This window comes from Ruegeria arenilitoris, assembly GCF_013031355.1.
Lineage (GTDB): Bacteria > Pseudomonadota > Alphaproteobacteria > Rhodobacterales > Rhodobacteraceae > Ruegeria > Ruegeria arenilitoris_C.
In genome coordinates this window covers 344,919-398,069 of sequence record NZ_WPZO01000005.1, presented here as the reverse complement: position 1 = coordinate 398,069, position 53,151 = coordinate 344,919, and the positions used below count along the sequence as shown (strand labels likewise).

At 59.6% G+C, this 53,151-nt stretch carries 46 protein-coding genes (1 of these 46 cut by a window edge); 19 read left to right on the top strand and 27 right to left on the bottom strand.

Annotation, left to right across the window (positions count from 1 at the left end; genetic code table 11):
- Nucleotides 1-527: 527 nt before the first annotated feature.
- Nucleotides 528-1,202, top strand: a complete 675-nt coding sequence (locus GOX63_RS14735) for a GntR family transcriptional regulator (protein WP_170326433.1) — start codon at nt 528-530, stop codon at nt 1,200-1,202.
- A 6-nt stretch (nt 1,203-1,208) separates the two neighbouring features.
- Here the strand turns inward: GOX63_RS14735 and GOX63_RS14730 are convergent, their stop codons facing one another.
- The 7 genes from GOX63_RS14730 to GOX63_RS14700 form a co-directional block, all read right to left on the bottom strand.
- Nucleotides 1,209-2,165, bottom strand: a complete 957-nt coding sequence (locus GOX63_RS14730) for an ABC transporter ATP-binding protein (RefSeq protein WP_170326434.1) — start codon at nt 2,163-2,165, stop codon at nt 1,209-1,211.
- Nucleotides 2,162-3,139, bottom strand: a complete 978-nt coding sequence (locus GOX63_RS14725; RefSeq protein WP_170326435.1) for an ABC transporter ATP-binding protein — start codon at nt 3,137-3,139, stop codon at nt 2,162-2,164. Before GOX63_RS14725 ends, GOX63_RS14730 begins: the two co-directional genes overlap by 4 nt.
- Before the next feature lie 4 nt (nt 3,140-3,143).
- Nucleotides 3,144-4,046 (bottom strand): ABC transporter permease subunit, encoded by a 903-nt coding sequence (locus GOX63_RS14720; RefSeq protein WP_170326436.1) that lies wholly within the window; start codon nt 4,044-4,046, stop codon nt 3,144-3,146.
- Entirely contained in the window at nt 4,046-5,053 is a 1,008-nt protein-coding gene (locus tag GOX63_RS14715; protein WP_170326437.1) for an ABC transporter permease subunit, read from the bottom strand. The genes GOX63_RS14720 and GOX63_RS14715 overlap by 1 nt, the downstream gene beginning before the upstream one ends.
- Entirely contained in the window at nt 5,053-6,147 is a 1,095-nt protein-coding gene (locus GOX63_RS14710; RefSeq protein ID WP_170326438.1) for a M24 family metallopeptidase, read from the bottom strand. The genes GOX63_RS14715 and GOX63_RS14710 overlap by 1 nt, the downstream gene beginning before the upstream one ends.
- Before the next feature lie 65 nt (nt 6,148-6,212).
- Nucleotides 6,213-7,796: an ABC transporter substrate-binding protein gene (locus GOX63_RS14705; RefSeq protein WP_170326439.1), complete on the bottom strand. Its 1,584-nt coding sequence runs from the start codon at nt 7,794-7,796 to the stop codon at nt 6,213-6,215.
- 326 nt (nt 7,797-8,122) lie between these two features.
- On the bottom strand, nt 8,123-9,043 hold the full coding sequence (locus tag GOX63_RS14700) for a LysR family transcriptional regulator (protein ID WP_170326440.1): 921 nt from the start codon (nt 9,041-9,043) through the stop codon (nt 8,123-8,125).
- A gap of 339 nt (nt 9,044-9,382) precedes the next feature.
- On the opposite strand from GOX63_RS14700, the gene GOX63_RS14695 reads away from it, so the two are divergent.
- The 5 genes from GOX63_RS14695 to GOX63_RS14675 all read left to right on the top strand — a co-directional run bounded on the left by GOX63_RS14695 (nt 9,383) and on the right by GOX63_RS14675 (nt 17,873).
- Nucleotides 9,383-12,586 (top strand): beta strand repeat-containing protein, encoded by a 3,204-nt coding sequence (locus GOX63_RS14695; RefSeq protein WP_170326441.1) that lies wholly within the window; start codon nt 9,383-9,385, stop codon nt 12,584-12,586.
- Nucleotides 12,587-12,647: 61 nt separating this feature from the next.
- Nucleotides 12,648-14,378 (top strand): type I secretion system permease/ATPase, encoded by a 1,731-nt coding sequence (locus tag GOX63_RS14690; RefSeq protein WP_170326442.1) that lies wholly within the window; start codon nt 12,648-12,650, stop codon nt 14,376-14,378.
- Nucleotides 14,375-15,745, top strand: a complete 1,371-nt coding sequence (locus tag GOX63_RS14685; RefSeq protein WP_170326443.1) for an HlyD family type I secretion periplasmic adaptor subunit — start codon at nt 14,375-14,377, stop codon at nt 15,743-15,745. Before GOX63_RS14690 ends, GOX63_RS14685 begins: the two co-directional genes overlap by 4 nt.
- A 45-nt stretch (nt 15,746-15,790) precedes the next feature.
- Entirely contained in the window at nt 15,791-16,624 is an 834-nt protein-coding gene (locus GOX63_RS14680; RefSeq protein WP_367646717.1) for an HAD-IIB family hydrolase, read from the top strand.
- A 19-nt stretch (nt 16,625-16,643) separates the two neighbouring features.
- Nucleotides 16,644-17,873: a glycosyl transferase gene (locus tag GOX63_RS14675; RefSeq protein WP_170326444.1), complete on the top strand. Its 1,230-nt coding sequence runs from the start codon at nt 16,644-16,646 to the stop codon at nt 17,871-17,873.
- Here GOX63_RS14675 and GOX63_RS14670 read toward each other — a convergent pair.
- Both GOX63_RS14670 and GOX63_RS14665 read right to left on the bottom strand, forming a co-directional pair.
- Nucleotides 17,857-19,602, bottom strand: a complete 1,746-nt coding sequence (locus GOX63_RS14670) for a sugar phosphorylase (RefSeq protein WP_174826797.1) — start codon at nt 19,600-19,602, stop codon at nt 17,857-17,859. The two genes, GOX63_RS14675 and GOX63_RS14670, sit on opposite strands and share 17 nt — an antisense overlap.
- Before the next feature lie 120 nt (nt 19,603-19,722).
- Nucleotides 19,723-20,340, bottom strand: a complete 618-nt coding sequence (locus GOX63_RS14665) for a TetR/AcrR family transcriptional regulator (RefSeq protein WP_170546204.1) — start codon at nt 20,338-20,340, stop codon at nt 19,723-19,725.
- A 183-nt stretch (nt 20,341-20,523) separates the two neighbouring features.
- On the opposite strand from GOX63_RS14665, the gene GOX63_RS14660 reads away from it, so the two are divergent.
- From GOX63_RS14660 to GOX63_RS14635, 6 genes are all read left to right on the top strand, one after another.
- A complete protein-coding gene (locus GOX63_RS14660; protein ID WP_170546202.1) occupies nt 20,524-21,453 on the top strand; it encodes an AEC family transporter in 930 nt (309 codons plus the stop codon).
- A 101-nt stretch (nt 21,454-21,554) separates the two neighbouring features.
- Nucleotides 21,555-22,388, top strand: a complete 834-nt coding sequence (gene fghA, locus GOX63_RS14655; protein ID WP_170326447.1) for an S-formylglutathione hydrolase — start codon at nt 21,555-21,557, stop codon at nt 22,386-22,388.
- A 3-nt stretch (nt 22,389-22,391) separates the two neighbouring features.
- The gene (sthA, locus tag GOX63_RS14650; protein WP_170326448.1) at nt 22,392-23,849 is read left to right on the top strand and encodes a Si-specific NAD(P)(+) transhydrogenase; all 1,458 of its coding nucleotides are present in this window, start codon (nt 22,392-22,394) and stop codon (nt 23,847-23,849) included.
- The gene (locus GOX63_RS14645) at nt 23,846-24,301 is read left to right on the top strand and encodes a YaiI/YqxD family protein (protein WP_170326449.1); all 456 of its coding nucleotides are present in this window, start codon (nt 23,846-23,848) and stop codon (nt 24,299-24,301) included. The genes sthA and GOX63_RS14645 overlap by 4 nt, the downstream gene beginning before the upstream one ends.
- A gap of 144 nt (nt 24,302-24,445) precedes the next feature.
- Complete coding sequence (locus GOX63_RS14640; protein WP_170326450.1) at nt 24,446-25,066, top strand: HAD family hydrolase; 621 nt, start codon at nt 24,446-24,448, stop codon at nt 25,064-25,066.
- Nucleotides 25,063-25,971, top strand: coding sequence for an ornithine cyclodeaminase family protein (locus GOX63_RS14635; protein ID WP_170326451.1), 909 nt, complete (start codon nt 25,063-25,065; stop codon nt 25,969-25,971). The genes GOX63_RS14640 and GOX63_RS14635 overlap by 4 nt, the downstream gene beginning before the upstream one ends.
- Here the strand turns inward: GOX63_RS14635 and GOX63_RS14630 are convergent, their stop codons facing one another.
- Entirely contained in the window at nt 25,972-27,213 is a 1,242-nt protein-coding gene (locus tag GOX63_RS14630; RefSeq protein WP_170326452.1) for an MFS transporter, read from the bottom strand.
- A gap of 147 nt (nt 27,214-27,360) precedes the next feature.
- Here GOX63_RS14630 and zapE point away from each other — a divergent pair, with 147 nt between their 5' ends.
- A complete protein-coding gene (gene zapE / locus GOX63_RS14625; RefSeq protein ID WP_170326453.1) occupies nt 27,361-28,419 on the top strand; it encodes a cell division protein ZapE in 1,059 nt (352 codons plus the stop codon).
- Between the two features lie 76 nt (nt 28,420-28,495).
- On the opposite strand, the gene GOX63_RS14620 is transcribed toward zapE, so the two are convergent.
- Genes GOX63_RS14620 through GOX63_RS14605 form a run of 4 tightly spaced genes read right to left on the bottom strand, consistent with a single transcriptional unit; the run spans nt 28,496 to nt 34,748 of the window.
- Nucleotides 28,496-29,770, bottom strand: a complete 1,275-nt coding sequence (locus GOX63_RS14620) for a bifunctional folylpolyglutamate synthase/dihydrofolate synthase (protein ID WP_170546199.1) — start codon at nt 29,768-29,770, stop codon at nt 28,496-28,498.
- Nucleotides 29,767-30,699, bottom strand: coding sequence for an acetyl-CoA carboxylase, carboxyltransferase subunit beta (accD, locus tag GOX63_RS14615; protein ID WP_170546197.1), 933 nt, complete (start codon nt 30,697-30,699; stop codon nt 29,767-29,769). Before accD ends, GOX63_RS14620 begins: the two co-directional genes overlap by 4 nt.
- A gap of 58 nt (nt 30,700-30,757) precedes the next feature.
- Nucleotides 30,758-31,648, bottom strand: coding sequence for a CPBP family intramembrane glutamic endopeptidase (locus tag GOX63_RS14610; RefSeq protein WP_170546194.1), 891 nt, complete (start codon nt 31,646-31,648; stop codon nt 30,758-30,760).
- On the bottom strand, nt 31,641-34,748 hold the full coding sequence (locus tag GOX63_RS14605; protein WP_170546191.1) for an ABC transporter transmembrane domain-containing protein: 3,108 nt from the start codon (nt 34,746-34,748) through the stop codon (nt 31,641-31,643). The genes GOX63_RS14610 and GOX63_RS14605 overlap by 8 nt, the downstream gene beginning before the upstream one ends.
- 243 nt (nt 34,749-34,991) lie before the next feature.
- Between GOX63_RS14605 and GOX63_RS14600 the strand changes: the two genes are divergently transcribed.
- The 3 genes from GOX63_RS14600 to GOX63_RS14590 are packed head-to-tail and all read left to right on the top strand — an operon-like array spanning nt 34,992 to nt 37,729.
- Nucleotides 34,992-35,753, top strand: a complete 762-nt coding sequence (locus tag GOX63_RS14600; protein WP_170546189.1) for a DUF6478 family protein — start codon at nt 34,992-34,994, stop codon at nt 35,751-35,753.
- Between the two features lie 11 nt (nt 35,754-35,764).
- Nucleotides 35,765-36,124 (top strand): hypothetical protein, encoded by a 360-nt coding sequence (locus GOX63_RS14595; protein ID WP_170546186.1) that lies wholly within the window; start codon nt 35,765-35,767, stop codon nt 36,122-36,124.
- A gap of 51 nt (nt 36,125-36,175) precedes the next feature.
- Nucleotides 36,176-37,729: an MFS transporter gene (locus GOX63_RS14590; protein WP_367647207.1), complete on the top strand. Its 1,554-nt coding sequence runs from the start codon at nt 36,176-36,178 to the stop codon at nt 37,727-37,729.
- A 47-nt stretch (nt 37,730-37,776) separates the two neighbouring features.
- Here GOX63_RS14590 and GOX63_RS14585 read toward each other — a convergent pair whose 3' ends face one another.
- The 7 genes from GOX63_RS14585 to GOX63_RS14555 all read right to left on the bottom strand — a co-directional run bounded on the left by GOX63_RS14585 (nt 37,777) and on the right by GOX63_RS14555 (nt 45,144).
- Nucleotides 37,777-39,117, bottom strand: a complete 1,341-nt coding sequence (locus GOX63_RS14585) for a S41 family peptidase (RefSeq protein ID WP_170546184.1) — start codon at nt 39,115-39,117, stop codon at nt 37,777-37,779.
- A 6-nt stretch (nt 39,118-39,123) separates the two neighbouring features.
- Nucleotides 39,124-40,254, bottom strand: coding sequence for a murein hydrolase activator EnvC family protein (locus GOX63_RS14580; RefSeq protein WP_170546181.1), 1,131 nt, complete (start codon nt 40,252-40,254; stop codon nt 39,124-39,126).
- Nucleotides 40,251-41,768 (bottom strand): 2,3-bisphosphoglycerate-independent phosphoglycerate mutase, encoded by a 1,518-nt coding sequence (gpmI, locus tag GOX63_RS14575; RefSeq protein WP_170326463.1) that lies wholly within the window; start codon nt 41,766-41,768, stop codon nt 40,251-40,253. The genes GOX63_RS14580 and gpmI overlap by 4 nt, the downstream gene beginning before the upstream one ends.
- Nucleotides 41,769-41,856: 88 nt before the next feature.
- Complete coding sequence (locus tag GOX63_RS14570; RefSeq protein ID WP_170326464.1) at nt 41,857-43,545, bottom strand: sulfatase-like hydrolase/transferase; 1,689 nt, start codon at nt 43,543-43,545, stop codon at nt 41,857-41,859.
- A gap of 64 nt (nt 43,546-43,609) precedes the next feature.
- Complete coding sequence (gene nqrM / locus GOX63_RS14565; protein ID WP_170326465.1) at nt 43,610-43,852, bottom strand: (Na+)-NQR maturation NqrM; 243 nt, start codon at nt 43,850-43,852, stop codon at nt 43,610-43,612.
- A 15-nt stretch (nt 43,853-43,867) separates the two neighbouring features.
- Nucleotides 43,868-44,893 (bottom strand): FAD:protein FMN transferase, encoded by a 1,026-nt coding sequence (locus GOX63_RS14560; protein ID WP_170326466.1) that lies wholly within the window; start codon nt 44,891-44,893, stop codon nt 43,868-43,870.
- Nucleotides 44,894-44,958: 65 nt separating this feature from the next.
- Nucleotides 44,959-45,144: a hypothetical protein gene (locus tag GOX63_RS14555; protein WP_170401628.1), complete on the bottom strand. Its 186-nt coding sequence runs from the start codon at nt 45,142-45,144 to the stop codon at nt 44,959-44,961.
- 124 nt (nt 45,145-45,268) lie between these two features.
- Between GOX63_RS14555 and GOX63_RS14550 the strand changes: the two genes are divergently transcribed.
- The 3 genes from GOX63_RS14550 to tviB all read left to right on the top strand — a co-directional run bounded on the left by GOX63_RS14550 (nt 45,269) and on the right by tviB (nt 48,189).
- Nucleotides 45,269-45,793 (top strand): CBS domain-containing protein, encoded by a 525-nt coding sequence (locus tag GOX63_RS14550; RefSeq protein ID WP_170326468.1) that lies wholly within the window; start codon nt 45,269-45,271, stop codon nt 45,791-45,793.
- 84 nt (nt 45,794-45,877) lie between these two features.
- The gene (locus GOX63_RS14545) at nt 45,878-46,891 is read left to right on the top strand and encodes a GDP-mannose 4,6-dehydratase (RefSeq protein ID WP_170326469.1); all 1,014 of its coding nucleotides are present in this window, start codon (nt 45,878-45,880) and stop codon (nt 46,889-46,891) included.
- Between the two features lie 14 nt (nt 46,892-46,905).
- Nucleotides 46,906-48,189 (top strand): Vi polysaccharide biosynthesis UDP-N-acetylglucosamine C-6 dehydrogenase TviB, encoded by a 1,284-nt coding sequence (gene tviB / locus GOX63_RS14540; RefSeq protein ID WP_170326470.1) that lies wholly within the window; start codon nt 46,906-46,908, stop codon nt 48,187-48,189.
- 35 nt (nt 48,190-48,224) lie between these two features.
- On the opposite strand, the gene nqrF is transcribed toward tviB, so the two are convergent.
- The 6 genes in view from nqrF to GOX63_RS14510 are tightly spaced (at most 10 nt apart) and all read right to left on the bottom strand, a layout consistent with a single transcriptional unit that may run on beyond the window.
- Nucleotides 48,225-49,448, bottom strand: a complete 1,224-nt coding sequence (gene nqrF / locus GOX63_RS14535; RefSeq protein ID WP_170326471.1) for an NADH:ubiquinone reductase (Na(+)-transporting) subunit F — start codon at nt 49,446-49,448, stop codon at nt 48,225-48,227.
- Between the two features lie 10 nt (nt 49,449-49,458).
- Nucleotides 49,459-50,067, bottom strand: a complete 609-nt coding sequence (gene nqrE / locus GOX63_RS14530) for an NADH:ubiquinone reductase (Na(+)-transporting) subunit E (RefSeq protein WP_039526851.1) — start codon at nt 50,065-50,067, stop codon at nt 49,459-49,461.
- On the bottom strand, nt 50,067-50,720 hold the full coding sequence (locus tag GOX63_RS14525; RefSeq protein ID WP_170326472.1) for an NADH:ubiquinone reductase (Na(+)-transporting) subunit D: 654 nt from the start codon (nt 50,718-50,720) through the stop codon (nt 50,067-50,069). The genes nqrE and GOX63_RS14525 overlap by 1 nt, the downstream gene beginning before the upstream one ends.
- The gene (locus tag GOX63_RS14520) at nt 50,720-51,535 is read right to left on the bottom strand and encodes a Na(+)-translocating NADH-quinone reductase subunit C (RefSeq protein WP_170326473.1); all 816 of its coding nucleotides are present in this window, start codon (nt 51,533-51,535) and stop codon (nt 50,720-50,722) included. The genes GOX63_RS14525 and GOX63_RS14520 overlap by 1 nt, the downstream gene beginning before the upstream one ends.
- Nucleotides 51,528-52,736: an NADH:ubiquinone reductase (Na(+)-transporting) subunit B gene (locus GOX63_RS14515; protein WP_170326474.1), complete on the bottom strand. Its 1,209-nt coding sequence runs from the start codon at nt 52,734-52,736 to the stop codon at nt 51,528-51,530. The genes GOX63_RS14520 and GOX63_RS14515 overlap by 8 nt, the downstream gene beginning before the upstream one ends.
- A gap of 5 nt (nt 52,737-52,741) precedes the next feature.
- A protein-coding gene (locus GOX63_RS14510; RefSeq protein ID WP_170546178.1) for a Na(+)-translocating NADH-quinone reductase subunit A crosses the window boundary here: on the bottom strand, nt 52,742-53,151 show its 3' end. It continues 934 nt past the right edge of the window; only the last 410 of its 1,344 coding nucleotides appear in the window; its start codon lies beyond the right edge, outside the window — the gene reads right to left on this strand; its stop codon occupies nt 52,742-52,744.

The following is a 53,151-nucleotide window of genomic DNA, read 5'->3' as shown; positions in this document are numbered from 1 at the left end:
ATAAACACGCTCATTCGCAGTAATGGGAGAGTGATGAGTCATTTCGTCGTCCTTGGTGATGGCGTGTTTAGGTGTCTGAGTTGAACACCCCCACGGCAGAGGAACGTATATCAGCTAAGTTGATCGATGATCCTCTGCTTGGGGCTACGGCAAAATCCGAGAGGCTAACCGAGCGCAATGCTCCTGCAACAGGCGGCATAGGGGGTTGGAATATGTTCACAACAAGGCCTAACGCCGAAATAGCAGTTTCGCCGAATCGAGCGTGATTTTTGCAAATAATTCAATTAGTCCAACCGATGGTTTGGATTTTCACATTGGCTATAGGTATTTACGTACATTCGCCGATTCTCTCGTGTTGATCGCAGCAACCAGCTTGCAGGAAGGATGTGAAACCGGATTGAAGTCCCTTTGAGCTTTTGTCGAACGCAATGAGTCACCTGTTCGCAATCGCGGCTTGTATGGGACTTGGAAATCGACCACTACTTTTGTATTTTGGATACAAGTTTTCTTCACCCGAGACAGAGCATATGCCCAGAACCCGCGCAATCCCCCGGCAAAGCCTGCCGGATGTCATCACCAATGATCTGCGCGAGCGGATTCTGAGCGGTGAAATGGCCGAGGGAGAGACCATTCGGCAGGAAGCTCTGGCCGAGGATTACGACGTTTCGCGAATGCCGATCCGTGAGGCGCTGAAGCGGCTGGATGCTGAAGGTCTTGTGCAACTGACCAACAATCGCGGGGCATCGGTCACCAAGCATTCCCTGTCGGAAATCGGAGAGATTTTCGATCTGCGCGTGCTGCTGGAAGTGGACCTGTTTCAACGCGCCATCCCGCAGATGACCGAAGCTGATTTAGTTGAATGTGACCGGATTTTGGATGAGATGGAAAAATCCTATGACGCCTACGATGTAGGCCGGTGGGGTACCCTCAACAACGAATACCACATGGCGCTTTATGCCGCCGCGGGGCGGGGCTTGAGCAATGAAATCCTGCAACGGGTCAATGTCCAATCTGACCGGTATGTCCGAATGCACCTGAGCGTCATGGAACAGCGCGAACCGGCCAAGAATGACCATCGGGAGCTGTTGTCAATGGCCCGCGATGGCCGGGTCGAGGACGCTTGTGCCCTGCTGACCCGGCATATTCAGCGGACCAAGGACCAGTTGCTGGAAATGGTTATTGCCACGCGAAAGGGCGAGTAAACCCGATCAATCCAGAGGGTGCAGACAGGCCACCTGATGCGTCTCGCCGCTGAGTTCGGGCGGGGCAGCACGGCATTCCTCGGTCGCCAGCCAGCAGCGTTGCGCAAAGGCGCAGCCCTGGGGGATGTTCATCGGTGAGGGCAGCTCACCTTCCAGCTTGATCCGCTCTTTCCGTGCTTCGGGGTCGGCACGCGGGGTCGTCGAAAGCAGCGCCTTGGAATAGGGGTGCCGGGGGGCTGCGAACAACTGCTCTTTCGGGGCCTTTTCGACGGCCCGACCCAAATACATGACGATCACGTCATCGGCGAAATGTTTCACCACCGAAAGGTCGTGCGAGATGAACAGATAGGCGAGATTCAGGCGCTCCTGCAGCTCGACCAGAAGGTTCAGAATCTGCGACTGAATCGAGACATCCAGCGCCGAGACCGGTTCATCCAGCACCAACACCTTGGGGTTCAGCATCAGCGCCCGCGCGATGGCGATACGCTGGCGCTGCCCGCCCGAGAACATGTGCGGATAGCGGTCATAATGTTCGGGACGTAGCCCCACGAGGTCGATCATCTCACGCGCCCGCGCCTCGCGGTCGGCCGCCGACATGTCAGGGCGATTGATGATCAGCGGTTCCTGCAGGATCTGCCCGATCCTCTGGCGCGGATTGAGTGAGCCATAGGGATCCTGAAACACGATCTGCACCGTCTCGCGCATCTGCGCCCATTTCGATGGGGTGATGTCGACGCCGTCAATGGTCAGGCTGCCCGAGGTCGGCTCTTCGATCATCGTCACAACGCGCGCCAGTGTCGATTTCCCACAACCGGACTCGCCGACAATGGCGAGTGTCTTGCCGGGTTGCAGATCGAAATCAACGCCGGACAAAGCCTTTACCGTCGCCGGTTTCGACAGAAGACCGCCTTTGACGGTGTAGAACCTGGCCAACGAACTGGCCTGAACAATGGGGGCGGTCATGCCAGTTCTCCGGCGGTTATCTTTTCAACATAGTGGCAGCGGGCTTTGCCATACTCTGCGCTGTGGGGCGTCGGTGGCAAAGACCGGCAGAGGTCGTCGGCATATTGGCATCTGGGGCTGAACAGGCACCCTTTGGGCCGGTCGAACTGACCGGGCACCACGCCTGGAATGGTCGGCAACATCTTCGATGTCGCCCGTTCCGGAAGCGCGCTCAGCAAGGCCGACGTGTAGGGATGGCGCGGCGTGCGGAACAAGTCCTTGACGGGCTGTTCTTCCACCTTTTGACCGGCATATTGCACCTGCACCCGCTCGGCCGTCTCAGCGACGACACCCATATCGTGAGTGATCAGAACCAGACCCATGCCCTGCTCATCGCGCAATCGGACCAGCAGGTCCAGGATCTGCGCCTGAATGGTCACGTCCAGCGCTGTTGTCGGTTCATCCGCGATCAGCAGCTTGGGTTTGCAGGCGATGGCCATGGCGATCATCACCCGTTGGTTCATCCCGCCCGACATTTGGTGCGGGAAGGTGTTCAGACGGCTTTCCGGGGCCGGGATACCGACCTGATCGAACAGCTCAATCGCGCGCTGGTGGCGCTCTTTGCGGTTCAGACCCAGGTGGATGCGCAATGCCTCTTTGATCTGAAAACCAACTGTGAAACAGGGGTTCAGCGAGGACATCGGTTCCTGAAAGATCATCGCGATGTCTTTGCCGATGATCTTGCGCCGGTCGCGGGCCGAGATTTTGGTCAGGTCGATGCCTTCGAAACTCAGCTGGTCAGCGGTGATCGTGGCGGTCCAGGGCAGCAGCCCCATTAGCGCCAGCATCGACACGGACTTGCCCGAGCCGCTTTCGCCGACAATGGCCATCAGCTCGCCCTTGTCGACGGACAGGTCCACTCCGTCCACGGCGCGGAACTTGCCCGAAGCGGTGGCGAATTCGACGGTGAGGTTTCGGATATCCAACAGGCTCATGTCGTCAGCTCCGCTTCAGTTTCGGGTCCAGCGCATCGCGCAGACCGTCGCCCATCAAGTTGATGGCCAACACCGTGACTAGGATGGCCAGGCCAGGGAAGGTCACGACCCACCAAGCGCGCAGAATGAACTCACGCGCTTCGGCCAGCATGGTGCCCCATTCCGGTGTGGGCGGCTGCGCGCCCATGCCCAGAAAGCCAAGGGCGGCGGCGTCCAGAATGGCGGTCGAAAACGACAGCGCCGCCTGCACGATGATCGGGGCCAGACAGTTGGGCAGCACGGTCTTGAACATCAGCCGTGCTTTGCCTGCTCCGGCCACACGGGCCGAAGTCACGTAGTCTTTCTGCCGCTCCGACAGCACCGAGGCGCGGGTCAGGCGCACGTAGTGAGGCTGGAACACGATGGCGATGGCGATCATCGCGTTGGTCAGAGACGGGCCAAGGATCGCAACCAGCACCAGCGCCAGCAGCAGTGACGGGAAGGACAGGATGATGTCCATCACCCGCATGATCAGCGTATCGACCCATTTCGGCGCGAAACCGGACAGCAGCCCGATAATCACACCGCCCGTCACGGCCACACAGACCACGACGATGCCGACGAAGAAGGAATAGCGTGACCCCATGATCAGCCGCGACAGCATATCCCGCCCCAGCGGATCGGTGCCCAACGGGAAGGCCCAGCTACCGCCCTCTTGCCATGCGGGGGGCTGGAGGATGTGATTGCGGAACTGCTCGGTCGGGTCATAGGGCGCCAACAGGGGCGCGAAAGCGGCACAGAAGACAAAGGCCAGGAAGACCCACAGCCCGAACACGGCACCGCGGTTTTCGCTGAAGTAATACCAGAACTCGCGCAGGGCGCTGGGGCGGTCTTCGGTTTTGGGCGCGTTTGCGGAAAGTTCAGCCATCACCGCCTCCGGATTTTGGGGTTGATGATGCCATAGAGGACATCGACCAGCAGGTTCACCAGCATCACGATCACGGCGATCATCAGCAGACCGCCCTGCACCACCGGGTAGTCGCGGCGGAAAATGCTGTCTACCATCCATTTGCCGATGCCCGGCCAGCTAAAGATCGTCTCGGTTAGGATTGCGCCAGCCAAAAGCGTACCAACTGACAGGCCGATCACTGTGATCACCGGGATCAGAGCGTTACGCAGGGCGTGCAGTCCGTTGATCCGCGAAGGCGAAAGGCCCTTGGCGCGGGCGGTGCGGATGTAATCCTCGCCCAGCACTTCCAACATGGCCGAGCGTGTCTGGCGCGCGATCACCGCCAGCGGAATGGTGCCCAGAACGATGGTCGGCAGGATCAGGTGACGGACGGCAGATCCAAACGCTCCGGGCTGCCCCGACAGCAGACTGTCAATCAGCATAAAGCCGGTGACGCTTGGGAAGTAATACAGCAGGTCAATCCGGCCCGAGACCGGCGTCCAGCCCAGATTGCCCGAAAACACGATGATCAGCAGCAGGGCCCACCAGAAGATCGGCATCGAATAGCCGACCAGTGCCGAGGACATCAGCGCCCGGTCAAAGAACTTGCCCCGGTTCACGGCAGCAATCACACCGGCGGGCAAGCCAAGAGCCACCGCAAAGATCATCGCGCAGATCGACAATTCCAATGTTGCAGGGAACAGGGCAAAGAATTCATCCCAGACCGGTTTCTTGGTGACAAAGCTTTCGCCCAGATCACCGTGCAGGACGCCAACGAGGTAGTCCCAATATTGCTGCAGGACCGGTTTGTCGAAGCCCAGCTTCTCGACCATCTCCTGATAGCGTTCTTCGGTCATGCCGCGTTCGCCAGCCATGACGATGATGGGGTCACCGGGCAGAACCCGGATGAACATGAAGGAAATCAGTGTCACGCCCAGAAATGTCGGAACGAACATGCCAAGGCGTGTGAGTAAGTAGCCAAACATCAGCGACCTATGATTGTGAGATCTTTGGGAAAGCTGGTCAGAGACCGGCAGCCATCCTCGGTAACAAGCACGTCATCTTCTATGCGTACGCCGAAATTGTCCAGTTCATAAAGACCCGGTTCATTGGTCCAGACCATGCCAGGCAGGATTTTCTGGTCATTTCCGCGCATAATGTACGGTGCTTCGTGAACGTCGCGGCCCAAACCGTGACCCGTCTTGGTACGGATGCGGTCGGCATAGGGCGAGGCTTCGAGCACGCTGATCACCGCGTCGTCGATATCGTGTGCTGTGACGCCGGGGCGGCAGGCCTCGAACCCGGCGAGGTTGGCGCGCAGAACGGTATCGTAGACGTCCCTGCCCTCGTCAGAGACCTCGGCCACAAAGAAGGTGCGGGTTATATCGGCGGCAAACCCGTGTTTGCGGGCGCCAAAATCAAACAGCAGCGCGTCGCCCGGTTTGATCCGGTAATCCGCACGCGCCTTGCCATGGGGCCGCGCCGAGTTATCCCCCGCGGTAACGATCGGCGCAAAAGCCAGCGAGGCCGCGCCTTCGGCAAATAGGGCTTGAATAAGGGCTTGCTCGATCTGAACCTCGGTCTGACCAACGCGCACATCCGCGATCACGCGGGCCAACGCACGTTCCGAGATATCAATTGCCGCCTGCATTGCTGCGATATCGGTTTCGGTTTTGCAAATCCGCAGGCCGGAAATTTCGCGCTCGGCATCCACGATGCGCAGGTTTGGCAGCGCGTTGGTGAATGCTTTGGACACAAAGACCCGCATCACCTGCCCTTCGACGGCTAGTGACGTCAGCGGCATATGATCGGCCAGCGCCGCAAATGCGTCGTCATAGCCGGTCTGATCGAACCAGTCGAAGACAGCGCCTTCGAACCCGACCAGTTCCCATGACCCAAGCTCAAGATTGGGGACTACCGCGGCTGGCGCCCCTTCGGCCGGGATCACGACCACAAAGGGCCGTTCGTGGCTCATGAAGGGTTTTCCCAAAGCGCGGGTGAAATTCGGACCGGGCACAAGCGCCACGGCATCCACTGACATGTCCTTTGCCAGTTGACGGTACTCGGACAAATCCGGCATTGACGCCGACCTCCCAAAAAGAAAACCGGAGCCGCCGATGGCGGCTCCGGTCAGTGAGTGGTGATTTACTCGACGCTTACGCCATAGAAGATATGGCCGCCCAGCGGGTGCACCTTGTAGCCCTGCACTTCGTTGCGCATCGGCATGAAGACAACCGAGTGTGCGATAGTCGCCCAGGGTGCCTGCTCTTTGAAGACGACCTGAGCCTCTTCGTACAGTTTGGCGCGCTCGGCCTGATCGGTGGTCTGTTTGGCCTTCAGGATCAGGTCTTCGAACGGCTGGTGGCACCATTGTGCGCGGTTCGACGCTTCGCGGCCGTCACAGCCCAGCAGAACGGCCAGGAAGTTGTCTGGGTCACCGTTGTCCCCGGTCCAGCCCAGCAGAACGGCACCATCGCGGTTCAGTTCTTTCGAGCGCGACAGGTACTCACCCCATTCATACGAGACAATCTCGACACCAACACCGATCTTGTCGAAGTCGGCCTGGATCAGTTCGGCCATACGGCGAGCGTTCGGGTTATAGGGACGCTGCACCGGCATTGCCCAGATCTTCATCGACAGATCGGACACGCCTTCGGCTTCCAGCATCGCCTTGGCCGCTTCGGGATCATAGGCGTCGTCGGTGATCGCGTCGTTATAGCCCCACATGGTCGGCGGGATCGGGTTCTTGGCAACCTGGCCCGAACCTTGGAACACCACGTCGATGATGGCGTTCTTGTCGATCGCCATGTTCAGCGCCTTGCGGACGTTCGGGTTGTCGAACGGCTCCATGGTGGTGTTGTAAGCCAGATAGCCGACGTTCAGGCCCTCTTGCTCCATCATGTTGATGTCCGCGTCATCCTTCATCGCCTGAATGTCGGCGGGGTTCGGATAGGGCATGATGTGGCATTCGCCTGCCTTCAGCTTTTGGTAGCGAACCGAAGCATCCGGGGTAATGGCGAAGATCAGGTTTTCAACAGCCGCCGGGTCTTTCCAGTAGTCGGCATTCTGAGCATAGCGGATCACCGCGTCCTTCTGATAGGCCACGAACGAGAACGGACCGGTGCCGATCGGTGCGGTGTTCAGCTTTTCAGGTGTGCCCGCTGCCATCATCGCATCCGCGTATTCGGCAGACAGGATCGAGGCGAAGTCCATCGCCATGTTGGCGACAAAAGGCGCTTCGGGCTTGGTCAGGGTGAATTTCACCGTGTAGTCGTCAATCTTCTCGATGGACTCGACCAGTTCCGGCATACCCATGCCCTGGAAGTATTCCCACGTGCCGCCCGAAATCTGGTTGTACGGGTGGCCTTCGTCCTTCTGGCGCATGAACGAGAAGATCACGTCATCCGCGTTGAAATCACGGGTCGGGGTGAATTCGTCGTTCGAGTGGAACTTGACGCCCTGACGCAGTTTGAAAGTGTATTCCAGACCGTCATCGCTGGCCTCGACGCTTTCGGCCAGGCCGGGGATCACGTTGGTGGTGCCGGTTTCGAACTCGAGCAGGCGGTTGTAGATCGGGTGCGAAGAGGCGTCAAAGGTTGTGCCGGCGGTGAACAGGGCCGGGTCGAAGCCTTCGGGCGAGCCTTCCGAGCAATAGACCAGCGTGTTCGCTTGTGCCGCGGCAGCCGACAAGGCGATCGCAGCAGTTGCGGCCATTAGTTTCAGTTTCATGTGGGTCTCCCAAAAATGGTTTTTATACAGACATTCGCGTTGCTCTTTGTGGTCAGAGCATTCTTGGACGACTCTGATCGCCGCGAAATCTCTGCCCAATGTATCCAAAATACAAAATCCATTGTCAACTGACTTGCGCAGGACGTCGCGGGCAGTTGGCAAACCGGCTGGATACACCGACACGTTCGGCTTTTTGGATGATATGGGCAAGTAGATTTTAAGGTGACCCGACCGCACCCTCTCGTCGAAAAAGAGCCTTTGAGATGTGGGTTTTGAGCGGTCAGTTTTGTGACCGCCAAGGCGGTATCACGACCTTTGGGATGGCATCACCCCGAAAAGGTTGGAGTGACGCCGACGGGCGGTGTCGCGTTGATATAGGTGCCGATACGGTCCAGCAGCGGTCGGCGTGGACAGCCGGGGCGCGTCACCGCTCCAAGGTTGCGCAGGTTTCCCGGTGCGTCGAAGGGCACAAAGCACAGGGGCCACCTGTCGCGTCTGAACTGTTCGGCTGCCAGCGCCGAGACAATGGTGCAATCGTCCGAGTGGCAGATATGGCGGCAGATCGTCTCGAACCGAAGGGCGCTCAGGTCGAACCGTTTGCCGACCCGGTGTACAGGGTCCGACTTGGGCAAGCGGTCTTCCAGATCATAGCCAAAACTGTGCGGCAACCGAATGAAATCGTGGGCGGGCACGTCCTCGGGCGCGATCGACGGCAAATGGCACAGTGGGTGACCTTCGCGGACAGCCAGAAACAGGGGTTCTGTCCAGATTGAGGTGAAATCCAGCGTCGCCGCCGTGTTGACCTTGGCCACCAGCGCCACATCCAGAGTGTGATCTTCGACCATTCGCAACATGTTCTGCGGCAGGTCTTCGACCATCGTAACCCGCATGTTGGGGAACAATGTGCTGAACAGTTCCGAAAAATACTGCGTCAGATAAGGGGCCAGCGTCGGAGTCATACCTACGTGGAACGGGACAGCCTCGGGGTCACGGAACTGGGTAGCAGTGTCCCGGATGGTCTGGGCGTCTTTCAGGATGCGTTGGGCTATGGCTATTACGCGGTCGCCGCAGGCGGTCGGGCGCACTTCGTTGTTGAGGCGCAGAAATAGGTCGGTACCCAATTCCTGCTCGAGCTTTTTGACCTGATTGGACATTGCGGGCTGCGAAACGTTGCAGGCCACGGCGGCCTGGCTGAACTGGCCATGTTTGGCGATGGCAAGGACATATTCCAAATCTCTGAAATTCATGGTCGTAAACCGGTGCTGCGTGTTTCGACCCCGCGGGGATGCTCTTAACATACGCCGCTCGGGGCAAGGCAGTAGGAATTCGGGATCACAATCGCTGACAAATCCGTCAAAACGCGCCATCGAATAGTTTCGCGCGTGCGCCGGAGGTTGCGTAACCCGTTGAAAACACACGTTGCGTTGAAGCCGGATATCACGAGAGCCGTGACTATTTGCGTTGGTTATACCCCCAATTCGCAGGATGAATTTTAGCTGACGGGCAGCGGGTCCTACCCCTTTGCTACGTGGAGCGCCCAGACCATCGGGCGGGCCGCAAGACGCAAACCCATGATGGAGTCCCCCATGCTGTCCCAATTTATAGAAAGCCTACGCGCCCGTCTTTTGACCACGTCCACCTTGGCGCAAGAGACAACCCGCGACGGCCAAACCCTTATCAACAACTTCTTCCAAAGCACGGTTGTCGATGACACCCCGGCCTTTGTTCTGGCCAATGATGCCTCGCGTCTGCTGAATTTCGGCGAGATCGTCACCAACAACGCAGTTGCGGCGGTTCTGGCGCAGGGTCAGGACGTCGATGTCTTCAACTTCCGCTCGGGCCGGATCGAGGCCAACAATGGCCCCGACGCGCTGGCGACCGGCGTTCAGGTCACCGGCAGCGCTTCGGTACGAAACTTCGGTGAGATCGCGGCTGAGTTCAACGGCGTACAATTTGCAGGTCCCGACAGCTCGGGCAGTCTCGATAACTTCCGCGGTGGTGTGATCAGTTCGGACAGCCGCGCGGTCGATATTCAGGGCCAAGGCGTCGATGTGCGCAACTTTGGCGACATCATCGGCACCGGCGACCAGCGCAACGGCACGATCTATACAAACAGCACCGCCGAGGATGTTTCGATTTCGAATTTCACGGGCGGCACCATTGACGCGGGTGAAGGCAACGCAGGCGCTGGTATTTCACTGCAGGTTGGTGATGAGGTTGGAGACCGTGTGGAAACTGACGTCTTTAACGGTTTCGGCGCGACTATTCAGGGCCGTGGTCAGGCCGCATCGAACACCGGGCTGGCCGGAGATGGCATTCGCATCGACGATGGCGCGGAAGGCACCATTCTGGAAACCGAGATCATCAACAGTGGCCTGATTTCCACCGAGAGCAATCAGGGCACCGCCGCTGGTATCCGCATCGCGGATGGGGCGAATACTGAAGGGGAAATCCTGAACACCTCGACCGGTGTGATCGAAGGCCCGCGCAATGGTCTGTATATCGGTAATGGCGAACATGACTTGGACGTGCTGAACTTTGGCACCATCCAGTCGGGCAGCCGTGCGGTGAATATCGACGGCTCGGGCGTTGATCTGATCAATGGCGGTGACATTCTGGGCACCGGTGATCAGCGCAACGGTACGGTCTATGCCGATGACACGGCGCGCGACTATTCGATCAACAACCTTGCGACAGGCAGCATTGACGCAGGTGATGGCAATAACGGTGCGGGTATCTCTCTGTCACTGTCTGACGAGGGTAATGGCGAGGTCGAGATCACAAACGACGGCACCATCGCCGGTCGAGGTAACGCAGGTGCCGGTCTTGGCACAGCCGGAGACGGCATCCGTCTGGAAGGTGCGCGACTGGAAGGCGGCGGCTTTGGCCCTGCCCTGTTTGCCGGCACCATCACCAACACCGGATCGGTCACGTCTGAGGGCGCCAATAACACTGTTGGTGCATTCCGCGCTGTGAACAACGTCAACTTCCAGGGCCAGTTGGTCAACAAGGAAACAGGCCTGTTCGCGGGAGTTCAGAACGGTGTGTATTTCGGCACTGGCGATCACGCGGGCGGGTCCTTCGTCAACCGTGGCACCGTGACGTCGGACAGTCGGGCGCTGAACATTGACGGTGACGGGCTTGAGGTCGTGAACGAAGGCGACATCCTTGGCACCGGTAACCAGCGCAACGGCACGGTGTATGCCGATGGCACGGCTGACAATTACAGCTTCACCAACACCGGTCTTGTGGATGCTGGCGACGGCAACAACGGCTCGGCTGTTTCGCTGCAAACCGGGGACGTCCCGGGTGATGTGGTGTCGGCAGTTGTTGTCAACGAAGGCACGTTCCAGGGGCGCGGTGACGCGGTTGAGGGCAATCAGGTCGGCGACGGCCTGCGCCTGTTCACCAATCAGGACGATGCGTCTTTTGCCGGAGTTGTGGTCAACGAAGGCCTGATCGCAGGGTCGGAAGACTCGGACGCCGCCGCAGGTATCCGTGTGGATGGCGGCCTGAACCTGTTGGGCGCAATCCTGAACGAAGGTGAGATCCGCGGCACCGTCAATGCAATCGACGCATCAGATGCGGGCGCCGTGACCATCGTCAATGACGACGAAGGTGTGATCAACGGCAACGTTCTGCTGGGCGCTGGCGATGACATCTTTGTCGATCTGGGAACCACCAATGGTGATATCTCAGGTGGCGCAGGCGATGATGTGCTGATCGCGGGCGATGCGGACAATGTTCTGACCGGTGGTCTGGGCAACGACTTTATCGACGGTGGCGAAGGCATCGACACGGCCGATTTCTCGGATCTGGATGTTGCGGTTGAGGTCCGTCTGGACGCCAACGGCAATGGCACTGCGACCCGAGACACCGGCTTTACCGTCTCTGTCACCGATGCGGTAGTTGATGACCCGGACCAGTTCGGATCGAACATACCGGATGCCGCGTGGTTTGTTGAGGAAGCCATCCTGGGCAACCTCTACTACAACATCCACACCGCAGACTTCCCCGGCGGGGAAATTCGCGGGCAGCTTCTAGTCGATAGCATTGAAACCGTGAATGGCATCCGGACAGTCACGCTCAGCGGTGGTCTGGATGCGTCGCAGGAACCGGGGCCGACCTCGGACAGCGAGGCAACAGGTGAAGCCTCGGTTGTCATCACGCAAGACCTGAACACGGGTGTGGTCACCTATTCCAGTGAGCTGAGCGTTGTTGGCCTGAATGAGGCGGATCTGAACACCCCGATCCCGGGTGTGGTTTCGGCGATCCATCTGCACAACGCCCCGGCGGGTGCGAACGGTCCTGTGGTTCAGGACACGTTGGTCGATGCAGGCGCGACGCTGGATGTGAATGCCACTGGCGGGACCGGCGTGATCGGTCAGGACGTCATCGACAACCAGATCGAGACCGATGTGCTGCGTTCCATCGAAAACGTCGTCGGGTCCGATGATGGCGACGTGATCGTTGGCAGCGATCTGGCCAGTGTGCTGAACGGCGGCGCAGGTGATGACCTGATCTCGGGCGAAGGGGGCGATGACATCCTCATCGGCGGAGCCGGAGCGGACACGTTCACCTTCGGAGCAAACTTCGGCACCGATGTGATCCAGGACTTTGAGGTCGGAATCGATCAGCTGCAGTTCGGTGATTTCGGTCCCGACTTCGGAGGTGCGGTGAGTGTTGCGCAAGACGGCAACGACGCCGTGATCTCGTTCTGCGGCGAAGGTTCGGTTCGCTTGGCAGGTGTGAACAGCGCTGATCTGACCGAAGACGACTTCGTCGCTTGATCGAGCAGCAGCGGGGCGGCCTTTGGTCGCCCCGTTTTTCTTACCGGAAAGGGTCCAAGACATGTTCCAGAACGCCAATCCCGTCAAAACCGCCTGGGGGTCGCTGCGCAAAGGCTTTGTTGCGGTCGCGGTCTTCAGCCTTTTTCTGAACCTTCTGATGCTGGCCGGGCCGCTCTACATGCTGCAGGTCTATGACCGCGTGCTGACCAGCCAGAACCCTGACACCCTGATCGCCCTGTCGCTGCTACTGGCCGGGGTTTTCGTGGTGATTGCCTGCCTCGACCTGATGCGGATGCGCATCCTTGGCCGTCTGGCCGCTCGGTTCGAGCTGAGCGTCGGCGCACCTGTTCTTGGCGCTGCCATGCGCCGTCGGGTACAGGGTGAGAGTGAGGCCGGTGAAAACCTGGTCGAGGATGTGAACGGGTTCCGCGAGTTCATCTCGGGCACAACGCTTACCGCTTTCTTTGATGCGCCGTGGATTCCCATCTATCTGATGGTTTTGTACGTGCTGCATCCTTATCTGGGTCTGCTTGGCCTGGCCGGGGCGGTTATCCTGACCCTTATGGCGCTGATCAACAACGCCCGGGCTCGTGCGCCGATGCAGCAGGCATCGCAGGCGCGGGGCCGCTCGGACGCGCTGTTCAAAACCAGCGACAGAAACGCCGAGCTGGTTCACGCGTTGGGAATGAAGGACGATCTGGTGCGCCGCTGGACTGCCCTGCAGGCGGATGCCCATCAGCATAAAACCCGCGCTGCGGATCGGATCGCCAGCTTTTCGGTGATGTCAAAAACCATTCGTATGGTTCTGCAGTCCGCGGCTCTGGGATTGGGCGCCGCGCTGGCAATCACCGGAGAATCCACGGCGGGTGTGATGATCGCTGCGACCATCGTTCTGGCCCGCGCGCTGGCTCCGATTGATCAGTTGATCGGCCAGTGGCGCACTTTTCTGGCGGCGCGTGGGTCGTACAGCAAAATCCGGCAACTGACCGAAGATTTCGCCGAGACACCGCCCAATCTGCACCTGCCGCGTGCGTTCAAATCTCTGGGCGTCCGGATCGCGCAGGCGGCGCCCCCACGAGCATTGAACGCAACTCTGCGCGGGATCGATTTCAGCCTGACAGCCGGTGACGTTCTGGCCGTGATCGGCCAAAGCGGGTCGGGCAAGACCACTTTAGGCAAGATGCTGGCAGGTATCTGGCATCCGCAACGGGGCGAGGTCCTGCTGGATGGCAGCCCGATGTCGAAATGGAATTCAGAGGATCTGGGTAACCAGATCGGCTACCTGCCGCAGGACGTGGAATTGTTCGACGGCACCATTCGCGAGAATATCGGCCGGTTCTCGACCGCCATTGACGATGCCGAGGTGCTGCGCGCTGCGCGTGAAGCCGGCGTGCATGAGTTGATAAGCAGCCTGCCCGACGGGTACGAAACCCGCATCGGCCAAGGGTTCGTTCTGTCCGGCGGTCAGCGTCAGCGGCTGGCTCTGGCCCGGGCGCTGTATGGCGATCCGTTTGTGCTGGTGCTGGACGAACCGAACTCGGATCTGGATGCCGAGGGTGAACAGGCCCTGCGCGATGCGTTGCTTGCTGTGCAGGAACGGGGTGCAATTGCGATTGTCATGACCCACCGCCCGGCCACGTTGCAGGCTGCCAACAAGGTGTTGGTTCTGCGCAGCGGCAGCCAAGCCCAGTTTGGCGACAAACAGGACGTGTTGAAGGTGAACAGCCGTAACGTGCTGCAGACACCCCCACGTCCGGCCAACGAAACTCAGATCACAGGAGCGGCCCAATGACGGAACTGATCAAATACACTCCTTCCCGCAATGCCGTCGGGTTCCGCCAGGCGCAGTTGCAAGAGATCACCGACACATCACCCAGCATCGGGCGGTATGTCCTGTTCGGACTGTTCACTCTGGCAGTGTTTGTCGGGGGCAGCGTCTATTGGGCCTTTGCGTCGAAACTGGACGGGGCAGTGGTTGCGCCCGCCTCTTTCGTGGTTGAGGGCGACCGCAAGACAGTCGAGCATCTGGAAGGCGGCATCATCCACTCCATCCTGGTGGCGGACGGGCAATTCGTCGAGGCCGGCCAACCCCTGGTGCAACTCGACAGTACCGAGATTGACGTCGACCTCAGCTTGCAGGGCAGCCAATTGGGAGAGCTTTCGGTCCGCCGTGCCCGCCTGCTGGCGCAGATGAGCGGACAGGACGCGTTCGACGAGGCCACCGCTCTGACCGGGTTTCGCCAAGGGATGGAGCGATTGCATTGGGTGTCCCCGTTCCTGACCCAGAAACAGCTTTTCGACGCCGAAGCCCGTGCGCGGCGCACCGAAGCACAGATCAACGCGCAACGGATCACCGGATTGCGCAACCAGATTGCCGGGCTGAACGAACAACGACACACAACGCAGAACCAGATGGACATCACGCAAGTCGAACTGACGAACCTGCAATCGTTGCTGGCTAAGGGTCTGGTCGCCGTCACGCGGGTCAGTGCCCGGCAGATCGAGCTGGAGCGTCTTGGCGGCGTTGATGCTTCGTTGCGCACCCAGATCGCGCAAGCCGAGGACCAGGTGCAGGAGTTGGAGCTTTCCTTGCTCAGTCAGCAAAAGCTGCGGGATGAGGTCATCGCCGGAGAACTGGCGGTGGTTGAGGCGCAACTGGATCTGATCCGACCGCAATTCGCGGGAACACTGGCGCGGCTGAAGCGCGCGCAGGTTCTGGCGCCCACCAGTGGGCGGGTTGTGAACCTTGGTATTACAACGGCAGGCGGCGTGATCCGCCCGGGTGAGCCGATCATGGAAATCGTTCCCACCGATCAAGCTCTGATCGTCGAGGCGCGGGTCAAGACCGGTGATATAGACAAGCTGCGGATTGGTCAGTCCACGCGCATTCGCCTTTCGGCTTTCGCGCAGGCGGACGTGCCTGAGGCAAGCGGTCGGATATTCGATATTTCGGCGGATGCGCTCGAGGATGAGCGTACGGGCGAGCCTTACTACAAGGCGCGGGTCAAGCTGGATGCCCAGCAGCCGCAGGAGGTCGCCGCGCTGGAGCTGGTGCCCGGTATGCCCGCCGATCTGTTCGTCAACACGGGGGAACGCGCAGTGATCAGCTATCTGTCGCAACCGATCAGCGACCGGCTGGCCAGGACATTCATCGAATGAGCCTAGATGTCTGTGCCTAAAAATTAGGCGCGGGCGTTCGGTTTGATGGAAAATTCGTCAGCACGGATTTACATCACGCATCTGCAGATTTCTACTTTCATAGAAATGAACGATGCCGCTGCCCCTGCCCTGCCCCTTCTGGTGTTTTCCGATCTGGATGGCACGTTACTGGATCACCACGACTATAGCTGGGAAGCTGCCAGACCAGGACTTGCCCGGCTGACGGAATTGGGTGCAGGACTGGTTTTGGCCAGCAGCAAGACGGCTGCGGAAATCCGGCCTTTGCAGCAGGAGATGGGCCTGAGCCACATGCCCGCCATCGTTGAAAACGGGGCCGGTGTACTTTGGCCCGGAACAACGGATGGGGACGACGATTGCTATCCGCGTCTTCGGTCCCTGCTAAAAACTCTGCCGTCGGGTTTTGTCGGCTTTGGCGACCTGACCGACAAGGAAGTGGCAAAGCAAACTGGTCTGAACCTTGCGCAAGCTACCCTTGCCAAGAGGCGCAAGTTCAGCGAGCCGGGCCGGTGGACCGGGTCAGAGGCTGGCTTGCAGCAGTTTCTGTCAGCAGCCGAGCGCGCGGGGCTGCACGCGCGGCAAGGCGGGCGGTTTTTGACCCTTTCATTTGGTGCGACCAAAGCGGACGCGATGAATGAAATCGTCGGTCATCTGAAACCTGCACGCACCAACGCCTTGGGTGATGCCCCCAACGATAGCGAAATGATCCGCGCAGCCGATCAGGGTGTGGTCATTGCCAATCCGGACGGCCCGTCGATGCCCCCCTTCCCGCCCGAGATCGAGGCGCGGGTCCTTAGAACAACCCAGAGCGGCCCGCGCGGCTGGTCCGACGCGATCCTGACGCTGACGGCAGGGCTCTGACCCAGAAAAGGCACCAGACATGGCAGATTTTCACCAGAACGGAAACATCACCACCCTGCACAACCTGCGCAGCAGACCGGCCGGACAACTGGCGCATGAAATCTCGGTCTTTGCCGAGACGCGCAAGATCACCCTGATCCTGCCCTGCCTCTATTCCGAACTGGAAGGCCCGGCGCTGGCAGGCATTCTGAAGGAACTGGCGCAAGTGCCTTATCTGCATCGCATCATCATTGGTCTGGATCAGGCGGATGAGGCGCAGTACCGCCACGCCCGCTCCTTCTTTGCCGACCTGCCGCAGAACCACGCGGTGATCTGGAATGACAGCCCGCGTTTGACCAAGTTGCAATCGCATCTGCAGGAGCTTGGGCTGGCTCCGCAGGAACCCGGTAAGGGTAAGAATGTCTGGTCCTGTATCGGTTACCTGCTGGCCTGCGCCGACAGCTCGGTCATGGCGATCCATGACTGCGATATCGTGACCTATGACCGGCAAATGCTGGACCGTCTGGTCTATCCGGTCGTCAATCCGACCTTTCCGTTCCAGATGGCCAAGGGGTTTTATCCCCGCATTGGCGAGGGCAAACTAAACGGGCGCGTGACCCGTCTGCTGGTTAGTCCGCTGCTGATTGCGCTGAAGAAAGTGATCGGCGATCGAGACTACCTCGATTACCTGCGCAGCTTCCGCTATCCACTGTCGGGCGAGTTCGCGATCCGCACGCCCACCCTGCCCGACCTGCGCATCCCATCGGATTGGGGTTTGGAGATCGGCGTTCTGTCCGAGGCATGGCGCAATCTGGCACCAAAATCCGTCTGCCAGGTCGAGATCGCTGACAATTACGACCACAAACATCAGGACCTGTCGCCAGAGGACGCAAACCGTGGCCTCAGCCGCATGTCTACCGATATTTGCAAGGCGATCTTCCGCAAACTGGCTGCTGATGGCACCGTGTTCACGCCCAACACCTTCCGCACGCTCAAGGCCACCTACTACCGATCCGCGCTGGACCTGCTGGAAGGCTACTATACCGACGCCAAAATGAATGGGCTGGAACTGGACCGGCACAAGGAAGAGAAATCCATCGAGCTTTTTGCGGAAAATATCATTCGCGCCGGTCAGGTTTTCCTCGACAATCCGCACGAAACGCCGTTCATCCCGACATGGAACCGCGTCCACTCGGCGGACCCTGAATTTTTGCTGCGCCTGAAGGCCGCGGTGTCCGACGATCTGGCCGAGTTCACGCCGCGTTCGTAATCCAACGGCACTGATACGGTGCCAGCACGATTTCGGGGCCGTTGGTGGCCAGAATCTCGCCGGTCAGGGCGTCGGTCCAGACTTCCTCGGCGATCATGTTGATCTCGGCGGGGCTGACATGCACCTGCTCACCCGAGACATTGTGCAGCGCAAAGATCGACTGGCTGCGGTCCAGGCTCTGCCGCCAGATACCGAACACGCGGTCGTCCAGCCGTAGAGTAAACTGCGTGGCATTCGGGTGGAATGCCGCCTGCTGCGACCGCAGGCGCAAACGGCGCGACAGCTCTGACAACACCAGTGCCTGTTTGGACCCCGGATCGGCCAAACGCGCCAACAGATCAGGGTAATGCCAGCGGTGCCGGTTGATCGCCCGGTTCATCCCGCGCCGCTCAACCGCCTCGTGATCGTTGGGCGTGGCCAGCAGAGAGTGGATGTAAAAGGCCGGTATCCCCTCCAGGGACATGACGATGGTTTGTGAGCAGATGAACCGGGCCAGATGATATTGATCCTCACCGGTAAAGGTCTCGCGCATCGACTCGAAATACCCGCAGTTCAGCTCATAGGGTTCTTCGCGCCCGTCCGGCAGCGCCCGCATCGACACCAGCCCGCCGATCCGGCGAACCGTGTCGATCATGCGCTCTTTTTCTTCGGGGGGCAGAACCCCTTCGGCGGGGCGCATCCCGATGCCATCATGGCTGGCGGTGAAATTCAGATAGGCACAGCCCAATTGCGCGGGCGGCATCGCGGCCTGCCATTCACGCAGATACTGCGCCGTACCTGATTGCATCGCGTGCAGGATCAGCGGTGGTAGAGGGAAATTGTAAACCGCGTGCGCCTCGTTCCGGTTGCCGAAATAGCTGAGGTTTTCTGTGCGCGGCACGTTCGTCTCGGTCAGCAGTACCAGCGTTTCGGTGGTGTAGTCACATAGCAACCGCAGCAATTGCACGATGGCATGAGTCTGCGGCAGGTGAATGCAATTGCTGCCGATCTCTTTCCAGACAAAGGCCACCGCATCCAGCCGCAGGATCCGCACGCCCTTGTCTATATGCAGGCGAATGATCCGCAGCATTTCGATCAGCACTTCGGGGTTCGAGAAATCCAGATCCACCTGATCGTGGCTGAAGGTGCACCATACGTATTTTTCGCCCTGATTTGTCTCGACCTGCCGCAGCAGGGGTGTGGTGCGGGGACGCACGACCTGCGACAGATCATCCTCGGGCGAGGCTTCGAAAAAGAACTTGTCGTGCGGGGATTTGCCCTGCAGGAAATTGGTGAACCACGCGCCCTGGCTTGAGACATGGTTAAGTACCAGATCGGACATCAGGTGAAAGTCGCCAGCGATCCGGGTGATATCCGTCCAATCCCCCAGTTGCGGGCTGACGGAGTAGTAGTCGGATACCGCGAACCCGTCATCCGAGGTGAACGGAAAGAACGGCAGGATGTGGACCCCGTTCACTACGCCACTTAGATGCCGGGTTAGAAAATCATGCAACAAGTCCAGTGGCTTGTGGACCTGATCCTCGATCGAGTTGCCATAGGTGATCAGGACGCTGTCTTTTTCCGACCATAGCTTGTTGCCCGGCTTGCGCCCCTGTTTGCGCCGGTGCGTCCCCGCTGGCCAAAAGGCTTCGGTGATCCGGCGGGTCAGTTCGGCTTGATCATGATCGGGATAAATCTGAGCGAGCAGGTCGTTCAGTCGGCGGAAGAAGCTGGTGTTCACACTGGTCAAGGGTCACAGGGCCTTCGCTGTATCTGTTCGATGGTTTTCCAGAACGGTCAACCTGTCAAACATCAACTGCGCAGCCGGATCTTGTTTGGGCAAAAGCCGGCAGGCCTGCTCAAATCTTGATCAGACCCCGTAGCGGGCCATGAACATGTCCACGGCCTGCAGCGCGATTTCGTCGATTTCCGGTTGGCTAAATCGGGTCTGAATGCCCAATGCGGCCTTGGTCCAAATACGCACCTTGCACAGTTCCGAGAATTGTTCCGCCGCGATCTGGACGTCTTCGATGGCCAGTTCGCCTTTTTGAACGGCCTTTTCCAGATACTCGACCATGTGACGCTGGCCGTTCTGAGGTCCGGCTTCGAAAAATGCCATGCCAAGCTCGGGGAACCGGTCGCGTTCGGCCACGCAGATCCGGAAAACCTGTTGCGAAAAGTCGGACACCAGAAACGCAGTCAATTGAGTTGCAGTGATCGTCAGAACCTCGCGCGCCGGTTTAGAATCGTCGATCATCGAGATGACGTTTTCGGCCAGACGTTTGCACTCGGTCTGCGCGACCTCCATGAACAAAAGCCGTTTGTCGGGGAAATAACTGTAGAGCGTCGCCTTGGACACTCCGGCCGCGCGCGCGATGTCATCGACGCTTGCACCCTCGAACCCATCCGCCATGAAAACCTCTCGGGCGCCACGCAAAACCTGATCGAATTTGCGGCCCGTGCGAAGGATGGCGGCTGTCTCTGTCATGGGTTCTCCTTGGTTAGATGATCCCCTAAAACTATAAACCGTTCGGTTCAGATACAACGATTCGCGTGATTTCCATGATCGCGACGTTGTGGATTCTGTTCATTTTCCCGTCAGAACCCACAGTCTGAAGATTGCGTCAGCTAAAGGCTTGCTGCGCAGCAAAACAATGCTAACACTCCGGCCATGGTCGATATCTTTCTGCGCACGCTTCCGTTTTTTGCGATCATCGGCCTGGGGTACTGGGCCGGGCGCAGTCGGTTTTTTACCGAAGAAGCAACGGCCTACCTGACCAAATTCGTATTCTTCTTTGCGCTGTCGGCAATGTTGTTTCGTTTTGCCGCCACCCTGCCCTTTGCCGAGATCTTCAACGGCCGCCTTGTCATAGGCTATCTGCTGGGCACTATGGCCGTCTATGCGCTGGCAACGCTTGTGGCCTGGATGCGCGGGCTCGACATCCCCACAGCTGCGGTTGAGGCCCAATGCGCTGCTATCGGAAATGTCGGGTTTCTGGGCCTGCCTATGCTGGCCCTGCTGTTTTCCGAGGCCGCCATCGGGCCAGTCATGTTGGTTCTGACAGTTGATCTGGTGGTGTTCTCCTCATTGATCGTGATTTTGATCAATGCCGGGCGCGACGGGCGGCTGACACCGGCGACCCTGCGTCTGATCGGGTTGGGTTTGCTGAAAAACCCGATGATCGTGTCAATCTCTGCCGGCTTGTTGTGGTCGGCATTTCAGGTGCCGGTCCCAGATCCTCTGAACGACTTTCTTACCATTCTCGGGGGGGCCGCCACGCCGGGTGCGCTGTTCGCCATCGGTGCTTCGCTGGCCTCAAAATCCGCCGAACGCGTGCAGGTTGCCGCCTGGCTGAGCTTTTGCAAGCTGGTCATCCACCCGGTCTGTGTTGCCGTGGTGCTGCTGTGGCTGATCCCGGTGGCCGCGTTTCCGGCTACGGTGGCCATTGCAGCGGCCGCGTTACCGGTGGCGGGAAATGTCTACATGTTGGCGGCCCATTACGGTGTGGCTCCGCATCGGGCATCCGCCGCTATCCTGCTGTCGACGGCGGCCAGTATCCTGACTGTGCCGGTGGTGATCGCCTGGGTCGCAACACTCTGAGCTCCATCTTTAAAAAATACTCTCGGCGAAGGCGCGTGGCCTTTACGCCGGGTCCTTGGAGGTTTAGCCATGTCGCGACCCAAAGCTAAGGACTTTGCCAGATGGAAACCCTTTCGGAAAACGCCTGTTTCGGTGGCGTTCAGGGCGTTTACCGCCATACCTCCGCAGCCTGCCAATGCGACATGACTTTTGGCCTGTTTCTTCCCGCCGAGGCCAAGGATGGCCCAGTTCCGGTTCTGTGGTATCTGTCCGGCCTGACTTGCACCCATGAAAACGCCATGACCAAGGCGGGCGCGCAGGCCTGGGCGGCGGAACAGGGCATCGCCGTGGTCTTCCCCGACACCTCGCCGCGTGGTGAAGGCGTGGCCAACCACGAAGACTATGATCTGGGCCAGGGTGCGGGGTTCTATGTGAACGCAACGCAGACCCCCTGGGCGCCGCATTTCAACATGTGGGACTACGTGGCCGAGGAACTGCCGGCACTGCTGGCGGAAAACTTTGCCATCGACATGGACCGTCAGGCCATCACTGGCCATTCGATGGGCGGTCACGGCGCGCTGACGCTGGCGATGAACCTGCCGGGGCGCTTCCGGTCTGTCTCGGCCTTCGCGCCGATCTCGAACCCGACCGGATCAGATTGGGGCCGCAAACAACTGAGCGCCTATCTGGGCGATGACGAGGCTGCTTGGGCCAAGCATGACGCCTCAGTGCTGATGAAGGAAAAAGGGTTCGATGGCCCGATCCTGATCGACACCGGCACCAATGATCAGTTCATCGACCTGCTGCGCCCCGAGGCGCTGGCCCAAGCGATCGCCGAGCGCCGGCAACAAGCCACCAATCGCCTGCAGCCCGGCTATGACCATTCCTATTTCTTTGTGTCCACCTTCATGGAAGACCACATCACCTTCCACGCCGAAGCGCTGTACGGAGACTGAGACATGAGCAAATTTGACTATGACCTGATCATCATCGGGTCCGGTCCGTCCGGGCGGTCGGCGGCGATTCAGGCGGGAAAACTGAAACGCCGGGTGCTGGTGATCGACCGTAAGGACCGGTTCGGCGGTGTCTCAGTGCATACCGGGACTATCCCGTCCAAGACACTGCGCGAAACGGTGCTGAATCTGTCCGGCTGGCGCGAACGCAGCTTTTACGGCCGCTCCTACCGCGTCAAGGATCAGATCCGCGCCGAGGACCTCAAGGCGCGCCTGCACATGACGCTGGACCACGAGGTCGACGTGCTGGAACATCAGTTCAACCGCAACCACGTGGAAACGCTGGACGGGCTGGCCAAATTCACCGGCCCGCACGAGGTTGAGGTAGCGACGGACGCGGGCGAAACCACGCGCCTAACAGCGGCCAAGTTCCTGATCGCGACGGGAACCAAGACCTATCGCCCTGAATATGTGCCCTTCAACGGCAAGACGGTCGTGGACGGGGATGAGTTCCTCGAGATGGCCGAAATCCCACGCTCGTTGGTTGTGATCGGGGCCGGTGTGATCGGGGTGGAATATGCCACCATGTTCTCGGCGCTGGACGTGCGGGTGACGCTGATCGAGCCGCGTGAAACCTTCCTGGATTTCATCGACAGTCGCCTGATCCATGATTTCACCCATCAGATTCGTGAAAACGGTGTTGATCTGCGCCTTGGTTCGGCCGTGGAAAGGATCGAAGATGCGGGGGAACACGTCGAAGTCACTTTGGACAACGGCCGCCATGTCCGGGCCGAGATGCTGTTGTTTGCAGCAGGTCGCATGGGCGCGACGTCCAGGCTGAACCTGGAGGCCGTAGGGTTGGAAACGGATCACCGTAACCGGATCAAGGTGGATCGCAAGACCTATCAGACCGCCGTGCCGCATATCTATGCGACCGGCGACGTGATCGGGCACCCCTCGCTTGCCTCGACCTCGCTGCAGCAAGGCCGTGTCGCCGCGTGCCACGCGCTGGACACTCCCACCCTGCCTGAAAGCCCGTGGTATCCTTACGGCATCTATTCGGTGCCCGAGATTTCCACCTGCGGCATGTCCGAGGAAGAGTTGCAGGAGCGTGGTATTCCCTATGAGGTCGGCGTTGCGCGGTTTCGTGAAACCTCGCGCGGACATATCATGGGGCTTGAGCACGGGATGCTGAAGATGCTGTTCTCGCTGAAAACCCGCCGGGTTCTTGGCGTTCAGATCGTCGGCGAAGGTGCGACCGAGCTGATTCACATCGCGCAGGCGGTGCTGAACCTGAAGGGCACGGTGGATTACTTCGTGCAGAACACGTTCAACTATCCGACACTGGCTGAGGCCTACAAGATCGCCGGTCTGGACGCGTTCAACCGGATGCCGATCCCCGAAGAGTTCAAGGTGCGCAAGAAACCCGCTGAGCCTGCAAAAAAACAAGTCAAAAAGGCGTGACCACGCTTTATGTCGATGGCGACGCCTGCCCGGTGAAGGCCGAGGCTGAACGGGTGGCAACCCGGCACAAGGTGCCGATGGCGCTGGTCTCGAACGGCGGGCTGCGGCCATCGGCCAACCCACTGGTGCAGGTGGTCATCGTGGCGGAAGGCGCGGACGAGGCGGATAAGTGGATTGCCGAGCGTTGCGGATCCGGGGATGTGGTGGTGACCTCGGACATCCCTTTGGCCGCGAAATGCGTGGAAGCCGGGGCGCGGGTCCTGCGCCCGAATGGCGAGGCGTTCACGGTCGCCAATATCGGCCAGCAACTGGCGATGCGCGATCTGATGGCCGACCTGCGCGCGTCCAATCCGCTGGGCGCAGGCGGCGGTGGCAAACCCTTTGGCAAGGCGGACCGGTCCCGGTTTCTGGATGCGCTGGAGCGGGAATTGAGGGCAGCCCTGCGGGGCTAACCCTCCCGCCCGTCGGCGACGCATCAAATATGCGTCTTCTCCGGTTGGGCCGGGCAGCGCTGCGCGCTGCGGTTCCGCCCTTGTAAATCCGGGCGGGTATTGGTTCAGTCGGTGCAAACTGGATTGATTTGACAGGGGCACATCATGCCGATTGAAGCCGTGGTTTTCGACATCGGGAACGTTCTGATCGAATGGCAGCCAGAGCGCTATTACGACAAGGTCATCGGTGAAGAACGCCGTCGCGCCATGTTCGCCGAAGTCGATCTGCACGGGATGAACGATCTGGTGGATCAAGGGCATCATTTCACCGATACGATCTATGACTGGGCCGAGAAATACCCTGAATGGCGCGACGAAATCCGCATGTGGCATGACAAATGGATCGAATTGGCCTCGCCCGAAATCCCGCATTCCGTCCGTCTGCAGCGGGCTTTGCGCGCCAAAAACATCCCCGTTTTCGCGCTGACCAATTTCGGGGTGCAGAATTTCGACTATGCCACCACGGTTTACCCGTTTCTGAACGAGTTTGATCGGCACTATGTCTCGGGCCGCATGAAGGCAGTGAAGCCGCATGTTCCAATTTACGAAATGGTCGAGGCCGATTGCGGCGTGGCGCCCGAGGCTTTGCTGTTCGCGGATGACCGGATCGACAATATCGAAACGGCGCGGGCGCGCGGATGGCAAACGCATCACTTTACTGGCCCGCAAGGCTGGGCGGAGCGTTTGGTGTCCGAAGGTCTGTTGACCGAGGATGAGGCCCGATGAACGTCCTGCAAATCCCGTTTGCCGAAGGAGAGGCCAATCTGGACTGGGTGGAACTGACCCAAGCCTTTGCAGAAGGGCATCAGCGGCCCAAGGCTCAGATAGAAGATACGTTCCTGTATCGCGGCGCGGACACGCTGCTGTCGCGGTCGGCCTGGATTGACGGGCTGGGCATCGCCGTGAAATCCACCACCATTTTCCCGGGCAATGTTCAGGCCGGGCGCCCTGTGATCGATGGGTCCGTCAGCATTTATGACGATGCAGATGGGCGATTGGCGGCGCTGGTCGACTTTTTTCTGGTGACCAAGTGGAAAACAGCCGGGGACAGCCTGCTGGGCGCGCTGCGTTTAGCGAACCCGGACAGCCGCAATATCCTGATCGTGGGCGCGGGACCGGTTGCCCGATCCCTGTGCGAAGCCTTTGCTGCCGGTTTCCCGCAAGCCAAAATACGCGTGTGGAACCGTACCACCGCCAAGGCCGAAGCTATGGCCGCAACACAGGGGCAAATCGACGTCGAATATGACCTGGCAGATGCGGTTGACCGGGCCGACATTGTCTTGACGGCCACAATGAGCACTCAACCCTTCATCAAGGGCGAGTGGTTGCGCCCTGGCCAACACCTGAACCTTGTCGGCGCCTATCGGCCCGACATGCGCGAGGCCAAAGATCTGGCGCTGCAGCGTGCCCGTATCTACATGGACAGTTTTGACTCAACCGTAGATCATATCGGTGAGATCAAAATTCCGATCGAACAGGGCGTGATCAGCCGCAGCGATTTGGTGGCCGACTATTATGATCTGGACCAGTTTGCGCCTGACCCGACCGCGATCACGCTGTTCAAGAACGGCGGTGGCGCGCATCTGGATCTAATGACCAGCCAATACATCATCAGCAAATACCAGGCGTGATCAGGCGGCAGCCGCCACCTGAGGCCTGTTCTCGCGGATCGGCAGGTGGACAATGGCGCTGAGGGCTCCGACGCCCACACCGATCCACCAAACCATCGTGTAATCGCCATAGACGTCATACATGCGTCCGCCCAGCCAGACACCGAGGAACCCTCCGATCTGGTGGCTGAGGAACACGAAGCCATAAAGCGTCCCCATGTAGCGCAACCCATAGAGATGCGCGACAAGCCCCGAGGTCAGGGGCACCGTGGCCAGCCAGAGCGAGCCCATGACGACCGAAAACACGATGACCGACATCGGAGTGATGGGCATGAGGATGAAAATCGCCGCCGCCAGTGTGCGACCGGTATAAATGGCTGCCAGCAGGTATTTCTTGGGAAAGTGATTGCCCGCCCAGCCTGCCAGAAGCGTACCGCCGATATTCGCCAGGCCCACCAGCGAGATGGCCACCGCCCCAAGGGTCGAAGTGGTGGTAATACCCAGTGAATGCAGGACGCCACCGGGCTGGATCGGGCCGCACATCTCGGTCACGAAGGCAGGGAAATGGGCGGTGATGAAGGCCAGTTGATAGCCGCAGCTGAAAAAGCCCAGAAAGATCATCGCGTAAGACGGATCGCGGAAGGCGCGGCCCAAAATCTGGCCCATGCTCTCTTCCAGCTCGGCCTTGCTGACCGGTTGCGGCGCGCGCATGAAAGGCAGCGTCAGCACAAGGGCGAGGATTGCGGCGGCAAAGACGATGAAGACCTGTTGCCAGGGCAGAAAGGTCAAAAGCCACTCGGCCGTCGGGGCACCGATCACCTGACCGAAACTGCCCGCCGCGGTGACAATGGCCAGAGACATCGAGCGGTTCTTGTCTGATGACGCGCGCCCGACCACAGCCAGCACAACGCCGAAACCGGTGCCTGCGATGCCAAAACCCACTAGCCAGGCGTACATCTGGTGTCCGAACGGCGTAATCGACCACGCCGACAGCACCATTCCGGCGGCATAGGTCAGCGCGCCCAGAATGATGGCTTTGCGGTCCCCGATCTTTTCCGCAATCGCCGCAAAGATCGGTTGCCCGATGCCCCAGGCGAGGTTCTGGATGGCAATCGCCAGCGAGAAATCGGTGCGCAGCCAGCCGAACTCGCTGGCGATGGGAATCTGGAACACCCCAAATGAAGCGCGCACGGCGAAACTGACCGTGATGATGATACATCCAACAATCAGGATCGGGTTCAGCAGGCGGGCGGATTGCGGCATCGGGACCTCGGGGTTAGGTCTGGTGGACGTTATGGATTTTGCACACAGCGTCAAATCAGCAGTTTTGCGGTCTCGGTTAAGGAAAATTGATGCGTCGACAAAATGGCTGCTTTTCAAGCCTTAATGGGGGCGCTATGGCTCGGGTTCATGACGGATTTAATTTCGCTTTATAACGACCGCGTTGCTGAAGGCATCCTGACACGGGATGACGCGCAAGAGGCGGTGCTGCCCCATTTCGAGCGCATTCGTGCAGCCCTTGCGGCTCCGGTCAAGCGCGGGCTGTTTCGCAAGGCCCCTCCGCCGCCGAAAGGGTTGTATCTGTGGGGCGGCGTCGGACGCGGTAAGTCGATGCTGATGGATATGTTCGTTGATGCGCTGGGGGAAATCCCCGCGCGGCGTGTGCATTTTCACGCCTTCATGCAGGAAATCCACGCGGGTATGCACAAGGCCCGTCAGGATGGTGTCGAGGATGCACTGGCCCCGGTGGCGCAGGAGGTCGTGAAGACGGTCAAGCTGTTGGCCTTTGATGAGATGCAGATCACCGACATCACTGATGCGATGATCGTGGGGCGGTTGTTTGATATGCTGTATGAGGGCGGGGTTGTGGTCGTGACGACCTCGAACCGGCATCCCGATGATCTGTACAAGGACGGGTTGAACCGACAGCTGTTTTTGCCCTTCATTGCCCATATCAAGGAACAACTTCAGGTGTGGGAGCTGGTCTCACCTACCGATTACCGACAGAACCGGCTTGAGGGTGCGCCAGTCTACTTCACGCCGATCGGCCCGGAAGCGCGTCAGAGCATTCGCAGCGTTTGGAACGACTTGTCTGGCGGTGCAGCGGAACCGCTGATCCTGCAGGTCAAAGGCCGCGCGGTCGAACTACCAGCCTTTCGCAATGGCGTCGCGCGGGCGTCGTTTTATGACTTGTGCGGGCGGATGCTGGGGCCTGCGGATTATCTGGCGATTGCCGAGGAACTGAAGGTGTTGGTGCTGGAAGACATCCCGCGCCTGTCGCGGAACAACTTCAACGAAGCCAAGCGGTTCGTGACCCTGATCGATGCGCTTTACGAAGCGAGGGTACGTCTGATCTGTTCTGCTGCGGCCGAGCCCGAGATGTTGTATGTCGAGGGCGAAGGGACGTTTGAATTTGAACGCACCGCCTCGCGCCTGCGCGAGATGCAGGATCAGGATTGGGGGAAATAGGGGGCGCTGCCCCCGCCGCTCTTTGCGCGCCTACCCCGGGATATTTTTGGCCAGATGAAGCTTTGGCGGGCTGTATTCAGCCGTTTTCGCGCAGGATGTTCCCGGCCAGATAAAGCGACCCGCAAATCAGCACGCGGGCCTGCGGGTCTGCCGCCACGATTGTTTTCAGCGCATCAGAAACGCTGTCGGCGGTTGTCGCAGGCAGGTTGACCTTGGCCGCAGCGGCGGCAGTGTCTTCAGCGCTGAGCGTGGCAGCCTCTCCGGGAATGGAGACGGCGGTCAGGCTTTGCGCCTGTTTCGCCAGCGGGGCCAGATAGCCGGAGACGTCCTTGGTGTTGAGCATACCGCAGATCATATGCGTGGGGCGGTCGGGCAGCTTGGCCAGAACATCAGCCAACGCGATTCCGGCGGCGGCGTTGTGGCCGCCATCCAACCACAGTTCGGCCTGCGGGGCGGCCTCGACCAAAGGTCCGGTCTTCAGGCGCTGCATCCGCGCAGGCCATTCGGCTTTGGTCACAGCGGCCTCGTAGGCGTCATCACCCAGGTTCAGGTGACGCAGAACAGCCAGCGCAGCGCCGGCATTCTGGATTTGGTGTGCGCCCAACAGGTTGGGCAGTGGCAGGTCGCGCAGGCCGGTTTCGTCCTGATAGATCAGGCGTCCGTTTTCCTCGTGCACGTGCCAATGTTGGCCGTGGACCAGCAACTGAGCCCCAAGGCGCGCGGCGGTGTATTCGATGACCTCCAGCGCCTCGTCCGGTTGTGGGCCAACAATGCAGGGCACGCCGGGTTTGATGATGCCTGCCTTTTCGGCTGCGATTTTGCCCAGCGTGTCACCCAGAAACTGTTCGTGGTCGATCGACACTGGCGTGATCACCGTGACGGCCGGTTCGTGGATGACATTGGTGGCATCCAGGCGGCCGCCCAGACCGACCTCAAGCAGCGTGTAATCGGCTTTTACCCGGGCAAAAGCCAGCAGAGCGGCGCAGGTCGTGATCTCGAAATAGGTGATGTTCTCGCCATTGTTGGCGGCGTAGCATTCATCCAGAACCGCCGTCAGGTCTGGTTCCAAGATCAGCTCTCCGGCCAAACGGATGCGTTCGTGGAACCGTGCCAAATGCGGCGAGGTATAGGCATGGGCCGACAGCCCTGCCCCTTCCAACCCGGCGCGGATCATGGCCTGGGTCGAGCCTTTGCCGTTGGTCCCGGCGATATGGATCACCGGCGGCAGTTTGGTCTGCGGGTTGTCCAGCGCGGCCAGCAGACGCCAGACGCGATCCAAGGTCAGGTCAATGATCTTGGGGTGCAAGGCCATCATCCGGTCAAGGATGAGGTCGGATGTTTGGCCGGTCATTTTTCGCCCGCGTCCTCAGCCGGAGTTTCGGCAGGGGTTTCTTCGGGCTCGGGCGCAGGCAGGTCGCCTTTCACCGCCGGAGGCTGGTTCATCAGCATACGGGTGATGGTGATCAGCTCTTCGCGCATCTCGGTGCGTTTGGTGACGCGGTCCAGCATCCCGTGATCAAGTAGGTATTCGGCGCGCTGGAACCCTTCGGGCAGTTTTTCACGGATGGTCTGTTCGATCACGCGCGGCCCAGCAAAGCAGATCAGCGCGTTGGGTTCTGAAATGTGCACGTCGCCCAGCATCGCATAAGACGCCGTTACGCCGCCCGTGGTCGGGTGGGTCAGAACGACGATATAGGGCAAGTTCGCTTCTTTCAGCATCTCGACGGCCACGGTGGTCCGTGGCATCTGCATCAGGCTAAGGATACCTTCCTGCATCCGCGCGCCGCCCGCGGCCGAGAACAGGATCAGCGGGCGCTTCAGCTTCACCGCCTCTTGCGCGGCGGCGATGATGGCGTTGCCGACATACATGCCCATTGAGCCGCCCATGAAAGAGAAATCCTGCGCGGCGGCGATGATAGGCGTGCGCCCGATCTCTCCGCTGGCGACCAGCATCGCCTCTTTCTCGCCGGTCTTTTTCTGCGCGGCTTTCATGCGGTCAGGGTATTTCTTCTGATCGCGGAAATGGAGTGGGTCGTCTTTCGGGGCAGGTACCTCGACCTCGGTGAAAATTCCACCGTCAAACAGGTGCTTAAACCGATCGCGCGGAGTGATCGCCATGTGGTGATCGCACTGGGTGCAGACGTTCTGGTTTTCGGCCAGCTCGCGGTGGAACAGCATCGTGCCGCATTCGTCGCACTTGTGCCAAAGGTTTTCGGGCACTTCCCGGCGCGAGAAGATCGAGTTGATCCGGGGGCGGACGTAGTTTGTGATCCAGTTCATGTCGGAACCTTGTTATGCGGCTTTGACGTCAAATAAGACGCTACGGAAGGAAATGCAATCAACGCCTGAGCGCAAGACGCGCTGTTAGCCAACAGACAATCATCACTGCGAAATCCACAAACAGCCATTGCCGCAGCATCCCGGTCTCGGTCATCTCATACGGCAGTAGGTACAGGGCTAGGCCGCTGAGGGTGTCGGGCAGTGAGATGAACAGTAGTGCGACGGTATTATTGAGGAAATGCAAAGCGATAGCAGGTCCCAGCGTTCCGGATCTTGCGGTCAGGTCCGCCGCCAGAAGGCCGAAGACAAAGGCCCAGATCGTCACGAGAAGCGCGTTGTCCCCGGTTACACCCGGTGCGTAATGCCCGGCGGCAAACAGAACAGAGGGCACGCCCATCCAGATCACCGGAGACCTGAATCGGGCCGCCAGACATTGCTGAATGTAACCGCGAAACAGCACTTCCTCGGCGCTGGTCTGAATCAGTACCGCCGTCGCTGACAGCGGCAGCAATAACACCCATGTGGACAGGGTGAGGTTCTGGGTCAGCGGCTCGCCCATTCCGTATGGCGGCAAAAGGGCCATGACCACGCCAAGAACCGTCAGTGCCAGTGCCACGAAAACAAATTGCTGCCGGAACTGATTGCGCGGCCCCAGAATCGCGCGCAACGACCGGTGCTGCATTTGTCGCGCTGCAACAGCGACGCCCAGCGTCAGAAATCCGAAACTCATCAGCAAGACCAAGGTCGCCAGTGCTGAGGTGCCGCGCAGAAAGCCCTGTGCCTGATCCGGAGGGATCAGACCTCCAATGAGGGCAAACAGAACCGAATTCAGCGTCACATACAGCACGCCAACAATGAACAGCCCGAACAAAAGGCGCCAAAGCTCGGGCCGGGCGCGGGCGTCGGCCACAAGCTGTTCATGGGCGGAATAGGCGGCGGGTTCACGCATTGTTGCCGGTGCTTTCGCCTTCGATGGTTTGCGGTAAATCCGGGAAGACATCAGCGGTTTTCTGGACCTCGTTCAACCTGGTGGACAATGTGGTCAGATATCCCGCGACGGTCTGCAACAGCTGAACCGCGACCGAGGCGTCGCTTTCGATCACGGCCCGCAGTTCTTCGGCGCCGATGCGCAGGAAGGTGCAATCTGTGATGGCTTCCAGATCCAGTTGACGGAGATCGCCGGTGATGATCGACAGATCACCGATCAGGCGGCCGGGTTCGATAATCGAGATGGGTCGTTTGCCGCCACCTTCTTCGGTCCAGATCAGCTTGGCCTGCCCCGTGATGCACAAATAGGCTGCATCGGGGGCCTGTCCGCGGGAAAAGATCATCTGACCCTCGGCGACTTCGTACCATTGTGCCGAGAACGCAAGCAGGCGTTGGTTGCGGGCGTCGATGCCCGAAAACAGCTCGGTCGAGGCGATAATCTGCAGCTTCCGGCTCAGATCGGCCGAGGTCCCTGCTTCGTGGCGGTCCTGGGTCCGCGCAACACCGTCGATGCGCCCGTCCTTGATTTCGATGAACAGATCGTAGGCCTCGGGGTGGGCAAAGTGATCCTCCATGAAGATCATGATCGAGTCGGGCAACAGTTCCCGCAAACGCAGGCGCGTGCGCAGGCGGCTTTGGGAATCGTGACTGGCCAGCGCCTTGTCGAGGATCAGAATGTCGGGGCGCTTGATCCCCGCCCGCGAAAACGCCGCGCGTTCCTGAAACACGGTTGGCAGGTTGTTCCCGCCCAGCCCGGTTTGCAGATCGAACAAGGTCGCGGCTGCCCGGCGACGCAGGCCTGCCTCGTTCATGGCGTGCGCCACAATATCCTCAATCTCTTCGGCGTGAGCGCCAGCCGTCATGGAGACCCGCCCGTAAAGCGCATTCTCCATCACCGTAAGGCGTGGGAAGTAGCTGTCTGGCGACAATGGAATGAACATGCCGTTCAGTGCGCCTTGAAGTCGTTCGGACCGTTCCTTTCGGATAGAAAGGATCTTGTCCTTGTATTCCTTCGGGAAATCCGGGCCAATCTGCTCGGCTGTCAATAGAAACGGAACGGTCAGCAACAAAGACCGTTCGGCGTCGCTGATGTCGTCGTCGCCCTTGGCTTTGCGTCGATCCTTGATATCGAGCAGACGGTGGAACATATCCTTCGACATGCCCAAACGCAGAAACAGAGGGTGATCTGTCCCGCCGCGCCCAAAGGCCTGATCCAGCGTCTCGATCACGTCGCTCGCCATGTTCATGGCATCCTCGGCCAGATCATGTGCGCTGAGGATGTTCTTGAACCGCCTGTCGTCGGCCAGAGATTCGGGCGTGATATCCCGCGATGGGGTGGCAAAAAGCAGGTTCCCGCCAAGCGGCACAGTCGGGTTAAAGCGGTCAGGATCGAACCGGTAGACATGTCGGTCCAGCCCATTTTCCCGTAACCGCTCCGCAACCGTTTCGCGCAGATTGACTACGTCCCGTGCCAGATCAGGGTGCAGCTTAGGATCGAACTGAGTACGCAGAGTACGGCGCAGCAAAACCTCGTCGGTCCCCATAGCTTCGACCAGCTGGAACCACCAGTCACGAATATCCTCGATGTCATCCAGCCCGGCCAGCTCGGGGTCAATCCATTCATCCGTCAGCGAGTCTGTCGGGTTGCCGGATCGCGCAGCTTCGATCTGCCAACGGCTGGGGGCCTTTGCGGCGTCTGCCTCATGCTGCGGATGGGGGCGCAACGGCATCATCAGGTTGTCGCCAACCGTGCCGTTAAACAGATAGGGTCGCGAATAGGCATAGCCGATCCGGGCGGCGATCACGGATTGATGCAGGTCTTTCAGATTGTGACCCGCCATGGTGATCTCACCCTGAACCGGCAAAACTTCGCGGGTCAGCACCTGTGCCAGCGCATTGCGTTCCGAAGCATGGGTCGACTGGATCGCCACCCGCGCACCTTTGGGAATGGTCAGGTCAATATCTTCGAGAATGGTTTTGCCGTCATCGTCGCGCACGGTGACGTTGCGCATCTCGATCTCGCCGGTCAGGTGCGGGATTACCTCGGGCTCACCTACGAACAGCTCTTCAGGGATCATGTTCGAGGGCGCAAAACGTTCGGTCACCACCTCCCACCGCAGGGACATGTCCTGAACCTGATTGTAATAGGTCAGCAGGTCCTTCCACGGGCCGCTCAGATCCTTGTAGGCGCCAAGTGCCGCGACCAGCGCACCCACCGTCACCTCGCCCTTGATCGCCAGATAACCGCCGACCGAGTAGAACAGGAACGGCGTCATCTGCGTGATCAGGTTGTTCAGGAACTTCATGAAGAACTTCTTGTTGTAGATCTTGAAACGGATCTCGAACAAGAGCCCCAACCGATGGCTGAACTGGGCCAGCCGATACCGCCAACCGCCGTTGGTGCGCAGATCGCTGATGCCCGCAGCACTTTCGCCAATCTCGGAGCTGAGATTGCGAACCTCTTGTATACGTTCCTTGTTCAGCAGGTTGATCTGGCGTTGCAGCTTCGGGATCAGCCACGCTTGCAGCGGGATCAGCGCGATGCTGGCCAGCCCGAACCAGACGCTTTGCATGAACAGGAAGGTGACGATGGTCATCATCTGACCGAACTGGAACACCGGCTGGGCGATGGCATCACCCATCAGCCCTCCCATCGGTTCCGCCTCGGAGGTGATCATCGAAACCAGTTCGCCCTGACTGGTGGTGGCGAAATAGGATTTCGGGAATCGCATCGTGCGGTGGATCAGGGTGAACCGCAGCCGGCGCAGCATCCGCTCGGCCAGAATGCCCTTCATTGTGTTGATGCGCATCTTCATCAACCCGCTGGCGATCACCGTGGCCAGAAAGGCAAAACACAGGATCATCAGGTATTGCACCTGGGTCACCGTGAACCCCAGCACCGCGACTGAGTCACTGGGCGCACCAATGGCGCCGTTGATGATCTGCTTGGGCAGTTCAAGCGAGGCGTAGAGAAACGGAAACGACAGGACCGTCAGCAACAGCAGGACAAGCTGTTGTTTCCTGGAGTGTTTCCAGATGAATGCGAACAGAGTGGGTTCCATGCCCCGGTCGTGCCTCAAATCTTTTAGATGCGATTTTGGGATGATCCAACGCAATCAGGTGACAGACGGTACGCACTGGCCCCGGCGATTGCAAGAATGCGGCGAGGTAACAGATTGCGGCCGGGTTGACCACCCGCCCATCTGATCACGAATTTGAGAGTTTTGATCTTCAATATCGTTTATTCACCTTTAACCCCTGCGGTGTCTTTGACTAAACAGGGTCACACTCTGAATGTTGGGGCCATGGGCAGACTTCTGGATCGCTATATTCACCGCCGGGTCGTTGCGCGTTGGCGCAAGGCATTGCACGGCGCGGCCGATGCGTCTGAGCCGCAGCTGCGTCAACAGCGAGACGACGCACGCAAGCTGCGCACGCAACTGGATATGCTGATCCACGAAGCCGATGGCCGGTTGGCCCGACCTAGAATCGGTTCGGTTCAGTTTCCCAAACCTCTGGGTGCGGATTGGTGCTGGCGGCCGGATCTGTGGCGCGGGCCGCTGTCGCGCCGGGGGGTGGCCTCGGCCCCGCGCAAGGCGCAGATGGATCGGCAGGTGACGCTGTTTCACGACTGCCCTCTGGCCGAGATCGGGATGCGGCAGACGCGAAATTCCCGCGACAAGGACTTGGCCGCATTCGGGCTGACGGTCGATGTGTTCGGGTTTTCAGGCTCGTTCCTGTCACTGTCCGTGGAGTTGCCGCCCGAAGCCGCCCAAGGGCTGACCAAACAGCATCTGATGCGCGCCGACGTGCAGATTGAGGTGGAACAGCCGCTCGAGATGTTTGCCCGCCTCAACATTCAGCACGGTCCCAACACCGAACAGGTGCTGCGCAAACTGGACCTGTCCACCGCGGCCAACTCGGTGGATTTCGATCTGGCCCACTTGCCCCTGAACGAACAGCGGGTCGAGAAGATCTGGCTGGACCTGATCTTCGAAAATCCCCGGATGAACCGCGCCACGCTGCGCGATCTGACCTTCTGCCGCCACCACCGCGCCGATTTGTGAGAGTTCCGACCATGACGCTTCCGATTTTGACGCCCATCCGGTTCGAAAACGGCCTTTGGCAGGGGCATCTGCAGGCCGAATCTGAGCCGACAGTCGAAGTGCGCTATCTGGGTGAAAATCTCGAAGACGTGCGTGTTTCGGCATCTGACGACGGGTGGGATCTGACGGTTCCCGTGCCCGTGGCCGTGCTGTCCGACGGTGTGCATTGCTTTGTGATCGCTGATGCGGCGACCTCGGAAAAGCTTGGCGATTTCACCATCATTGCAGGCTCCCCCGCCGCGGATGATCTGCGGGCTGAGGTCGAGCTTTTGCGCGCTGAACTGGACATGCTGAAGCGGGCCTTTCGCCGGGCGCAAAGTGCCACCGAGTAATTCGCTCAGGGCAAGTACCTATCTTTTCAACGGAATTCCGTGCATCCTAGAGTGACCCGCAGCAGCCTGGGCAAGCTCATGGATCGCAGCAGCATCGTCAAAGTCATTGCATTGATGGTGACGGGGTTCGGGATCGGCATCGACTTTACCGGCGCGCTGATCCTGGTTCCGGCCATCGAAAACAGCTTTGATGCGGACATCACCAGCACGCAGTGGGTTCTGAACATCTATGCTCTGTTCTTCGCCATGACTATGGTCGCCGGCGGGCGCATGGGCGATATGTTCGGGCACCGCAAGATGATGCTGATCGGGCTGTCGATTTTCCTGTTCTCGTCCGTCATGTGCTTTGTTTCGCCCAGCCTGGACTTCCTGATTGTTGCCCGCGCCCTGCAGGGGATCGGTGCAGGCTGCGTCTGGCCCTGTACGCTGGCGTTCGGGGCGACCAAGGTTTCGCGGCCCGAACATCGGGCCATGATCATGGGGCTGATCCTGGCTGGCGTCACTTGCGGCAACGTCTTTGGCCCTCTGATCAGCGGAACGGCGGTCAACATGGGGGATTGGAGGCTGTTTTTCCTGGCCAACGTTGTGTTTTCGACCATCTCGATGGTGACCGCCCTGCTGTTGATGCAGCGCGAAACCCAGCACAAGCAGGGAGAGCATATCGACTTTGCCGGGATGGCCGTGCTGTCCTTTGCCGTTTTGCTGTTGCTCTATGGGCTGGATGTCGGCGCGGACTGGGGTTGGACTTCGGCCCCGTTGCTGATGCTGTTCTTCGTCAGCGCGGTGTTGTTCGTTCTGTTCCCGCAGGTGGAAAAGCGGGTGAAAGAGCCGCTGTTGCTGCCGCAGATGATGGCGAACCGCGAGTTCCGTATCACCTTGGGGCTGAACATGTTCAACGTGTCGGCGGCCTTTGTCGGGCTGATGTATTTCCCACAATACATGCAAAAGGTTCTGGGCTGGTCGACCCTGCAATCGGCCTTTGGGCTGGCGCCTCTGACGGTGCTTCTGGCGGTGGGGTCCATCCTGTCGGGCCGGTTGTATAACGATTTCGGGCCCAAGCGGCTTTTGTTCTGGGGGTATCTCTGTGCCACGATCGGGGCGGCCAGCGTTGTGGTCCTGCCCGCCGGGTTCGGGTATTTCCAGATCCTGCCCGGCATGGCGATGATCGGGCTGGGGGCCACGCTGACGGTCGGGCCATCCGGCACCGCCGCCGTCTGTGCAGTGAAACCGGAACGGGCGGGGCTGGTCGGTGGCCTGAGCTTCATGACCCATCTGGTCTACGGCGCCATCTCGGTCGCCTGTGCCACCGCGATCATGTACCTTGTTAGCCTACGCAGTCTTGGCGAACGGCTGACCGCCGCCGGAATTGACATGTCGGACGCCGATCAGCGGGCAATTAACGGCGGCACGTTGACCACCCTGTCCGCCAAGGCCGTGATGGAAAAACTGAGCAGCACCGAAGCCGATGCGGTAAAATCCGCCATCGCCGCCGCCTTTGACACCGGAATGAACATGGCCTTCATATTCGCGACCATCTCCGTTTCAGTCGGCGTCCTGCTGGCCATAATGCTGGATGAGGAAAAGCTGCATAAGGTGGAAAGCTGATCCACCCGCAAGAAAAAAGGGCCGCCCATTCGGCGGCCCTTTTTCTGTTATTGTGACGGCCCGTTCGGGTTGAAGGCCGACAGACCCTTCAGGATATCGATGGCATAGGCCAGCTGATAATCCTGTTCGCGCAGCTCGGCGGTGGCTTCGGCGCGGGCGCGGTCTTCCTCGATCTGACGGACTTCGTCCTCGCTGAGGCTGTCGTTGTTCAGACTGCCGCGCAGGTCGGCCTCGGACCGAGCCGGACGGTTCGCGTCTTCGTCGTCCGATGCGGGCGCCGGGCGCGGCTGTTCGACGATGATGTCAGGGCTGACCCCGAGCGCCTGGATCGAGCGGCCCGATGGGGTGTAGTAACGCGACGTGGTCAGGCGCATGGCCCCGTCCCCGCGCAGCGGCATGACCGTCTGCACCGAGCCTTTGCCAAAGCTCTTGGTGCCGACAACGATGGCGCGGCGGTGATCCTGCAGCGCACCGGCGACGATTTCGGAGGCCGAGGCCGAACCTCCATTGATCAGAACCACGATCGGCTTGCCTTCGGCCAGATCGCCGGGGGTGGCGTTGAACCGCTCGCCTTCACCCGGATCGCGACCACGGGTCGAAACGATCTCACCCTCGTTCAGGAACGCATCCGAGACCTTGATCGCCTGCGTCAGCAGACCGCCCGGGTTGTTGCGCAGGTCCAGAACAAAGCCGTTGACCTTGTCGATGCCCCCGGCCTCTTCGATCTGTTCGATCAGGCCTTCCTCGAGGTTGGGGAAAGTCTGGTCGTTGAAGGTGGTCACACGCAGCACGACGCTGGTGCCCTCGGTGCGGGCGCGTACAGCGGTCAGTTTGATGGTGTCGCGGATGATGGTGACATCGAACGGTTCCTGTTCACCCTCGCGTACAACGGTGATGACGATTTCCGAACCCACCGGCCCACGCATCAGATCGACCGCCTTGTCCAGCGTCAGGCCCAGAATGCTTTCGCCATCGACATGGGTGATGAAATCGCCCGCTTCGATCCCGGCCGCATCTGCGGGCGTGTCGTCGATGGGCGAGACGACTTTCACAAAGCCCTCTTCCTGCGTGACCTCGATGCCCAACCCGCCGAACTCACCACGGGTCTGTACCCGCATCTGTTCCGCGTCGTCGGGCGAAAGATAGCTGGAATGCGGGTCCAGCGAGGTCAACATGCCGTCAATCGCCGCTTCGATCAGCTCTTCGGGCTCAACCTCTTCGACATATTGTGCGCGTATGCGCTCGAAAATGTCGCCGAACAGATCCAGTTGCTCATAGACGCTGGCGTTGTTCTCGGCCTCCTGCGCCAGCAGAGGGCCTGCGATCTGAGTGGTTGCGATTATACCTGCCAAGGTTCCGGCCAAACCGGCCATCACAAATTTCTTCATACGTGTTCATCCATCCTTGCTGGTCCGAAACCACGATTCCGGGTCCACGGGGCTGTTATCCTGTCTTACCTCTATATAGAGCGTTTCTGACCGGTCAGTTCCAGTGCCATCACCGCTTGTTGACAAAATAGCGCCGATTTCGGGTGTTTCACCGGGCATCAGACCCACCGGAGTGCCTTCGGGGATCACTTGCCCGGTGTTGCCGTAAACCTCTTGCAGGCCCGAAAACACGAACAAAAGCCCGGGTTGAGGCTCCAGTATCACCAGATTCCCCAGATCCAGCAGCGGTCCGCGATAGCGAATGGTGGCGGCTGTCGGCGCGGTCACAATCGCGCGCGGACGCGTGCCCAGAACCACGCCGGGGCGTTTGACACCGGCAGCATCCGTTTCCCCCGCGCGATGCAGAAGGACACCCTGCGCGGGCAATGCGATCTTACCTTTGCGGTCAGAGATATCGGCACTGGTTTCAGCGATTTCACCTTCGGAAATTTCGGACAGGCCGCTGGCAAACCCTTCCAAAGTCTCCGTGGAGGAAATCAGGATCGCTGTGCGCACCGGATCCTCGACAAAACGGCTGGGTAGATCGGTGCGGTCGGCGATGGCGGTGCTCAGCTGCGTGCGAGCGGTCTGGACGCCGGACAGCCCTTCGGTCAGCGTTTCTGCCGCGCTTTGCTGCAATTGACGCAAGGTCTGCACTTCTTGCAGATCATGTGCCAAAGCCTGCGCGCGGGCGTTGAGGCCCGGCGTGACCTCGGACAGCATCATCCCTGCCCGGGCCGACCCCAGCGGCCCCGACGGGTGCAGCATCAGAACTGGCGGTGCGGTCGTTTCAATGGTCTGCAACACGCCCAGCAACTGCGCGATTTCCTTTTCGCGGGTACGCAGTTCGGCGGTCAATTGCGCCTCGCGCGTGGCGGCGCGGCGCAGACCTTCGCGCATGGCAGTCAGACCGGCCTCATAGGCCTGAATGGTTTCGGTCAGGGCGCGCACACGATCACGGGCACTGTCCGCCTCGGTCAGGGCGACCGAGGCGTCCTCGAGCATTTGCGCCGCATTCAGCGCAGCTGTGGACGGGTCGGTCTGTGCATGGACCGGAGCCGCAAACAGCAGCGCCAGAACAAGCGCGCGCATGGTCATGACAGCAGGCTCTTCCCGGTCATTTCCGGCGGTTGCTCCAGCCCCATCAGTTGCAACAGGGTCGGCGCCAGATCGGACAGGCGCCCGTTTCGCAGCGTGGCGCCCCCGGGGCCGCCCACCAGTGCCACAGGCACCGGGTTCAGCGTATGCGCCGTGTGCGGCCCGCCGCTTTCCGGATTAACCATCATCTCACAGTTGCCGTGGTCAGCGGTCACGATCATCGCGCCGCCTGCCTTTTCCAACGCGGCAACAACTTGCGCCAGCCCTTGGTCCACGGCCTCACAGGCCTTGATTGCCGCCTGCAGGTCTCCGGTGTGGCCGACCATGTCAGGGTTGGCATAGTTCGTGACGATCAAGTCATAGCCTGCTTCGATCGCCTCGACGAATTTCGCAGTCACCTCGGCCGAGGACATCTCGGGCTGCAGGTCATAGGTCGCCACTTTGGGCGATTTCGGCATGTAACGGTCTTCGCCCACCTCGGGCGTTTCCTTGCCGCCGTTGAGGAAGAAGGTGACATGCGGGTATTTCTCGGTCTCGGCCAGGCGGAACTGACGCAAACCCTGTTTGGCGACCCACTCACCCAGCGTATTCACGATATCGCGCTTGGGAAATACGGTGGTCATATAGGCGTTGTGGCCGTCCGAATATTCGACCATTCCCAACAGAGCAGACAGTTGCGGGCGTGGGCCGGTGTCGAAATCGGAGAAATCCGGCTCGCCAATGGCACGCAGAATCTCGCGGGCGCGGTCGGCGCGGAAGTTGAGGCAGAAGACCCCGTCCCCGTCTTTCACGCCATCAAATCCGTCCAGAACCGTGGGCACGATGAACTCATCGGTTTCCGATTGGTTGTAGGCGTGGTCCACGGCGAAATGGGCATCGGTTTCATGACGGCCTGCGCCTTTGATCATTGCCTCGTAGGCCTCGCTGACGCGTTCCCAGCGGTTGTCGCGGTCCATCGCGAAATAGCGCCCGCTGACGGTGACAACGCGAGCGTTCTTGGGCAGGCGGTCTTCCAGCTCGGCGATATAGGTGAAGGCAGATTTCGGCGCCACGTCGCGGCCATCGGTGATTGCGTGCAGCGCGACGGGCACGCTCGCGTCGGTGATCGCTTTGGCCGCGGCAATGATATGGTTCAGGTGGCCATGCACCCCGCCATCCGACACCAGCCCCATCAAATGCGCGGTGCCGCCTGTAGCCTTTACCTTGGCAATGAAATCCTGCAGCGCCTCGTTGTCGAAGAACGAGCCATCCTCGATCGCCAGGTCAATCTGCCCCAGATCCATGGCGACAACACGGCCTGCACCGATATTGGTGTGGCCAACCTCGGAATTGCCCATCTGACCGCTGGGCAGGCCCACGTCCGGCCCGTGAGTGATAAGCGTCGCGTGCGGACCATTGGCCATGATCGCGTCAAAGGTTGGTGTGTTGGCCAGATAAGGCGCGTTGGCCTCTGTATCCTCGGACAGGCCCCAACCATCAAGAATGCACAGGACAACGGGTTTGGGGGCGGTCATATCGGCTCTCCGGATTACTGCTCTTGGTCGGTCTTGTATCGCCTGACCCGCGTAGGGTGAACCGCCTTTTGGCGGTGTCCGGACAGATTTAATGCCCGGAGGGTTTGTCCTTGCCGATATATTCAGCAAAAGGCCGGGCTTTGCGCCCGCGATATTTGACGGTCAGGTCCAGCGGGGCCTCGTTTTCGTCATAGACCCCTAAGACAACCCCCCTGCCCCGGCTTTTTGTGCGCATCTCGATCAGTTGCGCTTCGGACCGTGTGGTGCGCTGCGACGGCCGACGGGTCCAGGCAAAAAGGTGGTCATACATCTCAGCGATGACCTCGGTATGGTCGGCACTGTCGCCCAGATCGATCAGTTCATCCGGATCGTTTTCCAGGTCGAACAGGATGGGCCTGTGGCCACCTTCGCAATGGATCAGTTTCCATTTCTTGTTGGCGACCATGAACATCACCGCATCCCGGACCGAGGCATTCAGCATGTCGGCGATGGGTGAGGCGGAGTAATCGTATTCGCAGATCACCGCATCGCGCGGCGTTTCATCTTGTCGCCCACGCAGGATTGGAAGCAGAGAATGCCCTTCGAGGATATGTGAGGCGACCTCTCCCTCCGACACATCCACAAATGTTGGGGCGAGGTCGATGGACTCCACCAGTGCATCACTGACCGTGCCGCGCGTCGCGTCGGCCTCGGGCGATGGGTCATAGACGATCAGAGGCACTTTGGTCGAAGCATCGTGGAAAAACGTCTTCTCTCCCATCCAATGATCGCCCAGAAAATCGCCGTGATCCGAGGTCAACACGATCAACGTGTCCTCCATCCGGCCGGTTTTCTCCATCCAGTCGAGCAGGCGTCCCATCTGATCGTCGGCCTGTTTGATCAGGCCCATATAGGCGGGGATCACCGCCTCGCGCACGTCCTGGCGCGAGAAGGTCTGGCCGATTTTCGTATCCATAAACGCGCGCAGAACCGGGTGGGCGTTCTCACGCTCGGCTTCGGACCGGACCACTGGCAGAACATGCTCGGGGCCATACATCGAGGCATAGGGTTCAGGTACAATATAAGGCCAGTGTGGCTTGATAAAGCTCAGGTGACAGCACCACGGGGCGTCATGGCTTTCCATGAATTCGATGCCGCGGCCGGTCAGATAAGGCGTTTCACTATCTTCTTCGGCGATATTCGCCGCCTCGCTCGAGTTCTTAAGGAACCAGCCCGACAGAACATTGCCATCCGCATCCAATCCGGAATTGGCAAAGTCGTGCCAGGGGTTGTCACTCTCATAGCCTTTGTCGGAGAGGTACTTGTTGTATTTCCTCGCCCCGTTCGGGTCATAGAACCCGTCGGGGCCTTCGGGGCGCATCCCATCGTCGCGTTCGAAGACGTCGAACCCGCATTCCGCCACGCGGGCGCCGATCAGGCTGTCGGGCTCCAGTCCCAGCCGTGCCATGCCTTCGGCATCTGCTTTCATATGGGTTTTGCCAACCAGCCAGCAATCCATACCCGCCTTGCGCAGATGGTCGCCCATCGTGATCTCACCGACCTTCAGCGGGATACCGTTCCACGAGGCCCCATGCGAATGCACATAGCGCCCGGTATAAGTGGACATGCGTGAGCTGCCGCAGATGGGCGATTGGATATAGGCGCGGTCGAACCGCACGCCCCGCGCGGCCAGACGGTCAATATTGGGGGTATGCAGATGCGGGTGGCCGTAGCAACTCAGGTAATCCCAGCGCAGCTGGTCGAACATGATGAACAGGATGTTTTTGGCTTTGGCCACCACTCTACCTCCCCGATGGTCAGGGACCTAGTTAGCCAATTCCCGGCCCGGGGCGAAGTGCAAATTACGCTTCGGCCTGACGTTCCATCTGCTCCTGCATCTTTCTGGCGCGTTTGCATTGGAGCTTGTCGCGCAGCGGCGAGTTCGGATCGACGTCTTTCTGGCAAACCACACATTTATCTGCGCCCGAGATTGCATTCAGACCACCGCAGCTGCCCTTGATGGTCTTGCCCATCAGCATCACGCCCAGTGACATGCCCACCACAACGAGGGTTAGCAGAATGAAGGCCAGAATAAAGGTGCTCATCGTGGGTCCTACCGGTTAGTTGGTGCCAAGCGCGTCTTTGAACGCGGTGCTGTGTACGGTGATATAGGCTTCTTCGCCACCTGTCACATCCCGCGAGATGAAATACACGGCAAGTTCATGCTTTTCGGCCAGCTCAAGGCCTTTTTCCTGCCCCAGCGCCAGCATCGCCGTGGCCCAGGCATCCGCCATCATCGCGTTTTCGGCCAGAACGGTGACCGATGTGGTCCTGTGTGTGATCGGACGACCCGTCGTCGGATCGATGATATGCGAATAGCGCACGCCATCCTGTTCGAAGAAATTCTTGTAATCGCCCGAGCTGGCCATGCCCAGATCGCCCACCGATACGATCAGCTGCGGTGTCTGCGCTCCGGCCTGCGGTTTTTCGATGCCGATCCTCCAGGTTTCGCCCTTGTCGTTCTGGCCCTTGGTGACCAGATCGCCGCCGATTTCAACCAGATAATCCTCGATCCCCGCTTCGCGCAGGGTTTCGGCCACGGCGTCGATGCCATAGCCCTTGGCAATCGCAGACAGGTTAATGCCGACGCCGGGTTCGGATTTTGCCAGCGTGCCGGCCTCGGTATCCAGGGTCAGCAACCGGTTTTGGCCAACGCCGCTCAGCGCGGCCTCAATCTCGGCATCCGAGGGCACCGGATCTTCCGGTGTACGCGGGCCAAAGCCCCACAATTCGATCAGCGGGCCAAGGGTGACGTCGAAAATGCCGCCGGTTTTGTCGTGTACCTCATTCGCGGCCGTCATCACTTGCGCGAACTCGGCGGATACGGGCGTCGGATCGGTGCTGGTTGCGGCGGAAAAGGTCGAGACCTCGGAATTTGGGTCCCAGTTCGACATCTTGGCGTTGACCTCGGCCAGGGTTTCTTGAACCGCAGCGGCCAGAGTGTCCTCGTCCAGATCCTCGCCAATGGCGGTGATGTTGAACGTTGTGCCCATTGTCTCACCCGACAGGCGGACCACTTCGGGCTCCTTGTCGAACAGGCAGCCGGTCAGAAGTGTGGCAAAGGCCAGTACAGGCACAAGACGCATGGGGTGGTCTCCGAAAATTCAGTGCCCGGCATATGCCAGCCCCCCATGCCGGAGTCAAACCGGCGTCACAGCTTCAGCGGCAAAAAGCCCAGAACCAAAAGGCCGATCCCCGCAGGCACCCCGAACAGCCAGGCCCGTTTCTGCCATCCCGGCGCCTGCTGTTTCCACGCCATGCGGAAATTATGGCCGCAGACGACCACCGCAAAGAAAATCAACGCGGCCACGGGTGGGGTAAGATACAGCTCGTTCAAGGGCTTAAGGTTCCTCCGCTGGCGGGAGTTTCCGCCGATCAGTGCAAATGCACCCTATACAGGTCGTTTAGCTGCGCTAAGGTGAAAGGGAAAGACTTTGCAATAACCATGAAGGAGATTGCCCATGGCCCCAACCTCTTACCAATCGCCATCGCGTGGCGACAAGGCTGACAAGACCACGTACAGCCAATCGACCGAGTCGAACCTGTCGCACTCGCAGACAACCGTGGCCAAGTTGCTTGAAGGTAAAGGGGATGCGGTGTTTTCGGTGCGTCCGAACGAGACGATCCATTCCGTGGTCAACACACTCAAGGAAAAGCGGATCGGTGCGGTGCTGGTGACCGACCAGAACGGCGCCTTGTTGGGTATCCTGTCCGAGCGCGACATCGTGCGGCGTATGGCGGACACGCCCGGCCAGACCCTGCCACAGGCGGTCGAAGACCTGATGACGCACGAGGTCAAGACCTGCACGCCGGATGATTATCTGCACGACGTTCTGAAATCCATGACCGAAGGCCGGTTTCGCCACATGCCGGTACTGCGCGACGGGAACCTGTGCGGCGTCATCACCATCGGCGACGTTGTGCATTTCCGCCTGAAAGAGCTGGAATACGAAGCGCTTCGGATGAAGCAGATGATCGTCGGCTAAGCGATTTCGCCCAGAAACCCCTTGACCTTGCCCCGGTGACAGTATCCCTGATGCGTCAAAGATTGCGTTAAGGTCGAGGGTTGCATGAAACGGGTTCTGATCACGGGCACGGCGGGATTTATCGGGTTCCATCTGGCAAAACTGCTACTGTCCGAAGGGTTCCGCGTGCATGGGTATGACGGGATGACGGATTACTACGACGTCACCCTGAAACAGCGCCGCCACCAGATGTTGTTGCAGTCGCCGGGATTTTCCGCGACCGAGGATTTGCTGGAAAACCACGAACGCCTGATGCAGGTCGCCGATGAGTTCCAGCCCGAGGTGATCGTTCACCTCGCTGCGCAGGCCGGTGTGCGCTACAGCCTCGAAGACCCTCGCAGCTATGTCAGCTCGAATGTAGTCGGCACTTTCAACGTGATGGAGGTCGCCCGGCAGCACGAGGTCGCGCATCTTTTGATGGCGTCGACCTCCTCGGTTTATGGCGCCAACGAGGTCATGCCATTTACCGAGGTGGAAAAGGCCGACACCCCCCTGACCATCTACGCCGCGACCAAAAAGGCGAATGAGGCGATGGGCCATTCCTACGCCCATTTGTGGAACCTGCCGACCACGATGTTCAGGTTCTTCACCGTCTACGGCACCTGGGGGCGGCCCGATCTGGCACTCTACAAATTCGTGGATGCGATCCTGGATGGCCGGCCCATCGACATCTATAACCACGGCGACATGTATCGCGACTTTACCTACGTAGAAGACCTCGTGCGCGGGATCAGGCTGTTGATCGATGTCCCACCCGAGCGCCCGGCCAGCGCCGAGGAGATTGAGGAAGGCGACAGCCTTTCCCACGCGGCACCGTGGCGAGTGGTCAATATCGGCAACGGCGACAAGGTCCGGTTGATGGACTTTGTCGAAGCCATCGAAGAGGCGCTGGGGAAAAAGGCCATCCGCAACTACATGCCGATGCAAATGGGCGACGTGCCTGCGACATGGGCCGATAACGACTTGCTGCAACGGCTGACCGGCTATCGGCCGCAGACGGATTTCAAAGACGGGATCGCGCGTTTTGTCGAATGGTTCCGTGACTACCACCAAAAGTGACCCGAGGGGCCGTGATGCTTGAAACCAACCCGAATTCCCGTCGGATCGCTGTTATTGGCCTTGGGTACGTTGGCCTGCCGCTGGCCGTGGCCTTTGGCAAGATCGGCCCGGTTGTGGGCTATGATATCAACCCGGACAGGATCGAAGCCCTGCGCGCGGGGCTTGATGCAACGCAAGAGGTTGAGCCGGAAGACCTGGCCGCCGCCTCTGGCTTGGTTTTCACGACCGACATGTCCGATCTGGACGCGTGCGACACCTATATCGTTACGGTCCCTACCCCGATCACCAATGGCAAGCAGCCCGATCTGTCCCCCCTGCTTGCGGCGTCTGAAATGGTTGGAGGGCTGCTGAACCCCGGTGATCTGGTGATCTATGAATCCACCGTCTACCCCGGCGCGACCGAGGAAGACTGCGTGCCGGTTCTGGAACGCACATCTGGCCTGACCTTCAACCGTGATTTTTTTGCCGGGTACAGCCCCGAGCGGATCAATCCCGGTGACAAGACGCACCGGATTTCGGATATCTGTAAAGTGACGTCCGGCTCGACCCCCGAAGTGGCCGATCTGGTGGATGCGCTCTATGCCCGGATCATCGCGGCGGGCACTCACAAGGCCGAAAGCATTCGCGTGGCCGAGGCTGCGAAGGTAATCGAAAACACGCAGCGCGACCTGAACATCGCGCTGGTTAACGAACTAGCGATGATCTTTGGCCGTATGGATATCGACACGGATGCCGTTTTGCGGGCGGCTGGCACCAAATGGAACTTTCTGCCGTTCCGGCCCGGTCTGGTTGGCGGGCACTGCATCGGCGTCGATCCCTATTACCTGACCCACAAGGCCGAGGCTGTTGGTCATCACCCCCAGATCATTCTTGCGGGACGGCGGTTGAATGACAGCATGGGCGGCTATGTGGTCTCGCAACTGGTCAAGCGGATGATGCGCGACGGGATCAATGTGGGCGCGGCGCGGGTTTTGGTGATGGGCCTGACCTTCAAGGAAAACTGCCCCGACCTGCGCAACACGCGCGTCGTCGATATCATCGAAGAGCTTCAGGATTACGGCGTCACTGTGGACGTCTATGACCCCCATGCCGATCCACGTGCCGCTGAGGCCGAGTATGGGATCTCACTGATCGAACACCCTCAGAATGCCACCTATGACGCCGTGGTGCTGGCGGTGGCACATCGGGAGTTTCTGGACCTCGATCCTGCGCAAGTACGCGGCTATGGCAAGGACCAGAGCGTCGTCTTCGACGTCAAATCCTGCTTGCCCAAAGAGGCCAGCGACTTGCGCCTGTAAAAAAACCGGCGCTGGATGCGCCGGTTTTTCGTTTCTTACCCACCGAAATCGTCGAGCATGATGTCTTCGCGGTCCACACCCAGATCCAGTAGCATGTTGATGACCGACTGGTTCATGATTGGCGGGCCACACATGTAGAACTCGCAATCCTCGGGCGCGGGGTGGTTCTTGAGGTATTCTTCGAACAGGACGTTGTGGATGAAGCCGGTGTAGCCTTTCCAATTGTCCTCTGGCTGCGCGTCCGACAGAGCCACGTGCCATTCGAAATTGTCGAATTCTTTGGCCAGAGAGTCGAAATCCTCGACAAAGAACATCTCTTTCTTCGACCGTGCACCGTACCAGAAGCTGATCTTTCGGTTGCGGTTCTCAAGGCGCTTGAGCTGGTCAAAGATGTGGCTGCGCATCGGCGCCATACCGGCACCACCGCCGATGAAGACCATCTCTTTTTCAGTCTCGCGGGCGAAGAATTCACCAAACGGGCCTGAGATCGTAACCTTGTCGCCCGGCTTCAGGTTGAAGATGTACGACGACATCTGACCCGGAGGAATACCCTCGGAGCCCGGAGGCGGCGAGGCGACCCGGACGTTCAGCATGATCATGCCCTTTTCATCCGGGTAGTTGGCCATCGAATAGGCGCGCTCGATCGGTTCGTTCACAACCGATTCATACTGCCACAGATTGAAGCGATCCCAATCTTCGCGGTACTCCTCCTGCACGTCGAAATCGGTGTATTTCAGCGCGTGTGCTGGGGCTTCGATCTGGATGTAGCCACCGGCGCGGAAGTTCACATCCTCACCTTCCGGCAGGTCCAGCGTCAGCGCTTTGATGAAGGTCGCCACGTTGTCGTTCGAGCGAACGGTACATTCCCATTTCTTGACGCCGAAGACCTCTTCGGGAACCTCGATGTCCATGTCCTGCTTGACCGCAACCTGACAGGACAGACGGTCACCGCAGGAGGCTTCGCGTTTGGTGATGTGGCTTTCCTCGGTCGGCAGGATCGAGCCGCCACCGGAATGTACCTTCACCCGGCACTGCGCGCAGGTGCCGCCACCGCCACAGGCGGAGGGGACGAACAACTTCTCGGCTGCCAGCGTTTGCAGCAACTTGCCGCCCGCGGGCACCGAAATGGTTTTCTCACCGTTGATGGTGATGTTGACGTTGCCGGTCGAGACCAGACGCGAGCGTGCGGCCATGATGATGGCGACCAGCGCCAGAACGATCAGCGTGAAAAGGATTACGCCAAGGCTAAAAGTTTCCATTGCGCCCTCCTTACAGTTTCACGCCCGAGAAGGACATGAAGGCCATCGCCATCAGACCTGCGGTGATGAAGGTGATGCCCAGACCTTGCAGTCCGTCGGGAATGTCCGAGTATTTCAGCTTTTCACGTACACCGGCCATCGCGGTGATCGCCAGCGCCCAGCCAAAGCCGGAGGACAGACCATAGGTAGTGGCCTCGGCAAAGTTGTAGTCGCGCTCCACCATGAACAGCGAGCCGCCCAGGATCGCACAGTTCACCGTGATCAGCGGCAGGAAGATCCCCAGCGCGTTGTAGAGCGGCGGGAAATACTTGTCCAAAACCATCTCGAGGATCTGAACCATCGCCGCGATCACGCCGATATACGAGATCAGGCCAAGGAAGGTCAGGTCCACATCCGGGAACCCGGCCCAGGCCAGTGCGCCCGGCTTCAGCAGATAGTTCAGCAGCAGGTTGTTGGCAGGCACAGTGATCGCCTGAACGACCATGACCGAGATGCCCAGACCCAGCGCGGTCGAAATCTTCTTGGACACGGCGATGAAGGTACACATCCCGAGGAAGAAGCTGAGCGCAAGGTTTTCGACAAAGATGGCCTTTACGGCCAGTGAGATCAGACCTTCCATCAGTGGGCCTCTACCTGCTGAATTTTGTATTCACGCTCTTCCACCTGGTTCGGCTTCCATGTGCGGAAGGCCCAGATGATCAGACCGATGATGAAGAACGCCGACGGCGGCAGCAGCAACATGCCGTTGGGCACATACCAGCCACCGTTGTTGATGGTCTCCAGAATGGTGACACCGAACAGCGACCCGGCGCCGAACAGTTCGCGGATAAAACCAACCAGCATCAGGATCAGGCCATAGCCCATGCCGTTGCCCACGCCGTCGATGAACGACGCCATCGGCGGGTTCTTCATCGCAAACGCTTCGGCGCGGCCCATCACGATACAGTTGGTGATGATCAGACCAACGAAAACAGACAGGGTTTTCGAAATCTCGAAGGCATAGGCCTTGAGAACCTGATCAACCAGGATCACCAGCGAGGCGATAATCACCATCTGCACGATGATCCGGATCGAGCCCGGGATTTGGTTGCGCAGGATCGAGATGAACATCGACGAGAAAGCGGTCACGAAGGTCACCGCCAGCGCCATCACAAAGGCCACCTGCAGCGACGAGGTCACCGCCAGTGCGGAACAGATACCCAGAACCTGCAGCGTGATCGGGTTGTTGTCGACAAGCGGGTCGACCAGCATCTCTTTCTTGGTCTGAGACATTAGAACTCTCCTGCTTGCAGTTTGGCCAGGAACGGAGCGTAGCCCGCGTCACCCATCCAGAATCTTACCAGGTTATCGACACCCACTGACGTCAACGTGGCACCGGCCAGCGCATCGACATAGAAATCAGGACCTGCGGCGGGTTGCGATTTTGCGACGGTGATCTGCAGTTCGCCCGCGTCGTCGCGCAGCTTTTTGCCGCTCCACAGCGCTTTCCAGCGCGGGTTGTCCACCTCGGCACCGAGGCCCGGGGTCTCACCATGCTGATAGAACTGCAGGCCGTAAATATCGTTGCCGTTGTTCTCCAGCGCGATGAAGCCGTAGAGCGTGGACCATAGCCCATAGCCGTGCAGCGGCAGGATCACCTTGTCCAGATCGCCTGCATCGTCACGCAGCAGATAGATCACGCGGTACTTTGCCTTGCGGCCGATCCCTGCCGGGTCGTTGTCCAGCGCGACGCTCAACTCGGGGTCGCTGGCGGCGGCAATATCGTCGAAGGTGGCCGGGTCGAACTGATCATCGACGAACTCGCCTGTGGCCAGTTCCAGCACATGTGGCTCGAACGCGGCGAAGGCTTCGGAGACATCGATGCCGGGCTCATAAACTCCCGCCACCTGCAGAACGTTCACCTGTTTGTCCTTCAGCGCGTTTGCTTCTTGCACCGGGCGCAGGCTGACTGCAGCGGCGGACACGACCATCGAGGCCACAAGGCAGACAGCCACGGCGATGAAGATCGTCTTGCCAACCGAATCCGGCGAAGCCGCCAGAAACTTGGCAATCGCGCCTTTTGGTTCTTGGGATTGCGTATCAGACATGGCGACGCGCCCTCCGTTTGATGTTGGCTTGAACGACGAAATAGTCGATCAGCGGTGCAAAGACGTTGCCGAACAGGATGGCCAGCATCATGCCTTCGGGGAAAGCCGGGTTGAGGACGCGGATCAGCACAACCATGACACCGATCAGCGCACCATAGATGTAGCGGCCCAGATTGGTGTGGCTTGCGGATACCGGTTCGGTGACCATGAAGGCCAGACCAAACGCATACCCGCCCAGCACGACATGCCAATACCACGGCATCGCGAACATCGGGTTGGTGTTGGACCCGATCAGATTCAGCAGCCATGTGAACACGATCGTCCCGGCCAGACAGCCCACAATCAGGCGGTAATTGGCAATTTTTGTCACCAGCAAGAAGATCAGACCGATGATACAGGCCAGCGTCGAGGTTTCGCCAAAGCTGCCCTGAATGGTGCCGTAGAAGGCGCTCCACCAGGTGATGCCCTCGGCGGCCAGCGCCTGCATCCCGTCAGCCGCAGAAACGGCCAGCGCCGTTGCGCCCGAGAAACCGTCAACCGGGGTCCAGACTGCATCACCTGACATCTGCGCCGGATAGGCGAAGTACAAGAACGCACGGCCGACCAATGCAGGGTTGAGGAAGTTCTTGCCGGTGCCGCCAAACACCTCCTTGCCGATCACAACGCCAAAGATGATGCCCAATGCCACCTGCCATAGCGGCGTGGTAGCCGGCATGATCAGCGTGTAAAGCATTGAGGTAACAAGGAAACCTTCGTTTACCTCGTGCCCGCGTACGGTGGCGAAGATGACCTCGAAAATACCACCTGCGACTAGCGTCACGATATAGATCGGCAGGAAGTAGAGCAGCCCGTGCATGACATTGGCAAAGATGCTGGACGGGTCCAGCGAAATGCCGAACATCTGCAGCAGCGCGATCCGCCAGCCAGTGGCCGACTCCGGCCCCAGCGTGGCAATGGCCGAGTTCGCCTGATAGCCGGTGTTCCACATCCCCCACAGGATACACGGGATCGTCGCGATCACGACGTAGGTCATGATCCGCTTCATATCCACATAGGACCGCGCATGGGGGGCAACGGTGGTTACGGTTTTCGGAGTGTAGATGAAGCTTTCGACCATCTCGTAGATGGGGAAAAGCTTTTCGTACTTGCCGCCCTTGGTAAAGTTCGGCTCAATCCGGTCAAAGAAGCTGCGCAAACCCATTCGGATCAGCCCTCCTTTTCAATTTTGGTCAGGCAGTCGCGCAGCGCCAGCCCGTATTCATATTTTGCCGGACAGGCAAAGCCGACAAGGCCCAGATCCTCTTCGTCCAGCTCCAGCGCGCCCAGTGCCTGAGCGGTATCGGTGTCCATCACCAGCAGCGCCCGCAGCAGCTGTGTCGGCAGATAGTCCTGCGGCATCAGCTCTTCGAACGTCCCCGTCGGCACCATCGCGCGGCGGCCGCCGTTTAGGTTGCTGGTCAGGTTGTAGAGCTTGCGTGCAAAGGCCGAGCCCAGAACCGGCTGGATCGCGAATTTCGACGGCATAGGAAGAATCCAGCCCATAGTGTGCTGGTCGTGGTCTTCACGAATGATCGAAATCTGACGAGCGAAGCGCCCCAGATAGGCGGTCGGCCCGT

Bases quoted from the DNA above. Each gene is read 5' to 3' on its own strand.
- GOX63_RS14550 (WP_170326468.1), top strand. From the start codon at position 45,269: ATGGCCCCAACCTCTTACCAATCGCCATCGCGTGGCGACAAGGCTGAC.
- nqrE (WP_039526851.1), bottom strand. From the start codon at position 50,067: ATGGAAGGTCTGATCTCACTGGCCGTAAAGGCCATCTTTGTCGAAAAC.
- GOX63_RS14665 (WP_170546204.1), bottom strand. From the start codon at position 20,340: ATGACAGAGACAGCCGCCATCCTTCGCACGGGCCGCAAATTCGATCAG.
- GOX63_RS14580 (WP_170546181.1), bottom strand. From the start codon at position 40,254: ATGACCATGCGCGCGCTTGTTCTGGCGCTGCTGTTTGCGGCTCCGGTC.
- nqrM (WP_170326465.1), bottom strand. From the start codon at position 43,852: ATGAGCACCTTTATTCTGGCCTTCATTCTGCTAACCCTCGTTGTGGTG.
- GOX63_RS14705 (WP_170326439.1), bottom strand. From the start codon at position 7,796: ATGAAACTGAAACTAATGGCCGCAACTGCTGCGATCGCCTTGTCGGCT.
- GOX63_RS14605 (WP_170546191.1), bottom strand. From the start codon at position 34,748: ATGGAACCCACTCTGTTCGCATTCATCTGGAAACACTCCAGGAAACAA.
- GOX63_RS14630 (WP_170326452.1), bottom strand. From the start codon at position 27,213: ATGCCGCAATCCGCCCGCCTGCTGAACCCGATCCTGATTGTTGGATGT.
- GOX63_RS14685 (WP_170326443.1), top strand. From the start codon at position 14,375: ATGACGGAACTGATCAAATACACTCCTTCCCGCAATGCCGTCGGGTTC.
- nqrF (WP_170326471.1), bottom strand. From the start codon at position 49,448: ATGGAAACTTTTAGCCTTGGCGTAATCCTTTTCACGCTGATCGTTCTG.
- GOX63_RS14520 (WP_170326473.1), bottom strand. From the start codon at position 51,535: ATGTCTGATACGCAATCCCAAGAACCAAAAGGCGCGATTGCCAAGTTT.
- GOX63_RS14730 (WP_170326434.1), bottom strand. From the start codon at position 2,165: ATGACCGCCCCCATTGTTCAGGCCAGTTCGTTGGCCAGGTTCTACACC.
- GOX63_RS14545 (WP_170326469.1), top strand. From the start codon at position 45,878: ATGAAACGGGTTCTGATCACGGGCACGGCGGGATTTATCGGGTTCCAT.
- zapE (WP_170326453.1), top strand. From the start codon at position 27,361: ATGACGGATTTAATTTCGCTTTATAACGACCGCGTTGCTGAAGGCATC.
- GOX63_RS14700 (WP_170326440.1), bottom strand. From the start codon at position 9,043: ATGAATTTCAGAGATTTGGAATATGTCCTTGCCATCGCCAAACATGGC.
- GOX63_RS14690 (WP_170326442.1), top strand. From the start codon at position 12,648: ATGTTCCAGAACGCCAATCCCGTCAAAACCGCCTGGGGGTCGCTGCGC.
- GOX63_RS14710 (WP_170326438.1), bottom strand. From the start codon at position 6,147: ATGCCGGATTTGTCCGAGTACCGTCAACTGGCAAAGGACATGTCAGTG.
- gpmI (WP_170326463.1), bottom strand. From the start codon at position 41,768: ATGACCGCCCCCAAACCCGTTGTCCTGTGCATTCTTGATGGTTGGGGC.
- GOX63_RS14560 (WP_170326466.1), bottom strand. From the start codon at position 44,893: ATGCGTCTTGTGCCTGTACTGGCCTTTGCCACACTTCTGACCGGCTGC.
- accD (WP_170546197.1), bottom strand. From the start codon at position 30,699: ATGAACTGGATCACAAACTACGTCCGCCCCCGGATCAACTCGATCTTC.
- GOX63_RS14525 (WP_170326472.1), bottom strand. From the start codon at position 50,720: ATGTCTCAGACCAAGAAAGAGATGCTGGTCGACCCGCTTGTCGACAAC.
- GOX63_RS14595 (WP_170546186.1), top strand. From the start codon at position 35,765: ATGACGCTTCCGATTTTGACGCCCATCCGGTTCGAAAACGGCCTTTGG.
- GOX63_RS14695 (WP_170326441.1), top strand. From the start codon at position 9,383: ATGCTGTCCCAATTTATAGAAAGCCTACGCGCCCGTCTTTTGACCACG.
- GOX63_RS14675 (WP_170326444.1), top strand. From the start codon at position 16,644: ATGGCAGATTTTCACCAGAACGGAAACATCACCACCCTGCACAACCTG.
- GOX63_RS14660 (WP_170546202.1), top strand. From the start codon at position 20,524: ATGGTCGATATCTTTCTGCGCACGCTTCCGTTTTTTGCGATCATCGGC.
- GOX63_RS14680 (WP_367646717.1), top strand. From the start codon at position 15,791: ATGGAAAATTCGTCAGCACGGATTTACATCACGCATCTGCAGATTTCT.
- sthA (WP_170326448.1), top strand. From the start codon at position 22,392: ATGAGCAAATTTGACTATGACCTGATCATCATCGGGTCCGGTCCGTCC.
- GOX63_RS14735 (WP_170326433.1), top strand. From the start codon at position 528: ATGCCCAGAACCCGCGCAATCCCCCGGCAAAGCCTGCCGGATGTCATC.
- GOX63_RS14635 (WP_170326451.1), top strand. From the start codon at position 25,063: ATGAACGTCCTGCAAATCCCGTTTGCCGAAGGAGAGGCCAATCTGGAC.
- GOX63_RS14720 (WP_170326436.1), bottom strand. From the start codon at position 4,046: ATGGCTGAACTTTCCGCAAACGCGCCCAAAACCGAAGACCGCCCCAGC.
- tviB (WP_170326470.1), top strand. From the start codon at position 46,906: ATGCTTGAAACCAACCCGAATTCCCGTCGGATCGCTGTTATTGGCCTT.
- GOX63_RS14600 (WP_170546189.1), top strand. From the start codon at position 34,992: ATGGGCAGACTTCTGGATCGCTATATTCACCGCCGGGTCGTTGCGCGT.
- GOX63_RS14585 (WP_170546184.1), bottom strand. From the start codon at position 39,117: ATGAAGAAATTTGTGATGGCCGGTTTGGCCGGAACCTTGGCAGGTATA.
- GOX63_RS14725 (WP_170326435.1), bottom strand. From the start codon at position 3,139: ATGAGCCTGTTGGATATCCGAAACCTCACCGTCGAATTCGCCACCGCT.
- fghA (WP_170326447.1), top strand. From the start codon at position 21,555: ATGGAAACCCTTTCGGAAAACGCCTGTTTCGGTGGCGTTCAGGGCGTT.
- GOX63_RS14640 (WP_170326450.1), top strand. From the start codon at position 24,446: ATGCCGATTGAAGCCGTGGTTTTCGACATCGGGAACGTTCTGATCGAA.
- GOX63_RS14610 (WP_170546194.1), bottom strand. From the start codon at position 31,648: ATGCGTGAACCCGCCGCCTATTCCGCCCATGAACAGCTTGTGGCCGAC.
- GOX63_RS14515 (WP_170326474.1), bottom strand. From the start codon at position 52,736: ATGGGTTTGCGCAGCTTCTTTGACCGGATTGAGCCGAACTTTACCAAG.
- GOX63_RS14620 (WP_170546199.1), bottom strand. From the start codon at position 29,770: ATGACCGGCCAAACATCCGACCTCATCCTTGACCGGATGATGGCCTTG.
- GOX63_RS14715 (WP_170326437.1), bottom strand. From the start codon at position 5,053: ATGTTTGGCTACTTACTCACACGCCTTGGCATGTTCGTTCCGACATTT.